Here is a 57671-nt window from a genome sequence, read left to right as displayed (position 1 = left end):
AATCGCAAAAGAGTTTGTCAAGTTCAACGAGCGTTGTATGATTAGACTTTTAGGAGATATGCGTGCGTATAATTATGTGATAGTGCCAATTCACGATTTTGATCAGGTGGTTTATAAAATTCGCCCAATCGATTTTGATCAACAATGTTACGAAGGCAATTTTAAAGTTTATCGTCCGCAGTTTTTTAAGGAAAATTATCCGATGATAAAATTGATTAAAGAGAAACTCGAAGAACGTTCGATCATTCAGTACAAAGACGAAGAAAGAGCGATTCTGGCAAAACGTATTCACTCTGCCGAAAACAGAATCAAGAAATTATTGAGTATTATGTGTCACGATACTATTTCGACAGAAGAACATTTGAATCAACTAAAAATGGAATTGTATCGTTATACCAATGATATGAAATTCAAAAACGCAAAATCAATGGGGCACATTATGTTTGCAGCATTTGAGTTTATTACACGTAACTTTAAGAACACTAACTTAATCTAATTTTTAGCCATTTAATCAGTGGCAAAATAATAAAAATGTAATCTTATGAAAAAGTTTTTTTTACTTGGAATTTCTATTGCTTTACTAGCTTGTCAGCAAGAATCAAATAGTGATTTTAAGACACTTTATTCGCTTCCTAAAAAGTTGAAAGAAGTTTCGGGAATTACGTATTTCCCAGAAACTAATCTGATTTATACTTTAGAAGATAGCGGAAATGCGAATAAAATCTACGCCATAAACTCAGATGGGAAATTAGATAAAACCATAACGATTACAAACGCCACAAATGTAGATTGGGAAGATATTACAAAAGACAAAAGCGGCAATATTTACATCGGTGACTTCGGAAATAACGACAATGAGCGCAAAGATTTATGTATTTATAAAGTCAACAAAAACCAGTTGAATAAAGATTTGGCTGTAGCCGAATATAAAGTTTCATTTTCGTATCCAGAACAAACCGAATTTCCTCCAAAGAAAAAAGAAATGTTTTTTGATGTTGAAGGTTTCTTCGAACACGGAAATTACTTTTATCTTTTTACTAAAAACCGAAGCAAGAATTTTGACGGAACTGCTTTTATCTATAAAATTCTAAATGCACCAGGAACACAAAAAGCAACCAAAATAGGAGAGTTCAAAACCTGCAATAACTACAATCATTGTGTTTTAACAAGTGCAACAATAAGTCCTGACGGAAAAAAAGTAGTATTGTTAAGTCATGATAAAATTGTTTTGTTTAAAGATTACAAAGACGATTTATTTCATAAAGGCACCCAAACCGAAATAAAACTAGGTAACTTTTCGCAAAAAGAAGCAATAGTTTTCAAAGACAATAATACATTACTTATCGCCGACGAAAAAACAAACAAAATAGGAGGTAAGATGTACGAGTTTAAGTTGAAATAATTATTTAAGCTAGTAAGGTGCTAAGTTTCTAAGGTACTAAGACGCCGCTTAGTTAAAAAAGTTAACCACGAATTTCACGAATTTCCACGAATAATTAATTAGTGAAAATTTGTGAAATTCGTGGCAAAAAACCTTTGAACCTTTGCTGTTCTGAACCTTTGTACCTAACTAAAAGCTATATGCTGCTCCAAAAATAACTCTTCCCACTTCATCAGGAGATTTAAAATAAGAGATTCTTGCCGTTATCACATTAATGGCATTTATCCAAAGTCCGCCACCATAATCCTGATGCCATTTTTTGGAACTTTCGCCGTCAAGCCATATTCTTCCGTAGTCAAAGCCACCTAAAATTCCGTAAGTCATTGGAGCTACAGTGCGTTGAATTTTACCAATAGTAAGACGTAAATCAGAGCTTTGAGAGAAATAAGAACTTCCTAAAAAGCGTTGGTTTCTATAACCGCGCAAATCTGTATCGCCACCTAAAGTCGCACCTTGATAGAATTCATAATTATTATTTAGAACAGCTTTTCCTTTTAAAAGAGTTGCCAATACTAATTTTCCGTTGTGATCAATTTTATGTGTAAAACCTAAAAGACTTTCCAGTGTTGGGAAATTTTGTTTTGTATCATCTAAATTTGCTATCCAGGTCGCCGAGATCATAAAAGCAACTCCAAGAGTAGGTTTTGCAGCAAAATCGGCATTTTTAAAATGATATTTCACTTTCATACCACCATAAAGCTGACTGTCAAAGACCACCGGATTTACGATATTTGGAGTGTCTATAAATCTATTATCTGTTTCTTCGACTCTTAGTTGTTGCAACATTGGCTGAATACTAAATTCGCTTCCGTAACGCCCAACATGTCTAATGGCACCAGAAACATTAAATTTCTGAATACGAACACGATTATAATCCATTCCAAAAGCTTCATCGTTATTTTTAGTTTCATTACCATAACCAAAATAATTCGTAGTAAAACTTGGAGTGGTATATTGTGATTCAACATCAATAACCCATTTACCCAATAATCCTGGAAAATGGGCAACATAATTAAATTCTAAACCTCCGGTTGCAAAATAATAAAAACCGTTTAAAACGTGTCTTTGTGTGTACGGATTCTGTTTGAAATTGTTGACCGTATAATTTAAGTTGAAACCTAATTTTACGCCATCATCAGGATTATAACCAATATTTGGAAGTCCCGAAACGACATTATATTTTGGTTTTTCATAATTGTACAAGTTAACATCATAATCATCAGTAAGCTGAGTACAGGTTTTAGAATCAAGATTATAAGTGTTGTTTTTCGATTTAAAGTCATACACGATAACCCTTTTTCCGTTTTTGATGTTATAAGTATCATTGTTTTGACCGCCAATTAAACGAATTTTAATGCTCGACTTTTGATCGCCAATAACCTCGAAAACATCTGAATCGTCTAAACCGTAAATCCATAAATTCGAGGTTTTTGCATCAGTAACTGTTTTGGTATACACTAATTCGTCGCCTTCTTTTTTAATTCTGAAAACCTGAATTTCAAGGCTTTTCTTCGCATTATGATTGATGACGAATTTGTCTTTTTTATCGGTTCCGGCAATCATAACGGTATGACTTAGAACATCAAAATAAGTAGAAGCATATTGCTGCAGTTCTTTTTTTCTGCTTCTTAATTTTTGTTTGATATCTTCAATTGTTTCATCCTGAACTTCTTTAGGTAAATTTTTAAAAGCCTCATCAATGTCTTTGTCTGATAAATTATCCTGTATAAATTTTGCCTGAGCGATCCAATCTTTTTCTTCGGCAGTTTTCAAGAAAGCCAAATCCATCGGATAAGGTTCTCTGTTGATCCATTTTACATTATCTAATTTACTTTTAAAAGTTCGCTGATGACGAAGTGCAGGAATATTAATTAAAAGTGAAAGTAAAGTTCCGTCATATTTGGCAAAAGCCTGATCACGGTCACGCGGAATCGGTTTGTAAACTACTTTATCGCCTATTTTGTGTTCAGCCCAACGCCATTGATCGCTATGTCTGTCCCAATCGCCAATAAGCATATCAAATAAACGTGCTTTTATATATTCTTTTTCATCAACGCTATATTTTTCGTCTTTATGAAGGTTCATCATCATATCATCCGTACTAATAATATTAGTTGGATTTCCAAAGTTTTTAGCATCTAAGAAATTATCAGAAGGTCTTTCTTCGACCATATACAATTCATCCCCAAAATTCGAATTGAATTCTCTTAAAGTATTTTGTTTCGGAATGTAATATAAAACAGGATTGGTGTGCAAAATCCCTAATTTATCGGCCATGCTGCCAATTGCAAAAGGCGTGTATGGATGAGATGTAGTATAGAAATCTAGTAAAAAATTCTCAGCATAAGTGTCATCAAAATCGTTTACAATATACTGATCTTTAAACGCAACAGATTGTAAAAATGCTGTGGCGCTTTTTTTCATCGCACGCATTACATATTCTCTTCCTTTAGGATCAGCCATTCGTAACGAAATAGACTGATGTCCTCCGCCTTCGCGAATAGGTTTTAAACCGCCCATTAAAGTATCCAAAGTTGCTGTTTTGGCTTCAATTGGTAAGCTATAATATTTTCTGTAATGATTCCCGAACAAGAATTTATGTATAAAACTCTTTTGAGTCATTTTCTTAGAATAAATAGAAGTTGTTACCGTTGGCGGGAAATTATTATTGCTGTAAGCACCCCAGTTAAATTCTTTGGCTTTTATAATTTCTTTTTCAAAAAGTTGTTTCTCGTGGTTGTTTTCATTCCCAAAGAAAGTCACTTTTGCATCGCCACTTTTAAACAAAGTAAGCGTTGCATAACCATTTCCTCCATAAGAGAATTCAGTTGAGTTTATTGCTCTTGCAGCTTCAGATTTTGAGCCTGCACCACTAATTATTTGTTTTATATTTTCTTTGTTTACGAATTGTAAGTTATGATCGTGTCCTGAAACTACAATTATGTTTTTTTGGCCTTGTATGAGTGTTTTAATTCTCTTAGCATAGATTGTATATTGTTTGTTTTGAATGTCTTGGGGGCTGGCTCCGGAAGTTTTTCGGAGTAAGTTAATAATAGAACCAATTACCGGTAACGGAATTTTCTGTTCTAACGGGAATAATTGTTTTTCTAAAGAATACTGTCCACCGTGAGAACCGTTGCTCATCAAAGGATGGTGGATAGCCAGAACGACCGTTTTTTCCTGGTTTTTATTTAAGACACTTTCTAATTCAGTAAAAAAATCTTCTCTGGTTTTAATGTCGCAATTGTCGTTAATAGTAGGATGATTATCCCAGTCTTCAAGAAACCATTCACTGTCAATAGTAACTAGAGTAGTGGTACTGTCAATTTTGATATCTTCAATAGGGCAAGCTTTTCGGGGTAAGAATGCTTTTTTATCGTTAAGATATTTAGTTACAAAATCTGCCTGACGTTCCAGACCTTTGATTCCGTTGTACCAATCATGATTTCCGGGAATAAAAATTGTTTTTCCTTTAAAACCTTCCGTTAGTTTTAATTGATTCGTAAGTTTCGTTTCGGCCAAAGCTTTATCCGAAGCATTGTCATTTGCAGGAAAACCTTTAGGGTAAATATTATCTCCAAGAAATAATAAAGTAGCTTTTTTTCCTGATTTTTTTAGCTTCTGATGTAATAGTTCCAGTGTTTGCTGGGCTTGTTCTTCGTCAGCATTTCCGGCATCTCCAACTAAGTAAAAGGTGTGAGCAATTTTTATACTATCAGTTGCGTTTTCCGTTTGGTTGGCACTAACATTTTTTCCATATTGCGCTTTATGCGTGGCGCACGAATAAACAAGTAACAATACAACTATTGCTAAAGAACAAGTTTTAATCTTAGTAATAAAATGATTATCCAAAAACAATTTCATAATTTAGTGGTGTAAAAATATTTTTTATGAATCTAATAGAACAATCCGAAGACTTCGTTAGTAATTTACTCAAAGATAAACTTTCTAATTTATATTCTTATCATAATTTTAACCATACTTTAACGGTGGTCAATGCGGTAAAAGAGCTGTGTAAAAAAGAAGAAGTTAAGGGAGATGACAAAGAACTTCTTTTAGTTGCCGCCTGGTTTCACGATACTGGTTATATAGAAGGTTATCAAAATCATGAGCAGGAAAGTGTTAAAATTGCTACGGCCTTTTTGAAAGAAAAAGAGCAATCTGATGAATTTATTGCTACAGTTTCTAGTTTGATTCTGGCAACGGTTAAGGAATATATCCCCAAAACACATTTAGAAAAAATAATTAAAGATGCAGATTTTGCTCACCTAATGGGAGCTGAATATGTAACTACTTGTGAATTATTGCGTATTGAATTAAAAAATACCTGGAATTTGAATTTTTCAAATGAGGAATGGGCAAAGGAAAACCTGAATTTCTTAATGAACAAACATCGCTTTTATACGGATTATGCACAGCGAAAATGGCAGCCATTAAAAGAGAAAAACCTGCTTATGGTTCAGAAGAAAATTGAAAAACAAGAAAAGAAAGAAGCTGACAAAATAGAAGACGAAAACAGAAAGAAAGATAAAATCGAAAAACCGGATCGTGGTGTAGATACTTTATTTCGTGTTACTTTAGGAAATCATACCCGCTTAAGCGGAATTGCTGATAGTAAAGCAAATATTTTATTGTCTGTAAATGCGATTATTATTTCGATTGCACTTTCATCGATTATCCCAAAATTAGACAGTCCGAAGAATGCACATTTAGTGATTCCGACTTTTATAATGTTGATTTCTAGTGTTACTACAATAATATTTGCCATACTTTCTACAAGACCAAAAGTAACAACAGGAGTTTTTACCCGAGAAGATATTGAAGCAAAAAAGATAAATTTATTGTTTTTCGGAAATTTCTACAAAATGCCATTGGCAGAGTACGATTGGGCAATGAACGAAATGATGAAGGATCGGGATTATTTGTACTCGACAATGATTAAGGATTTGTATTACCTGGGATTGGTTTTACAGCGTAAATATACTTTGTTACGAATTGCGTACAATCTTTTTATGATGGGGTTAATTATTACTGTAATAGCCTTTGTAATAGCTTTCAAATCAATTTAAAAAAAATAAGCTCAACTATTTAGTTGAGCTCATCTAGTAAATCTTGGTAAGTAATTTTTTTTGCAGTAGAATTAGTGGTATTATTTATAACTTTTACTCGAATAGCTCTTAAACCGGAAACTCCCTGAAGATCTTCGACCTCGAATTGCTCAATAGAAGGTTCAAGAATTTTCTTGTGCTGTAAATACTTAATATATTTTAAATATTCGGCTTCTTCACTGTTTTGAGAATAAACAATTGTAATTTTCTCTTTCTCCGTAATGCGATCTTTAGTGCCTTTGATGTTTGATTTGTCGATACGTTTTTTTACCACTTCATATCTGGCATTGTAAGTTCCGTCAACATCAAAACGTTTTTCATCCATTCTAAAACGAATCGAAAGCGGCGCACTAAAAACTAAAATCAGCGAAGTCACATCCAATTCATACGGAAGTGATTCTTTCAATTGATGATGTTCTAATTCCATTTCGCATAAAGTCTGTAATTGCCACAAACGTAAATTGTGCAAGTACATAATGTCAAAAGGTTTTGTAGGCGCAATAGAAGCCCCGATGTACAAATTGTGTTCAACACCATCTGTTTTGAAACGTTCGTAATAATGCGGATATATTTGTTGTGCTTCGACTTGTTTTTTGTCCAGAACCGAAGCTAGTTTTTTATTGATAATAGACATAGCATTATCAAACTTCTTTCTTTCCTTATAAAATAATCCTGTTTTTTCGTCCAGACTTTCAAAATACTCACGTTCCAGTTTTTGGCTTTTTTCAGTTTCTTTCGTGTTTTTCAAAAGCGGATGAATTTCTTCTTCTATATAACGTTGAATATGCTGTTCAGTATCTGCTTTTAAGGGAGAATCTAATTCTTCTCGGAACGATTCCAACTCAAACTTTCTTTGTTCCAACAACACTAAATTAGTATTAGGGTCCTGAGATTCAAAAATTTCTAAAATGGCAGTCAATTGATTTTTAAGATCTCTTTTAACCGTTTCGTTTCTGTGTTCAGACGAACCTTTAATATCAATTTGTCCATATAACGGATATACATTCTTAAAGGAAATTTCTTTGAAAATGTAATCTTTTGTATGGTTTGTATTTAGAAAATAATTTTGTGATTCTTTTCTAAATTTCCAATACACACTTGGGTGAATAGTAGTGTATTCACGTTGAATAATAGCTTCAATCTGATGTTGCATATCAGTATTGTAGCGATCGATTGTATCTGTTAAATAGGGTAGAACCAATTCGAGTTTAGTAGCATTTACACTATTTAAATCTTTAGGATTTGGAGAAACTAATTCTACAACACCCAATAAGTGACCATCTTTTATAACAGGAGCAAAAACACAACTTTGAATTCCTTGTTTTAATAAATGCTCTCCAAATTTTACATTTGATGATTCGGCAATGAATTTTTTTACATTAGAAATCACCAAAGGCTCTTCATTATCTAATAATTTTTCGAATGTACATCCAAAAAAAGCATTTTTACAATCAATTTCCTGATCTTTTGAAAGCAGAAAACTCTCGAGTTGAGTATCAAATTTTACTGGTCGGACAAATTTTTCTTCTTCAGCATTGTAAACAATAAATCCTACTCTTAAATCTGGAATTTTAAAAATTGATTTAAAAATACCGGATATAATTTCATTAGTCGGACCGGCATTAGAATCAGGCTTGAGTAAATTACTTTTTAAGTTTGAAATGGCACTTTCTGTAGTAGCATCAAACAAAGAAACAATTCCGAAACCTTTTAAAATCCAGCTCCCTTTAGGAAATTTTGATTTCCAAAGTTCAATATCGCCGTAATTGTCAATTAATAAATCAATGTCTTCCGGAGTTAATTGTACCGAATTTTCTGTTGGAATAATTTCCATAAAATCGGCATTATACAAGATACGATAATGTTTTTCTACACCATTTTCATCCGGAATATCGTAGAAAAAAGGTTTATTAAAATCTATTTTCTGTTTGTAATACACACCCAGAATAAGACAACAGTTATTGATATAGAACTGGTGATCATCAAAATCACGAATCTCCATATCAAACTCAGATCCGGCATTGCTAAGAATCTTTTTGAAACGCTCTGTATAATTAAAAGATAAATTCTGAAAAGGTATTGTAATCGCTTTTATTTCATTGTGCGTTAAAGCAGTAGGAAACAAATCGGCTAATAGATTTTTGATTAAAGGCTCATTATTCTTAATAGTCGAATAATCCTTAATACCAGTTCTTAATTCAGGTAATGGCTCTATTTCTTTTAGTATGGCTTTGGCGTAGTTTGCTCTGTAATCAACATCTGATAAAGCAATTTCTTCAAAAGATTCAATTAGCTTATGAAACGATATGATAGTTTTGAAAGGACTTTCGTTGTATAAATGAATATCCATCTTAGTTTTTTTTAGAATACAAAATTAAGCAAATATTAAGAAAGTTTGCTTATTTATTATTTCTTTCGTTTATAGTTCAATAGATTTTAATCGCTAAAATTTAGCGTTTTTAGGGAGTTTGATTGTTTTAACTAAATTTTAACATCAATAATAACGGAACGATCGTTCTGTTATTATATCTTTGTACCATAATAATTGAATAATCAATAACTTAAAAACAAATAAAAATGAAAAATTTAGAAAACAAAGTAGCTATTGTAACTGGTGGAAATAGCGGTATTGGGTATGCAGCTGCGGCTGAATTAACTGCAAAAGGTGCAAAAGTAATTGTAACAGGAAGAAACAAAGAAGCATTAGCAAAAGCCGAAACAGAATTGAATGTAACCGGAATTGTTGCTGACCAATCTGATCTAAAATCAATTGATAATTTGGTTGATCAGGTGAGAGCAAAATTCGGAAAAATTGATATCGTGTTTTTAAATGCCGGAATTGCATCTTTTGCTCCAATCGATTCAGCTTCAGAAGAACATTATGACAGTATTATGAATGTGAATGTAAAAGGAGCTTTTTTTACCGTTCAAAAATTATTGCCAATTTTAAATGATGGAGGTTCTATTATTTTTAATACTTCTGTAAATGCTCATTTAGGAATGCCAAATTCAAGTGTTTATGCCTCAAGTAAAGCGGCTGTTTTATCTTTAAATAAAGTATTTGCTGTCGAATTAGCTGCAAGAAAAATTAGAGTAAATGCTGTTTCTCCTGGTCCTGTTGAAACTCCTATTTATGGTAAATTAGGTTTAGAAAAAGAAGAAGTTGAAGGGTTTGGAGCACTTTTAGGAGAGAAAATTTTATTGAAGCGTTTTGCTCAGGCTTCAGAAATTGCTAAAACAGTTGGTTTCCTTGCCTCAGACGATGCTTCATTCATTACAGGATCAGAAATTGTTGTTGACGGTGGACTTACTGTAAATGCAGTAGTATAATTTTTTTGAATAATTCAGGAACGATTGTTCCGTATTTTTGTATCTTTGTGAGGTAATTTAATAGTGAAAGTTATGGCTAGAACGAAAGAATTTAATGAAGATCAGGCTTTAGACAAAGCGATCGAGATTTTTTGGCACAAAGGTTACAACGGAACATCGGCCCAGGATTTAGTGACGCATTTAGGACTAAGCCGTTCTAGTTTGTACGATACTTTTGGCGATAAACAAAAACTGTTTGCTCAGTCGCTGCAACGCTATCAGAAAAATGCACAAGATCAAATCGTGGAGCTTTTTGATAAATCGGAGAATATTAAAGAAAGCTTGCGTGATATTTTTAAGCAAGCCGTTATAGAAAGTCTTGAAGACCGAATTACAAAAGGATGTTTTATGGTAAATTCTTCTGTTGAACTGGCGATGCATGATGAAGAAATTGCCAAAATTGTAAAAAACAACAGTCAGATAATGGAAGAGGTTTTTACAAAAGCAGTTCAGAAAGGTCAGGATTTAGGACATATTTCCAAAACAACTGACGCAAGAGTTCTCGCAAGATTTATTTTTAATAATTACTCCGGAATCAGGGTTCTGGCGCGTACCGGCGAAAGAGACAAACAAGTTTACGACGATATTCTAAAAGCGATGTTTTCTATATTGTAATTTAGAGAATAGAGAATAGAGAATAGAGAATAGAGAATAGAGAATAGAGAATAGAGAATAGAGAATAGAGAATAGAGAATAGAGAATAGAGAATAGAAAAATTAAAAAAAGGTAATTACGGTTGGTTTATTTTTACCGCAGAGAACGCTAAGATTTTAATCTAAGAATACCTTCGAAAAGCACATCCCGAAGCCTCGGGATGTGCTTTTTTTGTAAAGGCTAAAAGGAAAAAAACTTGGTGCTCTCTGCGATAAATTTTTTATTTTTTCTGCAGGTTTTAAAATCAATACAACTTATTGTAAATTAAAAAAGGGCAACTACAGTAGTAATTGCCCTTTTTTGTTTTAAGTAAGTAATAGAAAATGAATGACTATTAGCTTTTCTCTTCTTTATTGAAATAAACTAAGTAGTAATACATTTGTTTTTCTTCATCCCAGCCTTTCTCAACAAATTTTTCTGCACTTTCTGGATTGATAAAATCCATTTTAATCTGAATGTGAGTGTCCAGGTTAATTACGTTTTTGATCGATTTTCTAGCGTCAGAAACTGCTGAGTTTGCAATAGGGAATGAGGTTACATCTTCGATGCTGTATTTTTCTCCTTTATCAACTTTGTAGTTTTTGAATTCAGGAATTAAGTCTGGATTGTCTAATACTTCATTTAAGAAATTCTGTTCTTCGAACTGATCGTTTTTGGCGAAATAATTCACAGAACGGTTCATGAACATTACTTCTTCTTTTTTGTCTTCTGCTGGCAAAACAACATCTTTTGCAAAGTTCTGACAGAATTTCAAGTATTTTTTAGTGATGAAGTTTTCATCTTCAAAAGCATCTACAGATAAAAAGTGCTCTAGCCAATAACGCGCATCATAACGGTTACTGTCTACGGTTAGAATTTTGTATCCTTCTTCTTTTTTATAGTTAAAAATCAAACAACCTTTGTCAAGTTTGCTCAGGTTAATACCTTGTTGCAAGATCATTTCAAGATTGCTGTTTTTTTCTTCAAATTGTAAAAAGTCAGCTTGTAACTCACTTTTAAAAATCCCGATAGCGTCAACAACATTATTGTCAATGCTTAAGTTTGTTAAATACGTTACATAAACTTCTCCGTTTTTAATGTGCGGATGGTTTGACTGCTCAAATAAATGTGTCGTGATTCTTTTTGAAATCTCCTGTAGATTATTCGGATTATCAAAGATCTCTGTCGCATATTTAAACATGTCGTTATAATCCAAATCGACTTCGTGCGCAAACTGATAATAGTTTTCTTCTTTCTCTCTAAAAGGCTTAAAAAAGTACTCTTTTATCAAAGGCACAATCTCATCATTTAAATTAAAAGGTTGTTCTGATAAAAAAATAGCTTCGTTTCTGCTCTTGTTTCCTACGCGGTGTATCGCAAGCGTCTCGATGTGGGTGTTGAATAAGTTGATCATATTTGTCTAGGTTCAGAGAGGCAAAGGTTCAAAGGGACAAAGGTTATTTTCTATCTTTTATTTTTCTGATAAAAGAACTTAACATTCGTTCTATTTCTCTGCTTTCTCCATTTATTTTGTTAAATTGATTCTCGTTTAAATATTTTAAATTGAATGAGATTTCAAGTTGGGTTTGCATTTCGAATAAGGAGGAAATTGAAATATTTAAAAATCGTAAATAATCATTATTTCCTTCTCTTCCGTAGCCTTCTGCTATATTACTGGGTATTGATATTGAACTCCTTCTGATTTGTGAAGATAGTCCATAAATTTCTTCTTTTGGAAATGAATTTGTTAACTGGTAAATTTCAGTTACTAAGGTCATTGATTTTTGCCAGATTAAAAGGTCTCGAAAAGTATTCATAAATTGTATTTAAAAAATTAAATACAAAAATAAGAATATTCCTTCTTTTTTAAATCAAAGATTAAAAAAAGAAAAACCTATGAACCTATGAACCTTTGAAACTCTGAACCTCTGAACCTAAAAAAAAACTAATTCCAGTTTTCCTCAAATCCATAATCTTCAAAGCTGTCGTCGCCTTCGAACATATCAAGATCGTCTTCGTCAAGATCATCTTCAAATTCTCCATAGATATCGTCGTGCATATCTGCTTCAAAGTTTTTTTCGATAGCTTCATCAGGCATTTCTCCGTGTGAGAATAAAGTTTCAGGATAAGGAACACCAGCAATTTGATCTTCAATAGCAGCCAACTCAACTAAGAAAGTCCACATATTGATGAAATCGTATACGTAGATAATCTTAGTATTCTGTTCATCTAAGAGATCAGATAATTTATAATCGCTCATGGTTCTTTGTTCTCCAGGAACATCGCCAGTATCAAAAAGTGCAATTTCATCTTCCTGATTCCAAGTTTCATCGCAGGTATAAAACGAAGCTACTTCCATTCCGTCAAAACCAAAAGCGTTGAAGATAGCATTGTGTAAATCCTCAAGCGTATCGTCCTCAAGAATTGCAATGTCTCTAAAAATATCTTCTTCGGCGTCTAGAATTACTCTAAATTTATAAACCATAATCTTTGTTTTTATTGAAAGGTCAAAGGTAAAATATAATTAATGATTTACGAATTGTGATTTAAGATTTGTTGAAAAGATTTTAAAAAGCGATTAATCTTACTAATACACTTTAGTCTAAGTTGTCGAGCTTAGTGAAGTCGTTGTCAGGCTGAGCGAAGTCGAAGCCCGTCCCAATTATCAAGTCTTCTCCCGAAGTCTCGGGATGCTTAAGGTGACACCCGTAGTTCGTAGAAAAAAGCTATTTTCTAGAGAATCTCTTTCTTATTTTATGATAATGTTTGTGATAAGTACTATGACTCGGATATGTTCTGCTTGAAGTCATGTTGTTGAAAATTAATGCCGTCACAAATAGAATCAGAACACCATCTAAAACAGGAGAAAGCACATACATATAACCCAAATCTTTTATTTGTGCCGAACCAGTAACCGCAATAAGCGCCGTAGCACCTCCCGGAGGATGAAGCGTTTTGGTAATTTGCATAAAAATAATCGAAAGCGAAACGGCCAGGGGAGCAGACAGCCAAACAATATCAGGAACTAATTTTTGTACAGTAACGCCAATAATTGCAGAGATTACATGACCGCCAATTAAATTTCGGGGTTGAGAAAATGGACTTTGAATAATTCCGTAAACCAGAACGCTTGAAGCTCCAAAAGAACCAATTAAAAAAACGATATCACTGCCAGAAAAACGAATAGACTCAAGGTAAGACAAGATTCCTATTCCGACAAATGAACCAATAAATGACCAAAAATGTTCTTTAGAATCAATTAAAGTTTCTTTATAAAGAATGTAGCGTGTTTTACGATAACTTCTTTGTAATTTTTGATTGGGCATGTGGTATTATATTTTAATAAATCTTGAGATTCATTTTGTTTTTGCCAAAGATTTAGAGATTTTAATGGATTAACTATCTGCAAAATCAAGGGCTAAATTACTTTAATAAACTTGGAGAATAAGAGTAAACGGTATATGGATAAATCATTTTTGCTGTGTATTTAGAAATTAAACAAACTACTAAAATTGGTAAAAACAAAGTGTAATCGTTTGTTAGACCACAAACCAAAAAGATGGCAGTAAATGGTGCGTGAATACTGGCACTCAAAACAGCAGCCATTCCGATAATCATAAAATTAACCGGAATTACATTTACATGAAAGAAACTGTTTAGGACCGTAGCCAGTAATAAGCCTAGAAAAGCACCAATAAAAAGACTTGGTGCAAAAACACCTCCATCGCCACCGGAAGCAAGCGTGATTGATGTTACAATTGGTTTTAAAATCAATATTCCAATAAAAGTTAAGGCTAAAGTTAACGTCAACGGAATCTCACTAGAATTACTAAAAATCCCTTTTATAGCGTGATAACCTTCTCCATATAATTGCGGAAAAACAAATAAAGAAACACTTAAAACCACTGAACCAATTAGAATTTTATAATAATGAGTATCGATCTTTCCAAACTGAGATTTAAAAAACAATACACAACGTGTTAGATAAACTGAATTGATTCCGGCTAAAATTCCTAAAAGAATAAAATACGGAATCGCTTTTAAATGCCAGGTTGTAATCGAAACAGCAAATAAAGGTTCTTCTTTTAATATAGAAAGTAATCCAAAAGCAACTGAAACCGCAATTACATTTGAGATAATAAAAGCTCGGGTTACTTTTCTTGAAATCACTTCAAGTGCAAACAGAATTCCGGCAATTGGGCTGCTGAATAAAGCAGTAACTCCGGCAGCAACACCCGCACAAATTAATTCGGTTTTGTATTTTCGAAATACATTTTCTTTTTGTTGCGCAACAGATCCAATTGTAGCCGTGGCAACAACTGTTGATACTTCAATTCCGGTAGAACCTCCAAAGGCAACTGTTATTAATCCGTTTATAAAATGCGATGGAATTTTATAAGAAGGTAAATTTTTTGAAGTTGATTTAGTACTCTCAAAAACTTCTTTGATTCCTTTATTCTCTTTTTTCTTAAAAAGATAGTGTCTTAAAAAATAAATTACAGACAATCCAAAAACCGGAAAAAGGATATATAATAGCGGATGTACCGTAACTTCATGGAAGAATATTTCTTCGTAATATTCAGTGATTTTTTTTAGTGAAATTCCTAGAAAGGCCGAAAGAAAGCCAATTAAGATAGAAACTACAACTAATTTTTGAAGGACAATAAATTGATGATTTTTTTTGATTTGCGCCGTTTTGTTCATCAGATGTGATCGCACTTTTTTTATGCGGATTACAAAATTAAGAATCAAATTCGGTTTTTTATAGAAAATACGCAATATAATGTGTTAAAACTGATAAAAACAAGAAAATTCTTTCAGCTAAAAAGAAACGCTGCAAAGGCGCTAAGGCACAAAGTTTTTTCCTTTGTCCCTTTGAATCTCTGTTCCTTTGAACCTTAAAAAACTTATCGCTCATAAAACTCTATTGGCAATTCGTCAGGATCGGCAATAAAAGTAAATCGTTTTTCAGTAGTTTCATCAATTCTGATAGGTTCAGATTCGATATGTTTTGTATTTAAAAAAGCAATTGTTTCTTCTAAATTAATGACTTCAAATGCCAGATGTCGTAAGCCTACCGCTTCAGGCCTTGACGGTCTTTTAGGTGGATTTGGGAAGGAGAATAATTCGACAACATAAATACCATTCAAAGCCAAATCAAGTTTGTACGATTGACGTTCTTCGCGATAGATTTCTCTAATTATTGTCAAACCCAAAACTTCGGTATAGAACGTTTTAGATTTTTGATAATCAGAACATAAAATAGCAATATGATGAACTTTATTTAAGGTAAGCATTGTTTGTTTTTATTGGGGTTCTTGATTTAATTTTTTAATTACTTTCGCAGGATTTCCAACAGCCAGAGAGTTATCCGGAATATCTTTTGTAACTACAGAGCCGGCGCCAATAACACAGCCTTTTCCGATGGTTACTCCAGGGCAAATTACAGAGTTTCCGCCAATCCAGCAGTCATCTCCAATAGAAATTGGTAATGCATTTTCCAGTGTTTTTCTCAATTCAGCGTCAAGCGGATGTGTTGCAGTATAAATTTGAACATTAGGTGCAAAAAACACATTTGATCCAATATTTACCGGAGCACAGTCCAAAACAACACAGTTTACATTAAAATAAACGTTGTCTCCGCAAGAAATATTATATCCATAATCACAATGAAATGGAGGTTCTATGTAAAAACTCTTTCCCGTATTCGGAATTAATTCGGCTAGAATTTCTTTTGCTTTTTTTGTTAAGCGATATTCAGTTACGTTTAAACGATGTAATAAATTTTTAGCTTTTCGGCGTTCTTTTACCAAAACGGGATCTCCTGCTGCGTAATATTCTCCCGAGATCATTTTCTCTTTTTCTGTCATTATAATAGATACTTATATTTTAGTCTTAGCAATTTGCTTATGAATCTTTGTTATTTCTTGTAAAGCTGCAGAGGAATACCAAGGTGTTAATTCGGCTTCGAGTAATTTTGCCTGTATTGCAGGATCTGTGGCAACGAGAGCTTGCGCTTCTTCAATAGTTTCAACATTAAAAATATAAATTCCTCTATAGTTTCGATCGTTTTTCATAAAAGGTCCCGCCACAACTAGTTTACCTTCTTTGGCTAATTTTCCAATATTTGCCATATGACCTTCAAACAATTTTTTGGATTCTTCTTTTGATGCCGTTGTGTTTGTTCCCGATTTCAAAAGACAGAAAATATATTTTTTCATTCCGTATTCATCGGCATGTAATGATTTTGCCAGACTTTCATCGTATTTGACTTCAGTTTCCTGAGAAAATCCGAAGACACTTATAAACAAAAATCCGAGTAATAGTATTGATTTTTTCATAAGAATATTTTATTTGTACAATTCATCGAATTGATTTTATTCATAATCTAAATTCATAAAATTTGGAATTTTTTCGTCATTTTTATTTTCCCAGCTATTGAATGCAAACTGTTCAATTTGACTATTTAATTCAGAATCTAATTCTAAATTAGTTTGTTTACAAAAGGCTAGAATAGTTGCAAAACCTACTATAGTCGGGTTGGTATCTGTACCAATTCTTCCTTCTGCTTTTTTTATTTTAACAGTCCATTTTTGGTTAGTTTTTGAAAAAACAAATTCTAATGCGTTTACTACTGCTTTTTTCCAGCTTTCGTAACCGTTTGAAGGAACACTTTCAAGATTTCCTTGCTTTATCCAGCCTTCACCAATATATTCTTCGATGATTTCGTTTTTACTATCATTTAGACTAACTTCAAGATTTATAATGGAAAAAAAAGGTTTTCCATTTTTGATCTTTAATAGTCTATAATCTAATTCATCATTTACCATTATTATTTTTTGAGTTAGCTATTACAAATTTTTAAAGCAACTTCTTCAAAATCACAATTTGTCCTAAATGATAAATGTCATGTTGAATGATTCCGTGAATATCTTCATAAAAATTGTGATTGTTATTTTGGTCTATTTTTTCAAAATCAGCATCATTAAAATCACTCAAACAGGTGCTCCATAATTCTTGAGATTTTGCCAGACTTTGCAGCGATTGTTCCCACGCTGGTTCAGATGAATCTAAAATTGGTACAAAATAATTATGATCAGGAGTTGTGATTATTTCTCCCTGAACACGCCTTAATATATTTCTTCTCCATTGTATCAGGTGATTGACAATTTCCCAAATCGTGTTTAAATTTGGATTTATTTTTTTATAAGCCTGAGCTGCAGTAACATCTTTTAAGGTATCTGCCAAGGTAACCTCAAGCCACGGATTTCCATTATAAATGGATTGATATAAATTTGAAACTCTTTTACTCTCTGACATAGCTAATAGGAATTAATTGTGGTTTTTTAAATATATTTTTAAACTGATTTTCAGTTGTATAAAGTGAATTTATTCTAGATAATCTGTTTTATTACTTCTTCAGTTGTGGTATTAAAAACGAGTATGCCTTCGTTTTTGTTGTCGAGTTGTTCCGCTAGTTTCCCCTCTTTTGTCCAAACAGAACTAAAACCAACACTTACAAAATTATCACATTCTCCAATACAATTTGACATTAAAACAGGCATAGAATATGTTTTAGCCACTTTCGGATAGTGTATAAAGGCTTTTTCTACTCCGTTTTTTGATTTAGCTACACTGGCAACATAAATTTCTCCTCCAAGTTTAGTTGCTTTTTCGGCATGTTCTATTTGTAGGCTTTCGTAACAAATTGCCGGAATGATTTTTTGGTTTTCAATTTCGATTATGATTTGTTCAGTGCCATTTTCAAAATAAGGAAATTCGTCTTCATGAAGTTGTTGTTTTGAATAGGAAATTCTTTGGTGATTTGGTTGAAAAACAACCATACTAATTTGTATTCCGCTTTCTGTTTTTGTTGGAATCCCAACTCCAATCGTTATCTTTTTCAGATTGCTGATTTTCTGAAAAGCATCAAGTCGATCATCATCTTTATTGGTTGCCAGATCTTTGGCTAATTCAGGTTCATAGCCTGTTAAGGAAAGTTCAGGAAAAAAAACAGAATTTGCATTTAGTGAAGAGGCAAGTTCTATAAATTTTAGATGCTTCTCGATGTTAGCTGAAATATCTCCCTTTGCAGGTTTTATTTGTGCGACTGCTATGTTCATTTACGGTCTTTTATTAATATGACGAACCAAAAGCTAAGATACAAATAAGTATTTTACAACTCATCCCCGAAATTCTACAATTGGGTTATTTAATATTTTTTAACTAAAACTGTTAAAATATATTTGCCTCATCAAAATCAAATACCATGACAACCAAATTACTTTTTACAATTAGCTTTTTATTTTTAACAACGATCTTTTTTGCTCAGAATACCATTTCTGGAAAAGTAGTAGATCAAAAAGGAAAACCGGTTCCGGGAGCAAATATCTACCTAGACGGGACTTATGACGGAGCAACAAGTTCTGAAACCGGAGAATTTTCTTTTGAAACTACTACAACAGGAAATCAAACTATAGTCGTTAGTTTTTTACTTTATGAAACATTCAAAACAGAAATTGATGTTGCCAATTATAAAAATCAAACTGTTAAATTAAGAGAAAATGTTAACGCTCTTGATGCTGTTGTAATTACTGCAGGAACATTAGAATCAGGAGACAAAGCAAGAGTTTCGGTTTTAAAACCATTAGATATTGTAACAACAGCAGGTTCTGCAGGAAATATTATTGCTGCATTGCAAACTTTACCAGGAACACAAACTGTGGGAGAAGATGGACGTTTGTTTGTGCGTGGAGGAGAAGCCAGCGAAACTCAAACTTTTGTAGACGGACTTCGTGTAGCACAACCTTATGGGGCATCGACTAATAATTTACCAACCAGAAGTAGATTTTCGCCTTTTTTGTTTAGCGGAATTGCATTTTCAACAGGAGGTTATTCTGCTGAATACGGAGAAGCTTTATCAAGTGTTTTACTTTTGAATACACAAGATGAACCAGATCAGAATAAAACTGATATTGCTTTAATGACTGTTGGTTTAGGAGTTGGAAATACTCAAAAATGGAAAAAAAGCTCCTTCAGTATCAATACCAATTATATAAATTTAGCGCCCTATCAGGCTGTCATTCCTCAAAATGTAGATTGGAATAATCCGTATCAATCTTTGGGCGGAGAAGCTGTTTATAGATATCATTTTGAAAGAGGAATTTTTAAATTATACGCCGCTTTTGATTCGGAGAAATTCGACCTGAATCAGAAAAATGTGAATTTTGTTGATCCAATTAGAACGGACTTAAACAACAATAATTTTTATTTGAATGCTTCTTACAAAGGAGATTTCGGAACGGGATGGCAGCTTACATCAGGAATTAGTTACGGATATAGTAAAAACAAAATCAAGTACGATATCAATGATGTTGATTCTAATGAAAATGCAGCGCAATTGAAATTGAAGTTAAGAAAAAACATCTCGAATTATTTTAAATTATCTTTTGGAGCAGATTATTTTATTACAAAATACAATGAAAATTTCGATGATAATATTGCTATTAAAGTTGCAAACGGTTACGATTCTAATATTGCCGCTTTTTATACAGAAGGAGATATATTATTTTCTAAAAAACTGGCAATGAAAGTAGGTTTGAGACTTTCGAACAACAGTTTATTAGACGAAACCAATCTTGCGCCAAGGGCTTCTATTGCTTACAAAGTTTCTAAAACAAGTCAGTTTTCATTTGCTTACGGAGATTTTTCTCAAACTCCGGTTGTGGATTATATCAAATATTCTAAATACCACCAGTTTGAAAGTGAAAAAGCACAGCATTACATTTTAAATTATCAGTTTACCAAACCTGGACAAACTTTTAGAGCAGAAGCTTATTATAAAGATTACAGCAATTTGGTTCAATACAACACAAAAGATATTGCTTACAATTCGGTATTCAATAATAACGGTTCAGGATATGCAAAAGGTCTTGATTTATTCTGGAGAGACAGCAATTTGTATAAAAACTTAGAATATTGGATTTCTTATTCTTATATCGATTCAGAAAGACAATATAAGAATTTCCCAACGATGGCAACTCCTAATTTTATTGCCAATCATAGTTTGTCAATTGTAACCAAATATTTCATCAATGATTGGAAATCGCAAATAGGTTTTACTAATAGTTATAGTTCAGGACGTCCATATAATGATCCAAACCAAACACAATTCATGAACGGAAAAACAAAGTCATACAATAGTTTGAGTTTTAACTGGGCGTATTTATTGACAACACAAAAAATCCTTTATTTCTCGGTTTCGAATGTGTTAGGAACACAGAATGTTTTTGGATACGATTATGCAAAACTACCGGATGCAAGCGGAGTTTATAACAGACAAGCCGTGACACCAACCGCAGATCGATTTTTCTTCGTAGGTTTCTTCTGGACGATTAGCCAGAATAAAAATGAGAATCAATTGAAGAACTTGTAGAAGAAGGTTCAAAGGGACAGAGGTTTTGAAATATGATTATTGATTCTTTTAAGAAAAACCTTTGAACCTTTGTCACTCTGAGCCTTTGCACCTCAAAAAAAACAATTCAGTCATCAAATTCAACAACTCAGTATCATTTAATTTTAAAACAGTAAAATCCGATATACTTTTGAAGTATAAAATTAGAAGACAATAAGTTGTTAAGCTACTAAGAAAAAAAACTTAGAGCGTTAATTACTCAAAAACTTAGAAACTTCAAAAAAACAAACAGAGTTTTAATCATCAATCAAAAACAAACTTAGACATTCAGAACCTTAGTAACTTAGAAACTTAAAAAAAAGAAATCATGACCAAAATTATTACAATAATCACATTATTTATCTGCAGCTTGATGTCTGCTCAATCTGTACAAAATGTAAAATTAACTGTTGCCGTTTCAGGTTTAAAAAGCGACACAGGAATTGTTAAAGTAGGTTTGTACAACTCAGACGGTACATTTCTTAAAACGACTTATAGAAGCCTTTCTTCTGAAATTAAAAACAACAAAGTAGTTGTAACGTTTGACAATCTTCCGGCGGGAGAATATGCAATTTCAACGTATCACGATGAAAATAATAACGGAAAATTGGATAGAAATGCGATGGGAGTACCTTCTGAAGCTTATGCTGCTTCAAACAATGCTAAAGGATTTATGGGACCTCCTGCCTATAAAGATGCTAAATTCGTTGTTGATAAAGATTCAAAAATTGAAATTATATTATAAATAGTAACTAACAAATTAAAATAACCATTTAAATAACTTATAAAATGAAAAAAATCATCACTTTGCTTGCATTATTGGTAGTAGTAATAAGCTCTGCACAAACACAATTTGAACAAGGAATGGGTAAAGCTTTTGGGCTTTGGAAAGAAGGAAAAAACACAGAAGCTTCTGCAATGTTTGAGAGAATCGCTTCGGCAGAGAAAACAAGTTATTTACCTAATTATTATGTAGCATTAGTAAATACAACAGCAGCTTTTAAGACACAAGATAAAACGCAAATTGATTTGTTGTTGACAAAAGCACAAGATGCATTAGATGTTGAATTTATTAAAGATCAGAACAATGCTGAATTATATGCAATGCAGGCTTTAATTTATACGGCTTGGGTGGTTGCAGATCCAATGACAAACAGTATGAAATATTCGGCAAAAGTGATGGAAGCTTACGCAAAAGGAAAGGCGATAGATCCAAACAATCCAAGAATCGTTTTTGGGGAAGCAGATTATCAATTAGGAGGTGCAAAATGGACAGGTGTTGACACAAAACCGCTTTGTGCACAAGTTGATAAAGCTATTGAACTTTTTGCTACTTTTAAACCAGAAACGCCTTTTTCTCCAAAATGGGGATTAGAAAGAGCTTTAGAATCTCAAAAAAATTGTAAAAAATAATTATTTAAGCTAATTTATAAATGAAAGATCATAGAAATACATACGCAGATTTAAAAAGCGGAACAATTGTCTCGTTTAAGATTTCTATGATCTTTACAGTAATATTCTCTGCTTTTTTAGGAAGTGATTTGACTATTCGAAACGTTCTTATTACTTTTTTTATTAGCTGTCTTTACTCTTTCGGAGTAGGTTTTGGAAATGGGTATATTAATGTGCTTTTGGATAGAAAATGGGATTGGCTGGAACAGACAAACCTGAGAGTTTACTACGGAATTATGGTTACTGTTTTGTACACAGTTCCCATTGTTTTAGGAATTAATTATTATGTTTTTGTCATTTTGCAAAATATGCCTTTAGAAAAATTCTTTAGCGAAAGAATGATTTGGGTGCATCTGTTTTATATCATTTTATCTTTAGGAGTTTCAACTTTTATGCAGGCCAGAAGTTTTATGGTAAAGTGGAAACAAGCATCAAAGTTTGAAATAACACAGCAAAAGATTATTGCAGGAACGGCAAATGCTAAATTCGAAAGTTTAAAAAATCAAATTGACCCGCATTTTCTTTTTAATAGTTTGAATGTTTTAAGCTCTTTGATCGAAGAAAATCCGGATAATGCGCAACGATTTACCACTTCTTTATCTAAAATTTATCGCTACGTTTTAGAGCAAAAAGATAAAGAATTGGTTTCTGTTGAAGATGAATTGTCATTCGCAAAAACGTATATGAATTTGTTGAAAATGCGTTTTGAGAACAGTTTGTTTTACGAATTGCCAACAACAAATATAAACCCGGACGCAAAAGTAGTTCCGTTATCTTTACAGCTTTTGCTTGAAAATACAGTAAAACACAACGTTGTAAGCGAGCAAAAACCATTACATATTCGAATTTTTGTTGATGGAGATTATTTGGCAATTCAGAATGACTTTCAGAAAAAAGAAGTTTTACAAGACAGACAAGGAGTTGGATTGCAAAATATCGTGAACCGATACGGAATCGTAACCAACAGAAAAGTACTGGTCGAACAAAACGAAAAAACTTTTACAGTTAAGATTCCAATCTTGACCAAACAAATTACGGTTATGGAAAAAAATACGGAATATACAGACGAGAATAAAGCTTATTTCAGAGCTAAAAAAAGAGTAGAAGAATTAAAAGGGTTTTACGCAAATGTCATTTCGTATTGTTGTGTGATTCCATGCTTAATCTTTGTGAATTTGACCTTTTCTCCCGGATTTCAATGGTTTTGGTTTTCGGCTTTAGGTTGGGGATTTGGAGTTGTAATGCATGCTTTTAAAGTTTTTGGATACAGCTCAAACTGGGAAGAACGAAAAATTAGAGAGATCTTAGAAAGAGAAAACAACAAACAAAACTGGAAATAATTATGGAAAGAGATTTTGATAATGACCCGGAAAAATTTGAACTGCGACAAATTGCAAGCAGAAAAGTAGTTAAACTCAGATCCTTCTATATTCATGCTATTGTGTATAGCGTTGCGTTGATCTTGTTTACTTTAAAACACTATTTTGGTTTGCCGTTGAATGCGTTTCCAACCCGATATTTAAATAGTTTTGTAATGGTAATCTGGAGTACAGCATTTCTGGTATCTGCAGTTGATATATTTGCTTCTTTTAAGATTTTTGGAGAAGAATGGGAAGAACGTAAGCTGAAAAGCATCTTAGAGAAAAAGAATAAAAAACAAAAATGGGAGTAATCATGGATATTAAATTTACTGAAGAGGATAAATATTACATCGCAAAAAAGAAAGTAGAAAGTATTAAAGGTTTTTACGGAAATCTTACTTCTTTTATCATTGTGAATATTATATTGATTATTATTAATTTGTGGACATCACCGGAATATTTATGGTTTTTTTGGCCACTATTATGGTGGGGAGTTGGTGTTGTTTTTCACGGATTAAAGGTTTTTGAAATATTTCCGGTTTTAGGAAAAGACTGGGAAGAGAGGAAAATTAAAGAATTGATGGATAAAGAGAAAGAGAATCAAAATAAATGGCAATAATTTTTTAAATAAAAATAAAATGGGACGATTTAGAAGACGCATGTTTGAAGAATATGCACATGAATTTAGTACAGATGAAAACTATAATATAGCCTACAGAAAAGTGAAAAGAATAAAGGGATTTTATTCGCATTTGAAAGTTTATATTATAGTGAATGCCATTATCATTATTTCAAGTTTGAATAGACCTTATATAGGAGATCATTTTGAAGTGAGAGGTTTCAATAATTGGGAAATTTATTCAACAGCATTTTATTGGGGTATTGCTTTAGCCATTCATGCTTTTAGTGTTTTTGGACGTGATCTCTTTTTTGGTGACGATTGGGAGCAAAAAAAGATCCAAAAAATTATGGAGAAAGAAGCTCAGAATAAGAATAAATGGGAGTAATAATATAATAATTCGAAATAAAATGAGAGAATTTAGAAGACACTTATACGAACATTATACGAAAGAATTTAGTAATGATGAACAATTCAATTTTGCATATAGAAAAGTAAGAGAAATTAAACGTTTTTACTGGCGTCTGACAATATATTTTATTGTCAATACTATTCTTATTATTTCACTTTTGAATAATGATTATTTTGGAATAGGATATAATGGTGCAACTTATGGGATTTTTGATCTGCGTACTTACTCTATAACAATAATTTGGGGAATATTTGTTTTAATTGGTGCATACAGAGTATTTGGACGTGATCTCTTTTTTGGTGACGATTGGGAGCAAAAAAAGATCCAAAAAATTATGGAGAAAGAAGCTCAGAATAAGAATAAATGGGAGTAACTTTAAATTTTATTTTTTCAAATTTTGCATTTTAGTAAATGACCACATTAATCATAGAAGACGAAAAACCGGCTGCGAGATTGTTGCAGCGAAAACTTGAAAAGTTAGATATTGCCGTACAAACCATGTTGCATTCTGTAGAAGAATCAGTGCATTGGTTTACCAATAATGAACATCCCGATTTAATCTTTTTGGATATTCAGTTATCAGACGGTTTGTCTTTCGAAATTTTTGAAAAAATAAACATTCAAAGTGCCATTATTTTTACGACTGCTTATGATGAATATGCTTTAAAAGCGTTCAAATTAAATAGCATCGATTATCTTTTAAAACCCATTGATGAAGATGATCTGGAAGTTGCTGTTACTAAATTTAAAACCCGAATTCCTAAAGCAGATGCAGGAAATCAAAATCTTCAGCTTGATTTTGAGCAAATACGCCGAATGTTGTCTAATCCTTTCGAAAAGAATTATAAAAAGCGATTCACGGTTAAAATCGGACAGCACTTAAAAGTAATCACAACAGACGAAATTGAATGTTTTTTTAGTGAAAACAAAGGAACTTACATTCATACTTTCGACAATCGGAATTATCTGATCGATTCGACTCTTGAAGTTCTCGAACAGGAATTAGACATGAAGGATTTCTTCCGCGTAAGCAGAAAATTTATTGTGCCTCTTCAGGCCATAAAAGAAATTCAGGTATATACCAATTCCCGCCTAAAAGTTATTTTACCAACTTATAAGGAAGATGAGGTAATTGTAAGCCGTGAAAAAGTACAGGATTTTAAGAGTTGGCTGGGCTAGGTTTCTTAGCTTCTAATATCATGTAAAATTGGATTCCGAATAATATCGAAGCCAGAACTAAATGTATTGCCTGACTTCCAATTGGGAAATCAAGATATGCCATTGCCATTCCGGTTAGAATTTCGATTCCGATAATAAAAACTACCCAGTTTATCTTTGAGAATCCTAATCCAAATTTGGTGTTTCTAACGTATAGATACAAATTCACCAGCAAAACTAAAACAGAGAATGAACGGTGAATATAAAAAGTAATCGAAGGATTTTGTAACCACAGGATACTTGCTGTTAATCCATTTTTCACCTGTTCGTCAACAAACTGACGTACTTGTGTTCCTATCGCTACTTGAATTAAGGTTAGCAATAGCGAAAATAAAAGTACATTTCTAAAAGTTGAATTATAGGTGACTGCAGCTAATTTTGGTCTTGCTAATTGAATAATGTATAAAATCACAGCAACAATTACCAAAGCCATAACCATGTGAACCGTAATTTTTATCGGGTTCAATACCGAATAAACTACTTTTGCTCCTAACCAAGCCTGAAAGCCCATCATAAAAACCACTAACCACGAAAGTAAAGTAATCTTTTTGCTTTGTTTCCAAAATCTAAAAGAAGCTATAGCCATTGCAAAACAAGCCATTCCTGCCAATGCACCACACAATCTGTTGATGTATTCAATCCAGGTATGTAACGGATTAAAAATCGCATAATCGTGCTTGGTATATTTCTCCCAATGTGAAGCATCAAAAGCTGTTTGAGTCGTAAAATTGTCTTTGGCGACCAAAAGAGTTTCATCTTTAATGATTACCTGTCCTTTTTCAAAAGCACGGTTTGGTTCCCAGGTTAATTCCTTTATATCTGTTGGCGGAATATAATATCCAAAACATTTTGGCCAATCCGGACACCCCATTCCTGATCCTGTCATACGCACTAATGCGCCGGCAACAATTACTAAATAAACTAAAACTAATGCAGTTTTCGCGATTGTAGGGAAATGTTTTTTCATTCTTTTTTTAAAGTTGCAAAGTTTCAAAGTTGCAGAGGTTCAAAGGGACGGAACACTTGATTTGAAACATTAATATTTTAAATTTAATAAACCTTTGTTGCTTTGTGCCTTTGTTACTATGCACCTCTTTTTAAACCCATTTTTTCTGCTCTTTTAATTATAAAATCATAAGCTGCCTGATATTCATTTGGAATATCACCTTCTAAAATTGCTTCTTTTACAGCTTCTTTCAAAACTCCAATTTCTCGTGAAGGTTTCAAACCGAATATTTCCATAATTTCCTCTCCAGAAATTGGCGGTTGAAAATTACGAACGTGATCTCGTTCTTCTACTTCAACAATCTTCTTGCGGACGATTTCAAAGTTTTTATGATATTTTTTGAACTTCGATGGGTTTTTGGTAGTAATATCTGCTTCGCATAAAGTCATTAAATCTTCAACATCTTCACCCGCATCAAAAACCAAACGACGAACTGCACTGTCAGTTACAATATCCTGTGCCAAAACAATTGGACGTGAACTCATAATGACCATTTTTTGCACAAATTTCATCTTGTGATTCAATGGCATGTGCAAACGTTCAAATATTTTTTTTGCCATTTTTCCACCTAAAAACTCGTGGCCGTGAAACGTCCATCCTTGTTTTTTATTGAAACGTTTCGTTGGAGCTTTCCCAATATCATGTAACAAAGCTGACCAGCGTAACCAAACATCATCTGTATTTGGACAAATATTATCGACAACTTCTAAAGTGTGATAAAAGTTGTTTTTATGTGTATGACCTTCAATTTCTTCTACCTGATTCAAGGCTGTTAATTCAGGAAGAATGATCTCTAAAAGACCGGTTTGGTACAAAAGTAAAAACCCGATTGAAGGTTTATCTGTCGAAAGAATTTTGTTTAATTCATCCACAATTCGTTCTCCTGAAATGATTTTGATTCTCTCAGCATTTTCGGTAATTGCATCAAGAGAGTTTTTCTCGATCTCAAAACCTAACTGATTTGCAAAACGAATTGCACGAAGCATTCGCAAAGGATCATCAGAATAAGTAATGCTTGGATCTAAAGGCGTTTTTATGGTTTTATTTTCAAGATCATTCAATCCGCCAAAAGGATCAGAAAGATCTCCAAATGTTTTTTCGTTTAATGATAATGCCAAAGCATTAATCGTGAAATCACGACGGTTTTGGTCATCTTCCAATGTTCCGTTTTCTACAATTGGATTTCTGCTTTCAAAATTATAAGATTCTTTACGGGCACCAACAAATTCAATATCAGTATCTTCAAAACGCAACATTGCTGTTCCGTATGTTTTAAAAACCTGTACTTTAGGTTTTTTAGGAAGTAACTCAGAAACTTTAAGCGCCAATTCGATACCACTGCCAACTGCAACAACATCGATGTCTTTTTTAGAACCTCGGTTTAAAAGTAAATCGCGAACAAAACCGCCAATTACGTAACTGTCAACGTTTAGTTCCCGAGATGCCTGCGAAATAATTTCGAAGATTTTATTTTGTAAAGCTGCTTTATAGTTTGTTTGTATAGCCACGAATTCAGTAATTTTAAATATTACATTTCTTTTCTGGAAGAAAATGAAACGTCTGCAAATTTACAACATAGATCACGCCCATTATAATCTATTGTTGACTTTTTTAAACAAATTCACAGTTTGAAGTAGAGAATTTTATGAAATAAAAAAGAGTTGCCACGAATTTCACGAATTTGCGCTAATTTTTTTAAAATTTTGCTACGAATGATTTGTGTTAATTTGTGTAATTCGTGGCAAAAAATATTTATGATACTATAAAACAAATCAATCCTGATCGCTTATTTTTAGAATTTCAATTTGTATTTTTGAAGCATACAAAAACGCACAAATGAAAATTGTTATATCACCGGCGAAGTCATTAAATTTCGAAAAAGAATTACCAACAACTCAATATACAGAACCAGCTTTTTTAAAAGAAGCACGTCTGGTTCATAAAGTTCTAAAACCTAAAAAACCTGCTGAATTATCTGAATTAATGTCAATTTCAGATAAATTATCTGATCTAAACTGGAAAAGAAATCAGGAATGGAAAACTCCTTTTTCACCAGAAAATTCACGTCCGGCAATCTATACTTTTGACGGAGATGTTTACACAGGTTTGGATGCTTACACAATTCCTGTAGAAAAATTAGAAGTTTTGCAAAGTAAACTCAGAATTTTATCAGGACTTTACGGTGTCTTGAAACCGCTGGATTTAATGCAGGCATATCGTTTAGAAATGGGAACAAAATTACCTGTTGGAGAATATAAAAATCTACACGAATTCTGGAAGCCAACTGTTACTAAAGCTTTAAATAAAGAATTGGCAAAAGGGGAGTTGTTTGTGAATTTGGCGAGTAACGAATACTTTTCGGCTGTAGATGTAAAGGCTTTAAAAGTTCCTGTGATTACACCGGACTTTAAAGATTACAAAGACGGAAAATTAAAGATGATTAGTTTCTTTGCCAAAAAAGCAAGAGGAATGATGGTTCGTTATATTATTGATACAAATGCCGAAACTATTGATGACTTAAAAGGTTTCAATTATGAAGGATATCAATTTGATGCAAATCTTTCTAAAGGAAATCATTTGGTGTTTACAAGGTAATTGAGATCCAAAGGTTCAAAGCGACAAAGGTTCGTTCAGAGGTTTTGAAAGAGTAGTAGACTCGATTTATATTGTAGGGGGTCCCGAAGCCTCGGGATCAATCCCTTCAAATCATTTCAAATTAAAATTTAGTTTCAAAGATCAAAATAAAAAAGCGGAGCTAAATAAATAGCTCCGCTTTTTCGTATTATAAAATTATAAATCAATTATTATTAATGCATTGCATCAGCAGGATTAATCTTGTTCTTTCCTTTTTTGATTAAAAGAATAATTGGTATACAACATAGGAACATAATTCCTAAGTACATAAAAATATCCATATAGGCCAGTACTGTACTTTGTTTCATTACTGAATATTCCAGACCTTGATAAGCTTTTTTCAGTGCAACATCGGCGCTATATCCTTTAGACATAAAAGCCCTTTGCATTCCGGCAATACGTTGTTGAACATCATATTTTGCAGGATCTAAATTGGTCAATAAGTCTACTCTGTGTTCCTGACTTAATCGTGTGATAAAAGTAGTAATAATCGCAATACCAAATGAACCACCTAATTGTCTCATCATTCCTGTAAAAGCAGCTCCTTCACCAATATGTTTTCCTTTTAAAGTAGAAAGCGAAAGTGTTGTAATAGGTACAAATAGTAATCCTAAACCAATTCCTCTTAAAATTAAAGGCCAATACATGTGTTCTACACCGGTATCAGGTGTCATACGAGTTTGCATCATGAAGGTAAAGAAGAAGAAAACTAAAAATCCAACCCCTACCATATAACCTTGAGGCACACCTTTTTGAATCATATTACCCACAAAAGGCATCATAATCGCCGTGGTGATCGAACCCGGAATCAATAATAACCCGGCATCTGTTGCTGTCCAACCTAAAATAGATTGTGTATAGATTGGGATAATTAAGGTTGATCCGTACAATCCAAAACCAAGAATAAAACACATTACGGTTCCAATTCTTAGATTTCCATCTTTCAGAACACTTAAATTTACAATTGGATGTTTATAAGTAAGCTCTCTCCATACAAATAAAATCAATCCAAGAATGGTAACAACACTTAAAGTTACAATTAATGAATCATTAAACCAATCGTCTTGTTGTCCGTGTTCCAGAACAAATTGCAGCGAACCAATAAATGAGGCCAATAATATAATTCCCCACCAGTCAACCTGATTTGCTTTTAATTTCTCTCCATATTTCGGACTTCTTACGAAAGTAAGTGCCAAAATTGTTGCAATAATTCCCAACGGAATATTGATATAAAATATATAAGGCCAAGAATAATTATCTACTAAATATCCTCCCAAAGGCGGACCTAAAGTTGGACCAACAATTACACCCATTCCGTAGATCGCTTGCGCCATACCACGTTTTGCCACTGGATAACTTTCGGTGATAATAGTTTGTGCGGTTACAAGCAGTGCTCCACCACCCATACCTTGTACAAACCTAAACGCTACCAGTTCCCATATATTAGTTGCATTACCACACAAAAAGGAGCAGACCGTAAATATTATGATAGAAGCCACAAAATAATTACGTCTTCCAAATTGCTGCGAAAGCCAACTCGTCATCGGAATTACAATAACATTCGCAATCGCATATGCTGTAATTACCCAAGCCACATCAGTTAAAGTAGCACCAAGGCTACCTCGCATGTCTGTTAGAGCTACGTTTACAATCGTGGTATCTACAATTTCCAGCAAGGCACAAAGTACCGCCGTTATCGTAATTATGACACGTCTATAACCGTATTCTACTAAATCGTCGTCTGCTTGTACTGCTGTTGCCATATTTTATTTTAAATGTACATCTACATCAACATTCATCCCTGGTCTAAGTAATTTTACTTTTTCTGGATCGTTAGATTCATCTAAACTAATTTTTACCGGTAATCTTTGAATTGTTTTTACGAAGTTTCCTGTTGCATTGTCAGGAGGTAATAATGAAAAACGAGAACCTGTTGCAGGAGAAAATGATGTTACGATTCCTTTGAATTCGTAGTTTGGATATGCATCAACTTTTAAACTTACTTTTTGTCCCACAATCATTTTGTTTAATTGTGTTTCTTTAAAGTTTGCAACAACCCAAGCCTCATTATTATTGATGATATAAAATAAAGATTGTCCTGGTTGAACCAATTGTCCAGGCTGAATATCAACTTTAGAAACCTGACCATCAATTGCGGCAGTTACAACAGTATAACTAAGATTTAAATATGCAACATCTAGCATTGTTTTTGCTTTTTTGATGTTTGCAGCAGCAACTTCAGTTTGTTTGTCAGAAGCTTTAGATTTAGATTCAATTACCGTTTTTTGGTAAGAACTAGCTCTTTGTTGTTGCTCTAAAACACGCACTTGATTTTCGGCTTCATCTTTTGCTGATAAAGCTTGCTCATATTGTTGTTTTGTAATGGTATGAGTTTTGTACAAATTGTTGTAACGGTTATAATCGTTTGTAATTTGTCTCAATCTAATTTTTGCACTTTCGATAGAACCAGTTGCAGATTTCATTTGAGCATCAGAAACTGAGATACTTGCATTTGCACTTCCAATATCCGCTTTTGCAGCTTCGTATTGTCCTTCAGCACCTAATAAAGCAGCATTAGCTTCGTCAATTTTTAATTGATAATCTCTTTTATCGATAGTAAATAAAGTATCCCCTTTTTTTACAAAGTCATTATCTTTTACATACACTTTACTAATATATCCAGATACTCTCGGAATAATTGGATTCATTTTTTTCTCGATTTGAGCATCATCCGTTTCTTCGTGAGCTAAAGAGTGCATGTACTTTGTTATTCCGTAAGTTCCGCCCACTAAAACCAAAACGGTTAGTATAATGATGAATTTAGTATTTGTTTTTTTCTTTTCCATGAGAGCTATCGATTATATTTTAGAAAGATTGAATGATTGTGATAATTGTCCTGATACGGATAGTAATTCGTAATATTTTTGAATAATAGTTGCCTTAGATACAGCTGTATTAATTTTGGCACTTAATTGCTCAACATCGGCTTCAACCAAATCATTGGTATCGGCTAAACCATTGTCGAACTTATCTTTTACAAGTCTGTAATTTTCAGATGCCTGTTGAAGCGCTTCGTCATAAACCACACTTTGGTTAATAGCCAAGTCATAATCTTCAATAGATTTTTGAACTTCAACTTTAATACGATCTGTCATTACAGCTTCCGTATTTTGAACTTCCAAAGCTCTGCTTTCTGCTTCTCTTACGTGAGCACTATTTTTGTAAATTCCAGATATATCATAAGTTAAACCCAGACCAAAGTTCATTGCATATTTTACAGTTATAATGTCTTTAAGATCTAAAGCAGTATAACCACCAAGTAATGCTAAAGTTGGATAGTATGCTGCTTTTGCAACTTTAATATTTGCTGCAGAAGCTTTTTGTTGAAGACGAATAGCCTCTAAATCTTTTCTGTTTTCAAGTGCTAACAGATCAGATGTTGGTGCATTACTCGTTTTTAAATTAAAGAAATCATCTTCATTAACCTGAAGTTTTGTACTTGGATCCAGCTTTAGTAAAGTAGTTAGATAAAAGTTGATATTATTAAGGTTGTTAGTAGCTTCGTCAATAGATAATTGTGTTTTCGAAACTAACAATTGTGACTTTAATAAATCATTTCTTGGGATGATTCCGTTTTTCTCTAATTCTGTAAAATCAGTGACACGCTGTTTGGCGCTTTTTTGATTTTCATTTAAAACATCCAAAGTTTTTTGAGCTTTGTAAAGAGCTGTATAATACGTAATAACTCTTAAAGCAACATCTTCTTTTGTTTTGGCAGCATAAGCAGTTTCAGCTTCATATAAGTTATCATATGCGTCGATGCTATTTTGAATTTTAAATCCTGCAAAAAGGGGTAAGCTTAAATTTGCCATTCCAAACATTGCTCTATCAGGAGATGCTAAAGATTTGCTTTCACCCTGATTAGGCATATCAATCGATGCTTTTGTAAGGCGCTGATATTGGCCAGAAACTTTAATATCCGGATATTGATTATTTTTTACCGTTTGCAGTTCGTATTTCTTTGTGTTTACCTTAGTATTGGCAAGCGTAACGTCGTTACTCTTTTCCCAAGCCATTTTAACGGCTTCATCTAAGGTTAAACTTGTTTTTTCTTGTGCTTCTATTGATGAAATTCCGATAAAGAAAATCCCAAAGAGCATTAATTGATTAATTTTCATAAACAAGTAGAGCTTTTATAGTTTGTTGAATGTGCTTTGTAAGACTGGTTTTAATGTACTCATTGTACATGGCTTCTGTTTTTAAATTTAGTAATTCTTCATAAAAAGATTTATTCATATGAAAGTGAAAAAAAGTTCCAATAATAGTGGGAGTAATAAGCGGAATGATTACATCTTTTCTAAAGACACCTTTTTCCTGACCTTGAGTAATAATACTCTCAACAGATTTTAGATTTCCTTTTTTTAGTTCTGTAAAGGCAATAAAGCTCTTTTCTCTTTTTTTTGAATTAAGTTCGAAATGTAAAACTCTGAAAATGCCTTTATTACAACTAATTCGATTGATGTAAATTTCGATTAATTTATTGACTTTATCAAGAGGTTCAAGATCTTCGTTTAATAAATTTTCGAGTTTCAGTTTTAAATCAGAAGTTTTATAAAGAATTAAAGCTTCAAGAAGACGCTCTTTAGAACCAAAATAGTACGAAATCATGGCAATGTTAATTTTTGCCTCTTTTGAGATATCCCGTATCGATGTACCTTCAAATCCTTTATCCGAAAAGAGCCTTTCGGCAACCTCCAGAATTTGAATTTTTTTATCGTTTAATTCGATGTATGACATGGTATTGTTTCTAATCGGATACAAAATTAAACAAGTGTTTAAATTAAACAGTTGTTTAATTTTATTTTAACGCAATATTAACAGAAAACCATGTAGCTGTTTTTTGTTAAATTTTGATAATAATCTAATAAAAAAAAGCTGAATTAACATCGTGAGATATTAATTCAGCTTAGTGTCTTTCAATGTTTTTGTCATTTCGACGAAGGAGAAATCTCCGCAAGTAACTCCGCAAAGAATATCTAATCTTTGTCGAGTCTCTCGTGGAGATTTCTCCTTCGTTGAAATGACAAACTATGTGATATATTCTTTAAATAAAAATAAAAACTTATCGGATCTCTCCAACAAATTCCTCAATTTTCCCGCTTCCACTCTCACTTAAATGTTTAATAAAAGCACTTCCAATAATAGCTCCTTTTGCAAATTTCGTAGCCTGATTAAAAGTTTCTTTGTTCGAAATTCCGAAACCTACTATTTGTGGATTTTTCAAATTCATACTTCCAATTCTTTCGAAGTAACTTTCCTGTGTATTTCCAAAACCAGCCTGAGATCCTGTAACACTTGCAGAACTTACCATATAAATAAATCCGTTTGAAACACTGTCAATAAAACGAATACGTTCGTCTGACGTTTGTGGCGTAATTAAGAATACGTTGATTAAACCGTATTTTTCGAAAATAGCTTTGTATTCATCCGCATAAACATCAACTGGAAGATCCGGAATAATTAATCCGTCGATACCAATTTCGGCACATTTAGCGCAAAATTTTTCAACTCCATATTGCAACATCGGATTAAAATATCCCATAATAATCAACGGAATTTTTACGCTTTCGCGGATGTTCTTCAACTGATCAAAAAGAATCTGAGTTGTCATTCCGTTATGAAGAGCTTGTGTAGAACTTGCCTGAATCGTTGGTCCATCGGCTAAAGGATCACTAAAAGGCAAACCAATTTCGATTAAATCAACACCGTTTTTTTCTAAATCCTGAATAATTTGAACCGTATCGTTCAGGTTTGGATATCCAGCAGAAAAATAAATAGAAAGTATCTTTTTATCTTCTTGTAATTTTTGAGTTATTCTGTTCATTGTTTTTATTTTTTATCCTAATAGGTTCTTAAAACCTATTAAGTATGTTATTATTCTTTAACCACTTCCAATTTATATTTGGATAAAAGATTCTCTCGGATTTTTTGTTTCACGCAGATTCTGCAGATTAAGGCAGATTTTAATTAATATAATTCTGCTCGAATCTGCTTAAATCAATTTAAATCTGCGTGAAATAAATTTGCAGCAATAATCAGTGAAAATCTTTTTAATCTGTGGCATTATTTTTTAAATTTTTAAAATCTGACTTGTCCAATTATCATTTTTGTTTTCTAATATAAGTAATCCCGAATCTGAGTCGTTCATTTGAGCTACAAGTTCTCCTTTGTTATTCCAAAAAGCACTTTGCCCTGCCGAAGGTGATCCCCAGGATTCTCCGCTAAAATTTGACATCAAAACATTCATTTGATGTTTTTGAGCATAACTTTGTAAGTCTCTATACGCACTGGGAATTCCGTTTGGTGTAAAGAATATACTTGCGATATAAATATCAGTTGCTCTTTTGCAGGCATTTTCCGGATGAAGTGGATTATCAATATCAGCACAAATGGCAAACGAAATCTTTTGCTCTTCAATTGTAACCATCGGATTATGATTGAATGAAGATTGAAAAAACTCATCTTCGCCTTCATGCAAAAATTGCTTTGTATAGATGACAACCGAATTATCAGGAGAAATTATAAATTCCCCAATAAACAATTGAGATTCTATTTGAATTGGAGCTCCGGCAATAATAATGATATTATTTTCGGAAGCTAATTTTTTTAAATGATCTAACCTTGAATCGTCTTTTTTGAAAGCTAGTTTTTGGGCATATTCACGTTCATAACCTGTAATAGACATTTCAGGAAAAGCGATTAATTGTGCTCCGTTTTGTACCGCCAAATCGATAAGGCGATAATGATCTAATAAGTTAGAATCAATATCTCCACGAGTTGGTTTTGTTTGTGCTGCTGCTAGAATCATTTTGCTTACTTATTAACTTTCTATATAAACCCAGGCAACTGTTCCGGATTTCAACTTGACCTGAACTCTTCTATAAGCATTAGATTCGAATATATCTACTTTAGCTAAATCCGAAGCTGAAATATTAAAAGCAACACCATGTATAGGATCTGAAGAATCTGCGCTGGGCACAGCTACAACATAGTCTGCCATTCCAAATTCTTCTTCTATTTGTAGACTTTTTAGTTTGTAACCCAAAAGCTGATCTGGAGTTCCGGTTAGAACTTTGTTAAAAATCTGCATCTGAATTTGTTTCGATCTTAATGTTCCGTAAGAGAATAACTTTTCCATAATTACTATTTTCTCGTTAGTTGTTTTTTGCGTTAGGGATAAGAGCGGTATCTCCCGATTTAGAAAAACAAGGCTTTTTAGCCGTAGTTTTTGTTATCGGGAATATAGCGGACAGCCCGACCACGGCGGCGGATAACGCCCCAATTATATTTTTACAATTTAAAATATTCGATATAATTGTCTAAATCTTTGTCGCCGCGTCCTGAAAGGCTGATAACTACAATATCTGTAGGTTTAAATTCCTTTTGATCTAAAACGGCAAAAGCATGCGCACTTTCAATTGCCGGAATAATTCCTTCTAATTTAGTCAATTGCAAACCAGCGTTCATAGCGTCATCATCCGTTACGGAGAAGAACTCGCCACGACCTGTTTGTGCTAAATGTGCGTGCATTGGACCAACTCCCGGGTAATCTAAACCTGCCGAAATCGAATACGGTTCTGTAATTTGCCCGTCAGGAGTTTGCATTAAAAGAGTTTTGCAACCGTGAATAACGCCCACTTTTCCTAGTTTACTAGTTGCCGCACTATGACCGCTATCTACGCCTTTTCCGGCAGCTTCAACGGCGATAATGCCAACTTCCGGCTCGTGCAAAAAGTGGTAATAAGTTCCGGCAGCATTACTTCCGCCACCAATACAAGCAACTACATAATCAGGATTTTCGCGTCCTTCTTTTTCTTTTAACTGCCATTTTATTTCTTCTGAAATTACACTCTGAAAACGTGTCACCATATCTGGATAAGGATGTGGTCCAATTGCAGAACCTATAATATAATGAGTATCTACAGGATTGTTAATCCAATCTCTAATGGCTTCGTTTGTAGCATCTTTCAACGTTCTTGAACCTGAAAGTGCAGGACGAACCTCAGCGCCTAACATTTTCATACGGGCAACGTTTGGCGCTTGTCTTGCAATGTCAATTTCACCCATATAAACGATACATTCCAATCCCATAAGTGCACAAACTGTTGCGGTTGCCACACCGTGTTGACCAGCTCCGGTTTCGGCAATAATTCGTTTTTTACCCAAACGTTTGGCAACTAATATCTGTCCAATTGTATTGTTGACTTTATGTGCTCCGGTATGATTTAAGTCTTCTCTTTTTAAATATACTTTGGTATTGTATTTTTCAGATAAGCGTTTTGCAAAATATAGTGGACTTGGGCGTCCAACGTAATCTTTTAGCAATTGGTCAAACTCAGCTTTAAAATCTGGTTCGCTTGTTATTTTTAAATAGTTTTGGCGTAATTCTTCTACATTTGGATACAACATTTCTGGAATGTAAGCTCCTCCAAATTCTCCGTAATATCCCTTTTCGTTGACATTATAATTCATTGTGTAGTTGTTTAGGGTTTATAGTCGCAGGTTTTAAATTTTTCTGAAACTTTCTTAATAAACTTTTATTTTTTAATCCCGGTTCTGTCTCAAATTTACTGTTTACATCAATTGCATAAATCGGAATTTTAAGATTTTTTATTGCGGGTATTTCTTCAATTCCAATGCCACCACTTAAAAACAGCGGTTTCTCAGATTTGTAATTTTCTAATATTTTCCAGTCAAAAGTGGTTCCGTTTCCTCCTGGTAGTTTTCCTTTTGTATCGAATAGAAAATAATCGCATACGTTTTCAAAAGGTTTTAAAATTTCGAAATCAAAATCTTCATCGACAGAGAATACTTTGATGATTTCGATTGTAACACCAACTTTGGCGTCAATTTTAGATTTTAATTCCTGACAAAATTCAACAGATTCTTTTCCATGTAACTGAACTGCTTGTAAATGATATTTCTCTGCTTTTGACAGGATATTATCAACAGTTTCATTTACAAAAACGCCTGTTTTTTTAATGGTGTGAATCAGTTCCGGAATCGTTCCGTCAAAATAGCGAGCGGATTTTTCCCAGAAAATAAATCCCATATAATCGGGTAGGAGCGCGCCTACTTCGAGTATATTGTCGGGATATTTCATACCGCAGATTTTAAGTTTCATTTTTTTTGATGTTTTTGCCACGAAGGCGCTAAGACACTAAGTTTTTTCTTTTTTGCCACGAATTTCACGAATTGTCACTAATTAATTCGTGCTAGTTAGTGAAATTCGTGGCGAACTTTTTTACATATTCAATTGTTGAATGAATTCTGTTGCAGCTTCACCGGCGTTATCAGTTTTCATGAAGTTTTCTCCAATTAAAAACCCATTGTAACCGTAAGGTCTTAGTTCTGAAATGGCTTCGATTGACGAGATTCCGCTTTCAGAAACTTTTATAAAATCATTTGGGATTTGAGAAGCTAATTGCTTGCTGAAATCCAGACTTACTTCAAAAGTTTTTAAGTTTCTGTTGTTTACACCAATCATGTCTAAACTTGGCATAATCGATTTTTCCAGTTCTTCCTGATTGTGAACTTCTAAAAGGACTTCGAGACCTAGTTTTTTAGCAAATTCTGATAACGATTTAATTTCTTCGCGTGTTAAAACTGCTGCAATTAGTAGAATTAAATCGGCTCCAAAAGCTTTTGCTTCCAGAATCTGATATTCATCAACAATAAATTCTTTTCGCAAAAGCGGAATATTGACACTTGCTCTTGCTAAAAGTAAATCATCAAGAGAACCTCCGAAATACTTTCCATCTGTTAAAACTGAAATTCCGCAAGCACCTGCATTTTCATATCCTTTTACCACTTCTTCAACCGTAAAACTTTGATTGATTATTGATTTTGAAGGAGAACGTCGTTTGTGTTCTGCAATAATTCCTGTTGCACTTGTCTTTAATTTTTGACTTAAAGAAATCGTTTCTCTTCCAAAAAATACTGAGTTTTCCAATTGTGAAATCGGAATGATCGATTTTTTAAGAACAACTTCTCGCTGTTTGTCAAATATTATTTTATCTAAAATATTCATATTATTTTGTTTCATGTTTCAAGTTTTATTTGTTTCACGTTCAACAACTTGAAACATGAAACAAAGAAAACTTGAAACTATTTTTTACCTACTTAATTCTTGTAATTTCTTAAGAGCTTTCAATCCTTTTCCGGAGAACAAACTTTCTTTCGCTTGTTTAAAACCTTCTTGTGGAGAGCATTTTGTTACTGTTGAAATCGCCATCGCTGCATTTGCACAAACAACATTATTTTGTGCCTCACTTCCTTTTCCGGAAATGATATTGACAAACATATCTGCCGATTCTTCAATTGTTCTTCCTCCTTCAATTTCTCTTTGTGATAAAAGACGAACCTTGAAATCTTCCGGTTTTATCATCCCTTCCATATCGCTTGTAATAATTTTCGTTGGGCCAGTTAATGAAATTTCATCATAACCGTCAAGCGAATGTAGAATGGTAAAATTCACATCGGTATTTTGGTATAAATAAGCATACATTCTGGCTAATTCCAGATTGAAAACTCCAACCAATTGATTTTTTGGGAACGATGGATTCACCATTGGTCCTAACATATTAAAGAAGGTTTTTACTGCCAGTTCTTTTCTGATTGGTCCAACGTTTTTCATTGCCGGGTGAAATAGGGGAGCGTGTAACACACAGATTCCGGCCTGATCGATACATTTCTCTAAAAATGAAGGATCATTGCTGAATTTTATTCCCATTTTTTCCATTACGTTACTTGATCCTGAAATCGACGAAACCCCATAATTTCCGTGTTTGGCTACTTTTATTCCTGCGCCGGCAGCAACAAAAGAGGCGAGAGTTGAAATGTTGAAAGTGTCTTTTCCGTCACCGCCAGTTCCGCATAAATCTATGGTATTGTAGGCAGATAAGTCTACGCGAACACATAATTCTAATAAAGCTTCACGAAATCCCGAAAGCTCATCAATCGTTATGCTTCGCATCATAAATACGGTCAAAAATGCTGAGATCTGACTTGGGTTATAACTTCCGCTTGAGATATTAATCAATACATCTTTAGCTTCCTCTTTTGAAAGCACTTCGTGATTGATTAATTTATTTAGTATATTTTTCATTTTTTTTTAAGGTTCTAAGTTGCTATCCCGAAGCTTCGGGACTGAGTTGCTAAGTTTTTTGAAAACCGAAACTGGAAACTGCTTTAATGTTCATTTCCTTGGTAAATCCACATGGGTTCTGTTTTTCCTGCGCGTTCAAATCCGTTCTTTTTATAAAAATCAACAGATCTTCCGTCAGCGGTTAACATTTGCATGTGAAAGTGACTGTATTTCTCTTGCATTTTGTCCATAATCAGTTTTCCAATTCCTTTTCCCTGATATTCCGGTAAAACCAATAAATGCGGATAATAAACCGTTAAAAATCCATCAGAAATTGCGTTTCCAAGTCCAACTAATTTTTCTCCTTCCCAAGCCGTAATTAAAGTTTCGGAATTTAAAAGGGCGTTGTATAACTCATTTGGTTTATTGGCAGAACTCCATTCATTTGCTTTGTATAAAACTAAAATGTCGTCGATATTGATTTCTTTGGTTTCTAAAATTGTTATTTCCATTTTTTTTAAGATTCTAAGTTTAAGGTTTCAGGTTTCAAGTTTCAGGTTTCAAGTTTCACGTTCCAACAACTTGAAACCTTAAACTTGAAACAAAAAAAATTAGCTTTTTATCCAATTCTCTAAAATCAATTTTCCTTTTGGAGTCAAAACACTTTCAGGATGAAACTGAACGCCTCTTACATCAAAAGTTTTGTGTCTTAAAGACATAATTTGTCCGTTTTCGTCGATTGAAGTTGCTTCAAGAACATCTGGTAAATTAGCATCAACAACCCATGAATGGTATCTTCCAACTTCGAATTCGTCTCCTAAACCTTCGAATAAAATTTCGTCTGAAACTACAGTTTTTACATTTGTTGCAACTCCGTGATACACTTTGTCAAGGTTAGAAAGTGTTCCGCCAAAAACTTCTCCAATCGCTTGTTGTCCCAAACAAACGCCAAGAATACTTTTCGTTGGAGCATATTTCTGAATAACCGCTTTTAATAAACCCGCTTCATCCGGAATTCCAGGACCTGGCGAAAGTAATATTTTGTCGAAAGAAGCGATTTCATCAATATCAAATTCGTCATTTCTGTAAACCGTAACTTCACAATTTAAATCTTCTAAATAGTGCACTAAATTATAAGTGAAACTATCGTAATTGTCTATAACTAATATCTTTTTCATGTCTTTTTTGTTTTGTTTCAAGTTTTCTTTGTTTCAAGTTTCAAGTTAGATTGGAACGTGAAACTTGAAACTTTAAACCTGAAACTATTTTTTATTCTCGAACGTATTTTTCTGTAATAATGCGGTCGATTCCTAATTTTTCTACTTTTTCGATTCCTTTTTGAGTTAAAGTGTCATTTTTAATTTTGACTACAAACTCAAATTTTCCATTTTCCCATTGACGGTTATTAAAGAATTCTAAATTCTCGGTATAAATACTATCCTTCAAAGTATATTTTCCGCCTCCGCCAAAGAATACTGCCGCTGTGCTGTCTTTTCCATTGTTTAAATCATGATTGAAAAAAGCAAAATGAGTATCATTGATAATCTTTATCATTTTTGTTTTTGGATTGAAAGTCGAGAACGTTGAATCTTTTTCTGTCGTTTCTGCTGATATCAAACGCCAGGTTCCTGCGATAGGAAGTACGTTTGATTCTTTCTTAGTTTCACAAGAAGTAAAAAGCATAATAGCGATCAAAAAAGTGATAATGTTTTTCATGGTTTTTTAGTTTTTGTTTTATGGTTAAATGTTTTGTTTCACGTTTCAGGTTTCACGTTCCAACAACTTGAAACTTGAAACCTGAAACAAAAAAAACTTATATTTTTTCCGCCATTTCCAGCGCTGTATTCAAAGCTCTTAATTTATTATAAACTTCCTGCATTTCGCTTTCTTCATCTGAACTTGCAACAATTCCGGCTCCGGCTTGACAATGTAATTGGTGGTTTTTGCTCAGGAAAGTTCGGATCATAATGGCGTGATTAAAGTTTCCTTCAAAATCCATGAAACCAATTGCTCCGCCGTAGAAATTACGATTTGTTTTTTCGTAATCTTCAATCAATTGCATCGCTCTGTGTTTAGGCGCTCCACTTAAAGTTCCTGCCGGAAAAGTATCTGCAACGACTTGCATGGTTGTAGCTTTTTCATGTAAATGTCCTGTTACTTTAGAAACCAAGTGAATTACGTGCGAAAAAAACTGAACTTCTCTGTATTTTTCTACGTTTACATCATGTCCGTTTCTACTTAAATCATTTCTGGCCAAGTCGACTAACATTACGTGTTCGCTGTTTTCTTTTTTATCTTCCGAAAGTTCTTTGGCTAGAATAGCATCGCGTTCGTCATTTCCGGTTCTTTTAAAAGTTCCTGCGATTGGATGAATCTCGGCTTTTCTATTTTTTACAATAATTTGTGCTTCGGGCGAAGACCCAAATATTTTGAAATCTCCATAATCAAAAAAGAACAAATAAGGAGATGGATTAATGCTTCTTAAAGCACGATAAACATTGAATTCGTCACCTTTGAAACCTTGTGTAAAACGACGTGACAATACCAATTGAAATACATCTCCGCGGTAGCAGTGTTTTTTGGCTAAAGCCACATTATGTTTAAATTCCTCATCAGTTAAGTTAGAGAAACCTTCGCCTTCTTTGGTGAATTTGTATGATGCAATATTTCTGGATTGTAATAATTGTTCAATTTCTGAGATATTGTTTCTTCCGTCAACACTATGGCAAAAAATGTAAGCTTCGTTTTTGAAGTGATTGATTGCGATGATATTTTGGTAAACCGCATAAAATACATCCGGAATTAAAGTTGCGCTGTCTTTTTTAGCAATAGAAACTTTCTCGAAGTAACGAACGGCATCGTAAGAAATGTATCCGAATAAACCATTATTGATGAATTTAAAATCATTTTTTTCTGATTTAAACTGACTTGAAAATTCCTGAATTACTTCTGGAATATTTGTCAAAGCATCAATAGCAATTTGTTCTGTTGTTCCGTCAGGAAAAGTTTTTGAGATGATTTCATTTTCGATTTTAATCGTTGCAATCGGGTTGCAGCAGATGTACGAGAAACTGTTGTCATTTCCGTGATAATCACTACTTTCCAGTAATAAACTATTTGGAAATTTGTCTCTTATTTTAAAATAAATACTTACCGGTGTGATCGTGTCTGCCAGAATTTGTTTGTAGTGTGTGTTGAGTATAAAAGGTTTCAAAGTATGTTGTGTTTTAATTTTTAATATATTTTTCGTTTGAATTTGGACCAAAAAAAAAGGCTTGTCGTGATGACAAGCCTTTTATATTTATAGTTTTACAATACCATAGGAAGCTTTGTTCACGACGTTTGACGTAAATTCTTCCACCACCAAGTATTGTTCATTAATGTTTTCATAAATGCAAAAGTTATTTTTTATTTTTCTTTTGATGTGACAAAGATATAAATGTAATTTGAATTAGAATACATAAAATTTCAAAAAAAACTTTTCTAAATCCTGAAATTTGTTAAATTTCAAATAAACAAAAGACTTTTAAAACTTTAATTCCCAATTGCAAGCGTGTTGTTTTGGTTCATTCTAAAATCTGGATTCCCTTTGATATTAGGCGTTGTAAACAATTCACTATTCTTAATCGAAGTATAATCTATTAGTAATGATGGGTCGCTGTAATATTTTTGAATTGCAGGATTTCCGCCGCTTGATTCGCTTGTAATTCCTCCGTTGCAATTGTTAACGATTAGATTTTTGAATGTAATTTTAGATAAATTCGCTGATCCGTCTCCAATATTTGACTCTAATATTACAAAAGGAGTAAAGCCCGAAACAATACTATTTGTTAGATTAAAGAAAGTGCTTTCTCTAATATGAACAGATTCTCTAACAAGCCCTTGATTATTTTCTTCCAGATTTACCATAGTAATGTTGTTAGCATTTATCTTGGTTAATTTCTTGGTCATATCTGTATTTTCAATTTTATCATACGAATCAACTTCAAAACATCTCGAACCCGAAACATCTGAAGAAAACGGATGACGAATTGCAATACTATTGCTGATATTACACTGAACTCCTTGTGTAAAATCGAAATCATCATCTGTAGTTCTATAAGAAACTAAGTTACTCATTACTAAATCTCCACCGTAACTTTCGAATGAATCATCGTTTGAAAAACTAATTTGAATGTTGCTCAAAACTGTTTTTCTTCCAACACCGGCAAGTGAAAGTCCGTTAAGTTCTTTTAATGAGCTTAGTTTTCGACCAGCATATTCGATTCTCACATATTTTATTATCCCCGAATTATCTTCGGCATCCTGACCTCCGTAGTGATTTAACATTGGTTCCAGATCAAAAGGAAGAATATGGATTCCGCCAATTGTATTGATTGGAGCTTTTCCTAAGATGATGATTCCGCCCCAGTCACCAGGTTTTCTTTCTGAAATTTCTTTGTTCGAAGTAAAAACTATAGGATCCGTTTCAAGACCTTCGGCAACAATTTTGGCACCATTTGTAATTACCAGAGTTCCGCAGGTTTTATCATCTCCGCGAATTATTGTTCCCGGTTCTATTGTCAAAACGGCATTATTAGTAACATATACCACACCTACTAATTGGTAAGTGTTTCTTTTTGTTAACCTCATGTCTTTGTCAATCGTACCGGCGATGATATTTGTAGCTTCGCTGTATTCTGTATTTGCAGGTTTAAAATTGGTCCAGTTGTTCATCCAGTTTGAGCTGCCAATAATTCCCTTAGGTTGTTGTTGTGCTTGTAGACAAAAAGTGCTCAGTAAAGTAATAATAGCAATACGTATTTTTGTTTTCATAACGATGATTTTGATTCTAGTTTCGGATTTTTTTTGATCAGCCCAAAAGTAGAAGTCGTATGTTAATCAAAGCCTTGTATGATATTACGAAAGTGTTATCTGAATATTAAGAATGTTATTTTTTTGAAAATAATGTAAAAAGAAGCCCCAATAGTTTTGAACCATTGGGGCTATTCTTATAATATTAAGAATTATGCTGTTTAAAATATTAGAATTTTAAAGCTACAGTTAATTCGAAATCGTCACTGATCGTTTTGTCTCCTAAGTTTTCGAAGAAGTTACCAGAGTTGTATTTAATATCGTATTTAGTTCTGTCAACTTTGAAAGCAGTTGTTGCAGTGTTTCCAGCTACAGTGATATCAAAAGTTACTGGTTTAGTGATACCTTTGATAGTTAAATCAGCAGTTACAGTATAAACGTCAGTTGCTTTAGCTCCGATAGTTTTGAAAACTAATTTTGCAGTTGGGAATTTTTCAGTACCAAAGAAATCAGCTGATTTCAAGTGACCGTTTAATTTTCCTTGGTATTCTCCAGTTAAATCTGTAGAAGTTAAAGAAGTCATATCAACAGTGAAAGAACCACCAGTTAATTTTTTTCCTTTGAAAACTACTGATCCGTCTTTAAAGTTTACAGTTCCAGAGTGTTCTCCAGTTACTTTTTTACCTACCCATTTGATAGTAGATGCTTTTACGTCGATTTTTTTAGTTTGAGCATTTACTGAAATACTAGCCACTGCTACGAATAATGCTATTGCAATTGTTTTTAAATTTTTCATTTTGTTGTAATTGATTTGGATTAATAATAATTATATAGTGATAAATAAATTCTCGTGAGATTTTCTAACTTTTTTGTAGTGTTGTGTATCGTCTTCATTGTGTCTGTAACCCACAGTTGCAATAACAGATGCGTTTAAACCTAATTTGTCAAAACCTAAGATTTCATTGAATGCAGCTGCATTAAAACCTTCCATAGGAGTTGCATCGATTTTTAATTCAGAAGCAGCACTTAATAAAGTTCCTAAAGCGATATAAGTTTGTTTTGCTGTCCAGATGTTTTTAGCCTCAACAGACAAGTTGGCGATAGTACCTTTCATCATGTCGCTGAATCCAGCCAAAGCATCAGCAGGTACACCTCTTGTTTCGCTAATGTTTTGAATGTAAGCATCTACAGATTCTGCTCCGGTATTTAAGTCATTTGCAAAAATGAACAATTGAGAAGCATCTGTAATTTGAGTTTGTCCGTAAGCAGCAGCTTTCAATTGCTCTCTGATTTCAGGATTTTCAACGATAACAACTTTATAAGGTTGTAATCCGTATGATGAAGCACTTAGTCTAACTGCTTCTTTTAGTGTATTTAAATCTGCTGCAGATATTTTTTTGGTAGCATCAAATTTTTTAGTTGCGTATCTCCAGTTTAAATTATCTAATAATGTACTCATAATTTTAAATTTATTTGTTGGTTCTGTATTTTTCTAATAATTGATTTAATAACTCTAATTCTTCTTTACTTATATTCTCAGCAAACAAACGCTCATGCTCATCTACCTTTGGGTCTAATTCTTTCAAAACATCTAATCCTTTTTGAGTGATTAGAACTTCAATTTTACGTCTGTTGCTAGGGCAAACATTTCTTGTAACAAAATCTTTCAGTAATAATTTATCTACCAATCGCGTTGTATTACTTGTTTTTGCCAGCATACGTTCCTGTATCACACACATATTAGCAGGATTTCCTTTTTGTCCTCTTAATATACGTAGCACATTGTATTGTTCTCCGGATAAATCATACGGTTTTATCAACTCGTTGAAATGATCCTGAATCACATTTTGCGTGTACATGATATTCAGAATAACTTTTTTCGCATTATCCATCTTAACTGTACTTTTTATAACCTCTTCAATTGTCATAGTTGTAAGTGTATAATTTGTATGTACAAATGTATGGCTTTTAATATTTGTATATACAAATGTAGTGTTAATTTTTTGTTAATTGAATTAACGTGAAATTATAACTATACAAATCCTATATAATTAATTTAAAAGTAATATAATTTCTTTGATTTGAAATAGTGCTTTTATGATATTTAACGATTGTTTAAAGTGAGTTCATTTGTCAAAGTCTTAAACTTTGACAAAGCTCTTGTGTAAAACGCTACAATTCTTAAGTCTTTAAAACTTTCTGATTTAGTTTTCAGGATAAAAATCTAAAACCTAAAATTTATTATTAGGGCGTGCCACCATCTTGATAAGAGGGCAAAGCTACGCGCATATATGCCCTTTTATCAGGATGCTGTCGGGCTATCCATACTGCTTCGGCAGTTTATTCCTATCCCTCACGCAAGCCCACGATACGAGAAACCCGACAGATTTTTAAAACCTGTCGGGTTTGATAAAGAATAATTTGTATAAGTTTTAAAATAATGAAACTCCAAGTTGCATACGAGTGTATTTTTCTGCTGGATTCCACATAATACCTGCAAAAACAGGAAGTTTATATTGTAGTACTGTAATGTTTTTAGAAGCTTTAAGTCCTGTGTTTACGATACCAAAATTACTATTAGGATCTGTAAGGTATAGATTTGATCTTCCGTCAAGCGAAAATCCTGCTCCCATATAAGCGTCTAATGTTATTTGCTCGTTTTTAATCAACGGATAACCCAGCTCGACATAAGTAGAATATCTGTTCTTGTAATCTAAGTTGGCAGTTAATTCTTTATCATTACCGTAGAGAATAATGTCGGCCTCAACTCGCAAAGGAAATTTTTCAGAAAATCTATAAGAAGTTCTAAGATCAATAAGATGCGTTGTTGTGTTCTTGTCATAATTAAAAACCTCAGGATGCACAACATTTGTAGTATTGAATAAATCCCATAAACCAATTGTTAGTCCTTTATGTTTATATTGAACATAATAATCAACCTCTGTGTATTTGCCGTCAAATCCATTACCACCCCAAACACCAACAGAAAAGTTTTGTTTTTTGTCTAACGCATAATGAATGTCGCCCATAACTGTCATGCTTGGATTAATGATTAATCCTCTCCAGAGATGACTTGTTGTAAGCGTGACATTATAATTTAAGCGGCTGGGTTCTTTAGTTGCAGTGTTTTCTGGCGCTGAGTCTTGGGCATAGCCAGTTAGTCCTATGATCGCAATCATAGAAGAAAGAAGTAATTTTTTCATAAAAATTAAAGAATTTTAATAACTATAATTAATGGAGTGCCAGGTATAATACAGCGGCTAAGCAAGACCCTATTATGGGGCCTACAATAGGGATCCAGGCGTATCCCCAGTTACTGCTTCCCTTTATGGGTAAAATAGCATGCATGATTCTTGGTCCCAAATCTCTTGCCGGATTTATGGCATAACCTGTTGTACCTCCTAAGGATAACCCAATTGCCCAAACGACTATTGCGACAGGAAGAGCTCCTACGGTTCCCAAACCAATTGTTGCATTTGCATCTGATGCAATTGTAAGGCTTGGACCTGCAATATAAAAGATAGAAAAAATTAAAACGAAAGTCGCAATTATCTCACTGATTAAGTTTGAAACATTATTTTTTATTGCAGGCCCCGTAGAAAAACAGGAAAGTTTGGCTCCTTCATCTTCAGTTGCAGCAAAATGGTCTTTGTGAGATAACCATACTAAAAAAGCACCTAACATTGCTCCAATCATTTCGCCGGCAATATAGGTAGGAACCAAATTCCAGCTAAATTTACCAATTAGAGCCAAACCAAGTGTAACTATTGGATTTAAATGTGCTCCGCTAACTGGACCTGCAATAGTTACGCCTACAAAAACGGCAAATGCCCAAGCAGTAGTGATAACAATCCAACCTGAATTGTTTCCGTTCGTGCCTTTAAGATTAACGTTGGCAACAACGCCATTTCCTAATAAAATCATTACCATAGTACCTAAAATTTCTGCTATAAAAGGAGTCATATTTTGATGTTTTTAAGTTTAAATTTTTATTATTCAATCCAGTTTGATGCGCGGCCAACGGCTTTGTCCCAGTTTTTTACAAGTTCATTTACTTTTGCTTTTTCCATTTCTGGAGAAAATACCCTGTCTATAGACCATTGTTCTTTCAGGTCATCAATACTTGACCAGAATCCAACAGCAAGTCCTGCTAAATATGCAGCTCCCAACGCTGTTGTTTCAAGTGTTTTAGGGCGTGTTACAGTTGTACCAAAAATATCTGACTGAAACTGCATTAATAAATTATTATTTGCAGCACCTCCGTCAACTCTTAGTTCTTTTCCTTTGTCGCCAAAATCAGCTTCCATGGCTTTAACTAAGTCATTTACCTGATAAGCAATCCCTTCTAAGGTTGCTCTGGCAATATGAGCATTTGTTGTGCCTCTGGTTATTCCTAATATTGCACCTCTGGCATATTGATCCCAATGTGGAGCTCCTAATCCGGTTAAAGCGGGAACAAAATAAACACCACCGTTGTCAGGAACGCTGGATGCCAAGGTCTCGATTTCTTCAGATGAGTTAATCATTTTTGCGCCATCACGTAACCATTGTACAGCTGCACCTCCAACAAAAACACTGCCTTCTAATGCATAGGTTGTTTTACCGTTTATTTTCCAGGCAATTGTAGTTAATAAATTATTTGTAGAAAGAATTGGTTTTTCACCCGTATTCATTAGCATAAAGCAACCAGTTCCGTATGTGTTTTTTACCATTCCCGGAGTTGTACATAATTGACCAAAAAGTGCCGCCTGCTGATCTCCTGCAACTCCTGCAATAGGAATTTTTGATGCAAATAGAGTAGTAGAGGTTTCTCCGTAAATTTCACTGCTTTCTTTTACTTCTGGTAACATTGCTCTTGGAATGTTGAATAATTCCAATAATTCATTGTCCCATTCTAAGGTATGTATGTTAAATAATAATGTTCTGCTAGCGTTAGAAACATCCGTCATAAATAATTTACTGCGGGTTAATTTCCAGATTAGCCAAGTGTCAACGGTTCCAAAACAAAGTTTTCCTTGTTCAGCTTTTTCACGCGCTCCCGGCACATTATCAAGAATCCATTTTACCTTTGTTCCGGAGAAATAAGCATCCAGAATTAAACCAGTTTTATTTTGGATCATCTCAGCATGTCCCTTTGCTTTTAGCTCGTCGCAATATTTTGCAGTTCTGCGGTCTTGCCACACAATAGCATTATAAACAGGTTCACTGGTTTCTCTGTCCCAAACTATAGTAGTTTCGCGTTGGTTGGTTATTCCAATTGCAGCAACTTCTCTGCCTGATATTCCTACTTTTGCAATTACTTCGGCAGCGACGCTTATTTGCGAAGACCAGATTTCGTTTGGGTCATGTTCGACCCATCCCGGTTTTGGGAAAATTTGTTCAAACGGTTTTTGAGATATGCTTACAATCTCACCTTCATGATTAAAGACAATAGCTCGAGAGGAAGTTGTTCCTTGATCCAGCGCCAGAATTAATTTGTTTTGCATGGTTGTATAATAAAGTATTAATAAAGTTTTATCTGAATTCTGCTAAAAGAAATCCTTTTGAGATCTCTTTAAAATGTGAAATTTCCTTGTATATCCAAGCTTCGTCATGCCCGAGTTCTTTTGCGAGTAATCGCGCTACTTTTTCTGAAGACTCAATTGCTGCTCTGGCATCTAAGAATAATAAACGAACACGTCTTGCCAATACATCGTCAATGGTTCTTGCCATTTCATATCGAACTGCCCAAACTACTTCTGCCATAGTAAATTCATGATCCGGGTGTAGTTTTTCTTTTAATTCAGGTTCGTTTTGCTGCAATTTTATTATTTCAGGAATATCTGAACCATAAATGTATAAGTGATTTTCTCTGTCTAAAGTTGTTGTAGGCTGGTTACCATGAATTGGAAGATGTTCTGTATTACAAGCTTTTTTTGATAATTTGCCTACTTTGATCGCTTTATCGATTATGTCTTCAGAAATTTTTCTGTAGGTAGTCCATTTTCCTCCTGTAATTGTTATTAATCCTGTTTCTGAAACAATAATTTTATGACTTCTTGAAACTTCTTTAGTGCTTTTTCCTTCATCTTCCGGAGCTGCCAAAGGGCGTAAACCGGCATAAACTGATAAAACATCTGCTCTGGTTGGTTTTTTTGCTAAAAATCGTTGTGCAGTTTCAAGTACAAATTCAATTTCACTTTCTAGAGCAATAGGTTCCAAGCTGTGTTTTTTGATTAATGTATCTGTTGTTCCTACTACAATTCTATTGTGCCACGGCACCGCAAATAAAACTCGTCCGTCACTTGTTTTAGGAATCATTAGTGCATGGTCACTTGGTAAGAATGATTTGTCAAACACAAGATGAATACCCTGACTAGGCACGATATATTTTTTGTAAACCGTATCGTTTAGTTTCATAATGGCATTTGTAAAAACTCCGGTGGCATTAATAATAGCAGAGCCTTTTATCTCGTATTTATCACCAGTTTCGTGATCTATTGCTTCTACACCAATAACCTGACCTTTGTCGTCTTTTAATAAGTTTACTACTTTAGTATAGTTTAAAAGACAAGCTCCTTTTTCTACAGCAGTTTGAGCAATGTTTATCGCCAAACGAGAATCATCAAATTGTCCATCATGATAAATAACACCGCTTACCAAACCTTTTTCTTCAACGGTAGGAAGCATTTCTATTGTTTTTTTCTTCGAAATGTATTTTGAACGTCCCAAGCTTAAACGTCCCGCCAGTAAATCATAGATAGTTAGACCAATGGTGTAAAAATAACCGCCCCACCAATTATAATTAGGAATTACAAAAGATTGGTTTTTTACCAAATGACTTGCGTTTTTCGCCATTAATCCTCTCTCTTTTAGTGCTTCTCTCACTAAATGAACGTCACCTTGTTCTAAATAACGAACTCCGCCGTGAACTAATTTTGTACTTCTGCTTGAAGTTCCTTTTGCAAAATCTATTGCTTCGAGTAGAATTGTTTTATAGCCTCTGCTTGCAGCGTCAAGAGCGGTTCCAAGACCACTCGCTCCGCCACCAATTATTATGACGTCCCATTTTTCAGTATTTTTTAGTCTTGATATTTGTTCTGAACGTTTCATATTGCGTCGTTTTGTTTTGTTTTTGTAAGATTAAATTCCTAATAGCAAACTTAACGAAACAAAACGAAACCAAAGCAATAAAACAAGGTTTTTTTTAAAATTATTTTTTGTTGTACATTTAGACCTTGAAAACTTCATATTAAAGGGCTATTATGGTTATTATTAATAAAAGACAGGAAGATATACTTAGGGAGTTGGATCAAAAAGGCCATGTAAACGTGGCGGAGTTATGTGAAACTCACAATGTTTCGACCGTAACAATACGAAAGGATTTAACTTTTCTAGAAAATGAAAACTTGTTGCACCGTACACATGGAGGCGCAAGTAAGCAGCCTATTTATGCTTTTGAAAAAGATGTAAATGATAAAGAAGGTTTGCAGGTTGAACAAAAAAAGCAAATAGCAAAAGAAGCTCTAAAGTACATTCATAATTCAGATTATATCATTTTGGGATCAGGATCTAATATTCATTATCTGGCTCAAATTATTTCCGGATTTCAAAAACTTACTGTAATTACGCCTTCTTTAAAGGTTTCTTTAGAATTAAGTAAAGAAGTAAATGTAGATACAATACAACTTGGTGGGGATATTCGTAAAAGTTCAAATTCGGCAGTTGGACCAATTTCAGAAGCGATTCTAAGTCAATTTTCGTGTAATAAATTGTTTCTGGGAGCAGATGGGCTTCATTTAGATTTCGGATTAAGTACTTCAAATGCTTTGGAAGCGCATCTGAATCAAGCTATGATTTCGGTCGCTGAGAAGGTTATTATTCTGGTAGATTCAACAAAAATGAATGTGAGAGGATTTGGTAAAATATGTAATTTGGATAAAATTGATGTTTTGATTACAGATGATGGTATCGATATCGAAACTAAAACGAAACTAGAAGAAATAGGAGTGGAAGTTATAATTGCTTCAAAATAATATAAAAACAGACTTCATTGTCAAAAATAACCCCGATAAGTTCTGGAAATTTATCGGGTTTTTTTTATACTGTTTGCTCGCGTGAGGGATAGGAGTAAACTGCCGAAGCAGTATGGATAGCCCGACAGCATGGCGATAAGAGGGCGTATATGCGTTTAGTAATTTTGCCCTCTTATCGCGATGGTGGCACGCCCTAATAATAAAAATGAAAAACCCGACAAGTTTTTAAAACTTGTCGGGTTTTTTTCTATATGAAGTAGTTTTAAAGTTCTACAACTTTAAACTAATTTTTTTTCATATGCTTTTCGTGCTGCACCTCTAAAATATACTTCGCCACAATAGGTATAATCTAATTTGTCTAAAATTTTCAACATCGGAACATTGTCAAAGTTAGTATCTACTTTTATACTATATATATTGTGTTCGAGACATAAACCTTCTACGTTTTGAAAAAGTTTTGTTGCAATGCCTTTTCCTTTTGTCAATTTTGAAACTGCTACACGATGTACAACAGCATAATCACCATTAGTAAGCCATTTGCCTTCTATGTCTTCGTAAGCGGGTTCTATGTCGAAAATAATGGCGGCATAACATAAAATAGATTCGTTTTCGGTTAGTACGAAACCGTAACCATTATTTATATCATTTTCAATCGACAGTTCATTTGGATAACCATCTTGCCATTGTTTACTTCCTTCTAGTCGTCTTTGTTCGATAGCATCTTGTATAATTTCCCAAATTTGAGGTACTTCTGAAAGATTTGCTTTTCGTAATAATAATGTATTCATTTTTTTAATGAGGTAATTTATCTTTTATAAGACCGTAAAACCAAGTTCCGGCGATAGCACTTACAAGAGTTACAACAATTACAGTAACTCCGGTTCCAATTTGAGCAAAAAGAGGTCCGGGACAAGCTCCGGTTATTGCCCAGCCAAAACCGAATAATAATCCGCCGTAAATTTGACCTTTGCTAAATGTTTTAGGCTGAATTTCGATTTTTTCGCCTTGAATGGTTTTTATGTTGAATCTTTTAATGATCTGAACTGAGATTATTCCAACTACAACAGCACTTCCAATTACGCCATACATAAAGAAAGATTGCAATTGAAACATTTCCTGAATACGAAACCAACTAATGATTTCGGCTTTTACGAATACGATTCCAAAAAAGATTCCAACGATTAGATATTTCAGGTTTGAGAATCCGGAATCTTTCAATTGGCTTCCGTTAATTCCTTCTGTATCTGTGTTTTTATTTTCTAAATTATTCATTTTTGAAATTTTTAAAGTGAAAGAATATCTAAAGTGAAAGAATATATGGAAGAATCAAATTCGCCATAATAAAACCACCAATCATAAAACAGATTGTAGCTACCAATGAAGGCCATTGCAAGTTTGAAATTCCCATAATTGCATGTCCACTTGTACATCCGCCTGCATAACGTGTTCCAAAACCAACCATAAATCCACCAACAACAATCATAATAAAGCCACGAAGTGTGAATAAACTTTCCCACGAGAAAAGTTCTTTTGGCAATAATCCTGAATGATCAGTGATTCCGTAACCAGCTAATTGCTCTGAAAGTTGCGGTGTAATCTCAACCGCATTTGGATTTGATAAAAAGTAAGCTGCGATCATTCCGCCAAGGAAAATTCCGAAAACGAAAAATAAATTCCAGCTTTCTTTTTTCCAATCGTATTTAAAAAAGGAAATATTCGCCGGAATACATGCGGCACAAATATGTCGCAATGAGGAACTAATCCCGAAAGATTTATTTCCGACAATCAACAAAATAGGAACTGTTAATCCAATTAACGGACCTGCAACGTACCAAGGCCAAGGTTCTTTTATGATTTCTAGTAAACTCATTTTATTTTTTAGGTTCTAAGAGGCAAAGGTTCAAAGGTTCAAAGGCTAAAACCTTTGTCGCTTTGTAACTCTGTACCTTTGTTACTTTTTACTTTAATACCTTACTTTGACAAACGAAATCTGATTTTGGAATATTCGTTTTTGCAATTGCTCCAAAACCACCTTCAATTTCGGTGAAATTTCTGAAACCGCGAGCTTGCAAGATCGAAGCTGCAATCATACTGCGATATCCTCCCGCGCAATGCAAATAAAAATGCTCATTTGGGTTAATGTCTTTTACCCAGTCATTAATAAAAGCAAGTGGTTTGTTGTAAGCTTCATCAATATGTTCAGCGCTGTATTCGGTTTCTTTACGAATGTCGATTACTTTATTTTCTTGAGGTTTAAATTCAGATGCAAATTGATCTGCCGAAATTCGGTTCACCGTATCAATTTCGAAACCTGCTTTTTCCCAAGCTTCAAAACCACCTTCAAGATGTCCGATAATCGAGTCAAAACCTACACGGCTTAAACGAGTTACAGTTTCTTCTTCAAGACCATTTTCTGTTACTAATATAATAGGTTGTTTTACATCGGCAACTAAAGTTCCAACCCACGGAGCAAAATCTCCATTGATCCCTATATTAATTGATTGCGGAATAAAACCTTTGTAGAAATCGCCACTTTTTCTGGTGTCTAAAATTAAAGCTCCGGTTTCTTCGGCAACAGCCTCAAATTCTTCTGCTTTAATAGCTTTCATTCCGTTATGCAAAACCGATTCGAAACTTTCGTAACCGCCTTTATTCATCGCCACATTCATACTAAAATAAGCTGGCGGAGGCAATAAACCATCCGTAACTTCAGTAATAAATTCGGCTTCGGTCATGTTTGCGCGCAAAGCATAATTAGTAGCTTTTTGATTTCCGATAGTCGAAACTGTTTCCTTGCTCATGTTTTTTCCACAAGCACTTCCTGCACCATGCGCAGGATAAACGGTTACATCATCTGCAAGAGTCATGATTTTATCTCTTAAAGAATGAAATAAAATCCCAGCCAATTGATCTTGGGTCATTCCAGCAGCTTTTTGAGCCAAATCAGGACGGCCAACATCACCAATAAATAAAGTATCTCCAGAGAAAATCGCGTAATCTTTTCCGTTTTCGTCAATCAATAAATACGTTGTGCTTTCCATAGTATGTCCCGGAGTATGCAACGCTTTTATAGTAATATTTCCGATCTTAAATTCTTGTCCGTCCTTAGCAGAAATACAATCAAATTCGCAAGCTGCATTTGGTCCGTAAACAATTGGTGCCTGAGTTTCTTTGCTCAAATCGATATGACCTGAAACAAAATCAGCGTGGAAATGCGTTTCAAAAATATATTTCAATTTAACCTGATCACGTTCTAAACGATCAAGATAAGGTTGAATTTCTCTAAGCGGATCAATAATGGCCGCTTCGCCATTTGAAGTAATATAATAAGCACCTTGCGCTAGACATCCGGTGTAAATTTGTTCTATTTTCATGATATGTATTCTAAAAATAAGGGAATACAAAGGTAGCCTAGTTTTTTCTTAAAATAAGTGACTAATGTTACAGAAATTAGATTTTTGTGTAAAAAACAAAAATTTCACCATATAAGTGATATAAGTGAATTTAAGGTAGACTTTAATTATGCGCAAAGCTAAAATGAACTTATATAACTTATATGGTAAAAAGAATAATCTGCGTAATTTTACAACTCTACAAAAATCATTGATATGAACACAGAAGATTTATTGAATCAAATTGCTTTTATAAAAGAGATTGATAAAGTAAAATACATTCAGCGTAAAACAAAGCTTTTTAATAGCGACCGACATGAAAATGATGCTGAACACAGTTGGCATTTGGCTTTGATGGCGATTGTTTTGGCAGAACATTCAAATGAACCGGTTGATGTTTTGAAAGTGGTAAAAATGGTTTTGATACATGATATAGTCGAAATCGACGCCGGAGATATTTTTTTATATGATTCGCAAATAAACCATGATAATACGGAACAAGAACGATTAGCAGCAAATCGTATTTTTGGATTATTGCCTAAAAACCAAGCAGATGAATTGATTTCAATTTGGGAAGAATTTGAAGCAGGAGAAACTAACGAAGCTAAGTTTGCAAAA

General features: G+C 33.6%; 59 protein-coding genes (2 of these 59 running past the window's edge). 17 read left to right on the top strand and 42 right to left on the bottom strand.

The window, feature by feature from the left end:
• Both CHB81_RS04660 and CHB81_RS04655 read left to right on the top strand, forming a co-directional pair.
• A protein-coding gene (locus CHB81_RS04660; protein ID WP_089350731.1) for a hypothetical protein crosses the window boundary here: on the top strand, positions 1-496 show its 3' portion. 557 nt of this gene lie to the left of the window's left edge; the window shows 496 of its 1053 coding nt (coding positions 558-1053); its start codon lies off the left edge, out of view; it ends in the stop codon at positions 494-496.
• 45 nt (positions 497-541) lie between these two features.
• The gene (locus tag CHB81_RS04655; RefSeq protein ID WP_089350730.1) at positions 542-1402 is read left to right on the top strand and encodes a hypothetical protein; all 861 of its coding nucleotides are present in this window, start codon (positions 542-544) and stop codon (positions 1400-1402) included.
• A gap of 168 nt (positions 1403-1570) precedes the next feature.
• Here CHB81_RS04655 and CHB81_RS04650 read toward each other — a convergent pair whose 3' ends face one another.
• Complete coding sequence (locus CHB81_RS04650; protein WP_089350729.1) at positions 1571-5305, bottom strand: metallophosphoesterase; 3735 nt, start codon at positions 5303-5305, stop codon at positions 1571-1573.
• 26 nt (positions 5306-5331) lie between these two features.
• Here CHB81_RS04650 and CHB81_RS04645 point away from each other — a divergent pair, with 26 nt between their 5' ends.
• Positions 5332-6510 carry a Pycsar system effector family protein gene (locus CHB81_RS04645; protein WP_089350728.1) on the top strand — a complete coding sequence of 393 codons (1179 nt, stop codon included), beginning with the start codon at positions 5332-5334 and terminating at the stop codon, positions 6508-6510.
• A gap of 19 nt (positions 6511-6529) precedes the next feature.
• Here the strand turns inward: CHB81_RS04645 and CHB81_RS04640 are convergent, their stop codons facing one another.
• On the bottom strand, positions 6530-8899 hold the full coding sequence (locus tag CHB81_RS04640; protein ID WP_089350727.1) for a GAF domain-containing protein: 2370 nt from the start codon (positions 8897-8899) through the stop codon (positions 6530-6532).
• A 227-nt stretch (positions 8900-9126) separates the two neighbouring features.
• On the opposite strand from CHB81_RS04640, the gene CHB81_RS04635 reads away from it, so the two are divergent.
• Entirely contained in the window at positions 9127-9879 is a 753-nt protein-coding gene (locus tag CHB81_RS04635; protein ID WP_089350726.1) for an SDR family oxidoreductase, read from the top strand.
• Positions 9880-9951: 72 nt separating this feature from the next.
• A complete protein-coding gene (locus CHB81_RS04630) occupies positions 9952-10533 on the top strand; it encodes a TetR/AcrR family transcriptional regulator (protein WP_089350725.1) in 582 nt (193 codons plus the stop codon).
• 373 nt (positions 10534-10906) lie between these two features.
• Here the strand turns inward: CHB81_RS04630 and CHB81_RS04625 are convergent, their stop codons facing one another.
• From CHB81_RS04625 to CHB81_RS04575, 11 genes are all read right to left on the bottom strand, one after another.
• Complete coding sequence (locus CHB81_RS04625; RefSeq protein ID WP_089350724.1) at positions 10907-11965, bottom strand: nucleoid-associated protein; 1059 nt, start codon at positions 11963-11965, stop codon at positions 10907-10909.
• 43 nt (positions 11966-12008) lie between these two features.
• Positions 12009-12368, bottom strand: a complete 360-nt coding sequence (locus CHB81_RS04620) for a four helix bundle protein (protein WP_089350723.1) — start codon at positions 12366-12368, stop codon at positions 12009-12011.
• A 128-nt stretch (positions 12369-12496) separates the two neighbouring features.
• Entirely contained in the window at positions 12497-13036 is a 540-nt protein-coding gene (locus tag CHB81_RS04615; RefSeq protein WP_089350722.1) for a hypothetical protein, read from the bottom strand.
• Positions 13037-13277: 241 nt separating this feature from the next.
• The gene (locus tag CHB81_RS04610) at positions 13278-13877 is read right to left on the bottom strand and encodes an HPP family protein (RefSeq protein WP_089350721.1); all 600 of its coding nucleotides are present in this window, start codon (positions 13875-13877) and stop codon (positions 13278-13280) included.
• 97 nt (positions 13878-13974) lie between these two features.
• Positions 13975-15255: a chloride channel protein gene (locus CHB81_RS04605; protein WP_089350720.1), complete on the bottom strand. Its 1281-nt coding sequence runs from the start codon at positions 15253-15255 to the stop codon at positions 13975-13977.
• A gap of 203 nt (positions 15256-15458) precedes the next feature.
• Entirely contained in the window at positions 15459-15848 is a 390-nt protein-coding gene (locus CHB81_RS04600) for a VOC family protein (RefSeq protein ID WP_089350719.1), read from the bottom strand.
• 9 nt (positions 15849-15857) lie between these two features.
• Positions 15858-16424 carry a sugar O-acetyltransferase gene (locus CHB81_RS04595; protein WP_089350718.1) on the bottom strand — a complete coding sequence of 189 codons (567 nt, stop codon included), beginning with the start codon at positions 16422-16424 and terminating at the stop codon, positions 15858-15860.
• A gap of 9 nt (positions 16425-16433) precedes the next feature.
• Positions 16434-16892, bottom strand: a complete 459-nt coding sequence (locus tag CHB81_RS04590) for a YciI family protein (RefSeq protein ID WP_089350717.1) — start codon at positions 16890-16892, stop codon at positions 16434-16436.
• A 36-nt stretch (positions 16893-16928) separates the two neighbouring features.
• The gene (locus tag CHB81_RS04585) at positions 16929-17381 is read right to left on the bottom strand and encodes a hypothetical protein (RefSeq protein WP_089350716.1); all 453 of its coding nucleotides are present in this window, start codon (positions 17379-17381) and stop codon (positions 16929-16931) included.
• A 31-nt stretch (positions 17382-17412) separates the two neighbouring features.
• Complete coding sequence (locus CHB81_RS04580) at positions 17413-17871, bottom strand: DinB family protein (RefSeq protein WP_089350715.1); 459 nt, start codon at positions 17869-17871, stop codon at positions 17413-17415.
• 74 nt (positions 17872-17945) lie between these two features.
• On the bottom strand, positions 17946-18674 hold the full coding sequence (locus CHB81_RS04575; protein ID WP_089350714.1) for a carbon-nitrogen hydrolase family protein: 729 nt from the start codon (positions 18672-18674) through the stop codon (positions 17946-17948).
• 146 nt (positions 18675-18820) lie between these two features.
• Here CHB81_RS04575 and CHB81_RS04570 point away from each other — a divergent pair, with 146 nt between their 5' ends.
• The 9 genes from CHB81_RS04570 to CHB81_RS04530 all read left to right on the top strand — a co-directional run bounded on the left by CHB81_RS04570 (position 18821) and on the right by CHB81_RS04530 (position 26027).
• A complete protein-coding gene (locus CHB81_RS04570; protein ID WP_089350713.1) occupies positions 18821-20986 on the top strand; it encodes a TonB-dependent receptor in 2166 nt (721 codons plus the stop codon).
• Positions 20987-21332: 346 nt separating this feature from the next.
• Entirely contained in the window at positions 21333-21749 is a 417-nt protein-coding gene (locus CHB81_RS04565) for a DUF2141 domain-containing protein (protein ID WP_089350712.1), read from the top strand.
• A 44-nt stretch (positions 21750-21793) separates the two neighbouring features.
• On the top strand, positions 21794-22417 hold the full coding sequence (locus CHB81_RS04560) for a hypothetical protein (RefSeq protein WP_089350711.1): 624 nt from the start codon (positions 21794-21796) through the stop codon (positions 22415-22417).
• Between the two features lie 20 nt (positions 22418-22437).
• On the top strand, positions 22438-23796 hold the full coding sequence (locus CHB81_RS04555) for a histidine kinase (RefSeq protein ID WP_089350710.1): 1359 nt from the start codon (positions 22438-22440) through the stop codon (positions 23794-23796).
• Between the two features lie 2 nt (positions 23797-23798).
• Positions 23799-24128, top strand: coding sequence for a 2TM domain-containing protein (locus CHB81_RS04550; protein WP_089350709.1), 330 nt, complete (start codon positions 23799-23801; stop codon positions 24126-24128).
• Positions 24129-24130: 2 nt separating this feature from the next.
• Positions 24131-24436: a 2TM domain-containing protein gene (locus CHB81_RS04545; protein WP_254920964.1), complete on the top strand. Its 306-nt coding sequence runs from the start codon at positions 24131-24133 to the stop codon at positions 24434-24436.
• Between the two features lie 19 nt (positions 24437-24455).
• The gene (locus CHB81_RS04540) at positions 24456-24824 is read left to right on the top strand and encodes a 2TM domain-containing protein (protein WP_089350707.1); all 369 of its coding nucleotides are present in this window, start codon (positions 24456-24458) and stop codon (positions 24822-24824) included.
• A 22-nt stretch (positions 24825-24846) separates the two neighbouring features.
• A complete protein-coding gene (locus CHB81_RS04535; RefSeq protein ID WP_089350706.1) occupies positions 24847-25221 on the top strand; it encodes a 2TM domain-containing protein in 375 nt (124 codons plus the stop codon).
• A 38-nt stretch (positions 25222-25259) separates the two neighbouring features.
• Positions 25260-26027: a LytTR family DNA-binding domain-containing protein gene (locus CHB81_RS04530; protein WP_089350705.1), complete on the top strand. Its 768-nt coding sequence runs from the start codon at positions 25260-25262 to the stop codon at positions 26025-26027.
• Here CHB81_RS04530 and CHB81_RS04525 read toward each other — a convergent pair.
• Positions 26008-27033 (bottom strand): heme A synthase, encoded by a 1026-nt coding sequence (locus CHB81_RS04525; protein WP_089350704.1) that lies wholly within the window; start codon positions 27031-27033, stop codon positions 26008-26010. The two genes, CHB81_RS04530 and CHB81_RS04525, sit on opposite strands and share 20 nt — an antisense overlap.
• Before the next feature lie 116 nt (positions 27034-27149).
• Entirely contained in the window at positions 27150-28580 is a 1431-nt protein-coding gene (locus tag CHB81_RS04520) for a CCA tRNA nucleotidyltransferase (protein WP_254920963.1), read from the bottom strand.
• A 328-nt stretch (positions 28581-28908) separates the two neighbouring features.
• Here CHB81_RS04520 and yaaA point away from each other — a divergent pair, with 328 nt between their 5' ends.
• Positions 28909-29667 (top strand): peroxide stress protein YaaA, encoded by a 759-nt coding sequence (gene yaaA / locus CHB81_RS04515; protein ID WP_089350703.1) that lies wholly within the window; start codon positions 28909-28911, stop codon positions 29665-29667.
• Between the two features lie 212 nt (positions 29668-29879).
• Here yaaA and CHB81_RS04510 read toward each other — a convergent pair whose 3' ends face one another.
• From CHB81_RS04510 to CHB81_RS04400, 23 genes are all read right to left on the bottom strand, one after another.
• Complete coding sequence (locus CHB81_RS04510; RefSeq protein WP_089350702.1) at positions 29880-31469, bottom strand: MDR family MFS transporter; 1590 nt, start codon at positions 31467-31469, stop codon at positions 29880-29882.
• A gap of 3 nt (positions 31470-31472) precedes the next feature.
• Positions 31473-32552: an HlyD family secretion protein gene (locus tag CHB81_RS04505; RefSeq protein ID WP_089350701.1), complete on the bottom strand. Its 1080-nt coding sequence runs from the start codon at positions 32550-32552 to the stop codon at positions 31473-31475.
• 12 nt (positions 32553-32564) lie between these two features.
• Entirely contained in the window at positions 32565-33884 is a 1320-nt protein-coding gene (locus CHB81_RS04500) for a TolC family protein (RefSeq protein WP_089350700.1), read from the bottom strand.
• On the bottom strand, positions 33874-34503 hold the full coding sequence (locus CHB81_RS04495) for a TetR/AcrR family transcriptional regulator (protein WP_089350699.1): 630 nt from the start codon (positions 34501-34503) through the stop codon (positions 33874-33876). The genes CHB81_RS04500 and CHB81_RS04495 overlap by 11 nt, the downstream gene beginning before the upstream one ends.
• 325 nt (positions 34504-34828) lie before the next feature.
• On the bottom strand, positions 34829-35590 hold the full coding sequence (gene trpA / locus CHB81_RS04490; protein ID WP_089350698.1) for a tryptophan synthase subunit alpha: 762 nt from the start codon (positions 35588-35590) through the stop codon (positions 34829-34831).
• A 246-nt stretch (positions 35591-35836) separates the two neighbouring features.
• Positions 35837-36574 carry a carbon-nitrogen hydrolase family protein gene (locus tag CHB81_RS04485; protein ID WP_089350697.1) on the bottom strand — a complete coding sequence of 246 codons (738 nt, stop codon included), beginning with the start codon at positions 36572-36574 and terminating at the stop codon, positions 35837-35839.
• Between the two features lie 12 nt (positions 36575-36586).
• The gene (locus CHB81_RS04480; RefSeq protein ID WP_089350696.1) at positions 36587-36904 is read right to left on the bottom strand and encodes a gamma-glutamylcyclotransferase family protein; all 318 of its coding nucleotides are present in this window, start codon (positions 36902-36904) and stop codon (positions 36587-36589) included.
• Positions 36905-37056: 152 nt separating this feature from the next.
• The gene (gene trpB, locus CHB81_RS04475) at positions 37057-38238 is read right to left on the bottom strand and encodes a tryptophan synthase subunit beta (RefSeq protein ID WP_089350695.1); all 1182 of its coding nucleotides are present in this window, start codon (positions 38236-38238) and stop codon (positions 37057-37059) included.
• Positions 38228-38890: a phosphoribosylanthranilate isomerase gene (locus tag CHB81_RS04470; protein ID WP_089350694.1), complete on the bottom strand. Its 663-nt coding sequence runs from the start codon at positions 38888-38890 to the stop codon at positions 38228-38230. Before CHB81_RS04470 ends, trpB begins: the two co-directional genes overlap by 11 nt.
• Positions 38891-39010: 120 nt before the next feature.
• Positions 39011-39796: an indole-3-glycerol phosphate synthase TrpC gene (gene trpC, locus CHB81_RS04465; RefSeq protein WP_089350895.1), complete on the bottom strand. Its 786-nt coding sequence runs from the start codon at positions 39794-39796 to the stop codon at positions 39011-39013.
• 84 nt (positions 39797-39880) lie between these two features.
• Positions 39881-40873 carry an anthranilate phosphoribosyltransferase gene (gene trpD / locus CHB81_RS04460; protein WP_089350693.1) on the bottom strand — a complete coding sequence of 331 codons (993 nt, stop codon included), beginning with the start codon at positions 40871-40873 and terminating at the stop codon, positions 39881-39883.
• A gap of 83 nt (positions 40874-40956) precedes the next feature.
• Entirely contained in the window at positions 40957-41364 is a 408-nt protein-coding gene (locus CHB81_RS04455) for a GNAT family N-acetyltransferase (protein ID WP_089350692.1), read from the bottom strand.
• Positions 41365-41463: 99 nt separating this feature from the next.
• Complete coding sequence (locus CHB81_RS04450) at positions 41464-42030, bottom strand: aminodeoxychorismate/anthranilate synthase component II (RefSeq protein WP_089350894.1); 567 nt, start codon at positions 42028-42030, stop codon at positions 41464-41466.
• Positions 42031-42121: 91 nt separating this feature from the next.
• The gene (locus tag CHB81_RS04445) at positions 42122-42568 is read right to left on the bottom strand and encodes a hypothetical protein (RefSeq protein WP_089350691.1); all 447 of its coding nucleotides are present in this window, start codon (positions 42566-42568) and stop codon (positions 42122-42124) included.
• 97 nt (positions 42569-42665) lie between these two features.
• Complete coding sequence (locus CHB81_RS04440; RefSeq protein ID WP_089350893.1) at positions 42666-44066, bottom strand: anthranilate synthase component I family protein; 1401 nt, start codon at positions 44064-44066, stop codon at positions 42666-42668.
• Between the two features lie 320 nt (positions 44067-44386).
• Positions 44387-45667: a hypothetical protein gene (locus CHB81_RS04435; RefSeq protein ID WP_089350690.1), complete on the bottom strand. Its 1281-nt coding sequence runs from the start codon at positions 45665-45667 to the stop codon at positions 44387-44389.
• A gap of 208 nt (positions 45668-45875) precedes the next feature.
• On the bottom strand, positions 45876-46442 hold the full coding sequence (locus CHB81_RS04430) for a YceI family protein (protein WP_089350689.1): 567 nt from the start codon (positions 46440-46442) through the stop codon (positions 45876-45878).
• A 30-nt stretch (positions 46443-46472) separates the two neighbouring features.
• The gene (locus CHB81_RS04425; protein WP_089350688.1) at positions 46473-47105 is read right to left on the bottom strand and encodes an NAD(P)H-dependent oxidoreductase; all 633 of its coding nucleotides are present in this window, start codon (positions 47103-47105) and stop codon (positions 46473-46475) included.
• Between the two features lie 10 nt (positions 47106-47115).
• On the bottom strand, positions 47116-47574 hold the full coding sequence (locus tag CHB81_RS04420; protein ID WP_089350687.1) for a MarR family winged helix-turn-helix transcriptional regulator: 459 nt from the start codon (positions 47572-47574) through the stop codon (positions 47116-47118).
• 504 nt (positions 47575-48078) lie between these two features.
• Positions 48079-48849 (bottom strand): hypothetical protein, encoded by a 771-nt coding sequence (locus tag CHB81_RS04415; protein ID WP_089350686.1) that lies wholly within the window; start codon positions 48847-48849, stop codon positions 48079-48081.
• Positions 48850-48877: 28 nt separating this feature from the next.
• Positions 48878-49609: an MIP/aquaporin family protein gene (locus CHB81_RS04410; protein WP_089350685.1), complete on the bottom strand. Its 732-nt coding sequence runs from the start codon at positions 49607-49609 to the stop codon at positions 48878-48880.
• Positions 49610-49638: 29 nt separating this feature from the next.
• On the bottom strand, positions 49639-51132 hold the full coding sequence (glpK, locus tag CHB81_RS04405; RefSeq protein ID WP_089350684.1) for a glycerol kinase GlpK: 1494 nt from the start codon (positions 51130-51132) through the stop codon (positions 49639-49641).
• A 28-nt stretch (positions 51133-51160) separates the two neighbouring features.
• Positions 51161-52738, bottom strand: a complete 1578-nt coding sequence (locus CHB81_RS04400) for a glycerol-3-phosphate dehydrogenase/oxidase (RefSeq protein WP_089350683.1) — start codon at positions 52736-52738, stop codon at positions 51161-51163.
• Positions 52739-52890: 152 nt separating this feature from the next.
• Here CHB81_RS04400 and CHB81_RS04395 point away from each other — a divergent pair, with 152 nt between their 5' ends.
• Positions 52891-53661 carry a DeoR/GlpR family DNA-binding transcription regulator gene (locus CHB81_RS04395; protein ID WP_089350682.1) on the top strand — a complete coding sequence of 257 codons (771 nt, stop codon included), beginning with the start codon at positions 52891-52893 and terminating at the stop codon, positions 53659-53661.
• Positions 53662-53939: 278 nt separating this feature from the next.
• On the opposite strand, the gene CHB81_RS04390 is transcribed toward CHB81_RS04395, so the two are convergent.
• The 4 genes from CHB81_RS04390 to CHB81_RS04375 all read right to left on the bottom strand — a co-directional run bounded on the left by CHB81_RS04390 (position 53940) and on the right by CHB81_RS04375 (position 57035).
• Entirely contained in the window at positions 53940-54449 is a 510-nt protein-coding gene (locus CHB81_RS04390; protein WP_089350681.1) for a GNAT family N-acetyltransferase, read from the bottom strand.
• Between the two features lie 4 nt (positions 54450-54453).
• A complete protein-coding gene (locus CHB81_RS04385) occupies positions 54454-54933 on the bottom strand; it encodes a DUF6691 family protein (protein ID WP_089350680.1) in 480 nt (159 codons plus the stop codon).
• 28 nt (positions 54934-54961) lie between these two features.
• Entirely contained in the window at positions 54962-55531 is a 570-nt protein-coding gene (locus CHB81_RS04380; RefSeq protein ID WP_089350679.1) for a YeeE/YedE family protein, read from the bottom strand.
• An 88-nt stretch (positions 55532-55619) separates the two neighbouring features.
• Positions 55620-57035, bottom strand: coding sequence for a rhodanese-like domain-containing protein (locus CHB81_RS04375; RefSeq protein ID WP_089350678.1), 1416 nt, complete (start codon positions 57033-57035; stop codon positions 55620-55622).
• Between the two features lie 234 nt (positions 57036-57269).
• Here CHB81_RS04375 and CHB81_RS04370 point away from each other — a divergent pair, with 234 nt between their 5' ends.
• Positions 57270-57671 carry the 5' portion of an HD family hydrolase gene (locus CHB81_RS04370; protein ID WP_089350677.1) on the top strand. Its footprint extends 192 nt past the window's final position, so 402 of the gene's 594 nt are visible here — the first part of the coding sequence; its start codon is at positions 57270-57272; its stop codon lies beyond the right edge, outside the window.

The sequence above is a fragment of the Flavobacterium sp. ov086 genome (assembly GCF_900187965.1).
Classification (GTDB): Bacteria; Bacteroidota; Bacteroidia; order Flavobacteriales; family Flavobacteriaceae; genus Flavobacterium.
The sequence above is the reverse complement of the archived record's forward strand: the minus strand, read 5'-3'. Positions and strand labels throughout refer to the sequence as shown.

Bases quoted from the DNA above. Each gene is read 5' to 3' on its own strand.
- CHB81_RS04655 (WP_089350730.1), top strand. From the start codon at position 542: ATGAAAAAGTTTTTTTTACTTGGAATTTCTATTGCTTTACTAGCTTGT.
- CHB81_RS04650 (WP_089350729.1), bottom strand. From the start codon at position 5,305: ATGAAATTGTTTTTGGATAATCATTTTATTACTAAGATTAAAACTTGT.
- CHB81_RS04645 (WP_089350728.1), top strand. From the start codon at position 5,332: ATGAATCTAATAGAACAATCCGAAGACTTCGTTAGTAATTTACTCAAA.
- CHB81_RS04640 (WP_089350727.1), bottom strand. From the start codon at position 8,899: ATGGATATTCATTTATACAACGAAAGTCCTTTCAAAACTATCATATCG.
- CHB81_RS04635 (WP_089350726.1), top strand. From the start codon at position 9,127: ATGAAAAATTTAGAAAACAAAGTAGCTATTGTAACTGGTGGAAATAGC.
- CHB81_RS04630 (WP_089350725.1), top strand. From the start codon at position 9,952: ATGGCTAGAACGAAAGAATTTAATGAAGATCAGGCTTTAGACAAAGCG.
- CHB81_RS04625 (WP_089350724.1), bottom strand. From the start codon at position 11,965: ATGATCAACTTATTCAACACCCACATCGAGACGCTTGCGATACACCGC.
- CHB81_RS04620 (WP_089350723.1), bottom strand. From the start codon at position 12,368: ATGAATACTTTTCGAGACCTTTTAATCTGGCAAAAATCAATGACCTTA.
- CHB81_RS04615 (WP_089350722.1), bottom strand. From the start codon at position 13,036: ATGGTTTATAAATTTAGAGTAATTCTAGACGCCGAAGAAGATATTTTT.
- CHB81_RS04610 (WP_089350721.1), bottom strand. From the start codon at position 13,877: ATGCCCAATCAAAAATTACAAAGAAGTTATCGTAAAACACGCTACATT.
- CHB81_RS04605 (WP_089350720.1), bottom strand. From the start codon at position 15,255: ATGAACAAAACGGCGCAAATCAAAAAAAATCATCAATTTATTGTCCTT.
- CHB81_RS04600 (WP_089350719.1), bottom strand. From the start codon at position 15,848: ATGCTTACCTTAAATAAAGTTCATCATATTGCTATTTTATGTTCTGAT.
- CHB81_RS04590 (WP_089350717.1), bottom strand. From the start codon at position 16,892: ATGAAAAAATCAATACTATTACTCGGATTTTTGTTTATAAGTGTCTTC.
- CHB81_RS04585 (WP_089350716.1), bottom strand. From the start codon at position 17,381: ATGGTAAATGATGAATTAGATTATAGACTATTAAAGATCAAAAATGGA.
- CHB81_RS04580 (WP_089350715.1), bottom strand. From the start codon at position 17,871: ATGTCAGAGAGTAAAAGAGTTTCAAATTTATATCAATCCATTTATAAT.
- CHB81_RS04575 (WP_089350714.1), bottom strand. From the start codon at position 18,674: ATGAACATAGCAGTCGCACAAATAAAACCTGCAAAGGGAGATATTTCA.
- CHB81_RS04570 (WP_089350713.1), top strand. From the start codon at position 18,821: ATGACAACCAAATTACTTTTTACAATTAGCTTTTTATTTTTAACAACG.
- CHB81_RS04565 (WP_089350712.1), top strand. From the start codon at position 21,333: ATGACCAAAATTATTACAATAATCACATTATTTATCTGCAGCTTGATG.
- CHB81_RS04560 (WP_089350711.1), top strand. From the start codon at position 21,794: ATGAAAAAAATCATCACTTTGCTTGCATTATTGGTAGTAGTAATAAGC.
- CHB81_RS04555 (WP_089350710.1), top strand. From the start codon at position 22,438: ATGAAAGATCATAGAAATACATACGCAGATTTAAAAAGCGGAACAATT.
- CHB81_RS04550 (WP_089350709.1), top strand. From the start codon at position 23,799: ATGGAAAGAGATTTTGATAATGACCCGGAAAAATTTGAACTGCGACAA.
- CHB81_RS04545 (WP_254920964.1), top strand. From the start codon at position 24,131: ATGGATATTAAATTTACTGAAGAGGATAAATATTACATCGCAAAAAAG.
- CHB81_RS04540 (WP_089350707.1), top strand. From the start codon at position 24,456: ATGGGACGATTTAGAAGACGCATGTTTGAAGAATATGCACATGAATTT.
- CHB81_RS04535 (WP_089350706.1), top strand. From the start codon at position 24,847: ATGAGAGAATTTAGAAGACACTTATACGAACATTATACGAAAGAATTT.
- CHB81_RS04530 (WP_089350705.1), top strand. From the start codon at position 25,260: ATGACCACATTAATCATAGAAGACGAAAAACCGGCTGCGAGATTGTTG.
- CHB81_RS04525 (WP_089350704.1), bottom strand. From the start codon at position 27,033: ATGAAAAAACATTTCCCTACAATCGCGAAAACTGCATTAGTTTTAGTT.
- yaaA (WP_089350703.1), top strand. From the start codon at position 28,909: ATGAAAATTGTTATATCACCGGCGAAGTCATTAAATTTCGAAAAAGAA.
- CHB81_RS04510 (WP_089350702.1), bottom strand. From the start codon at position 31,469: ATGGCAACAGCAGTACAAGCAGACGACGATTTAGTAGAATACGGTTAT.
- CHB81_RS04505 (WP_089350701.1), bottom strand. From the start codon at position 32,552: ATGGAAAAGAAAAAAACAAATACTAAATTCATCATTATACTAACCGTT.
- CHB81_RS04500 (WP_089350700.1), bottom strand. From the start codon at position 33,884: ATGAAAATTAATCAATTAATGCTCTTTGGGATTTTCTTTATCGGAATT.
- CHB81_RS04495 (WP_089350699.1), bottom strand. From the start codon at position 34,503: ATGTCATACATCGAATTAAACGATAAAAAAATTCAAATTCTGGAGGTT.
- trpA (WP_089350698.1), bottom strand. From the start codon at position 35,590: ATGAACAGAATAACTCAAAAATTACAAGAAGATAAAAAGATACTTTCT.
- CHB81_RS04485 (WP_089350697.1), bottom strand. From the start codon at position 36,574: ATGATTCTAGCAGCAGCACAAACAAAACCAACTCGTGGAGATATTGAT.
- CHB81_RS04480 (WP_089350696.1), bottom strand. From the start codon at position 36,904: ATGGAAAAGTTATTCTCTTACGGAACATTAAGATCGAAACAAATTCAG.
- trpB (WP_089350695.1), bottom strand. From the start codon at position 38,238: ATGAATTATAATGTCAACGAAAAGGGATATTACGGAGAATTTGGAGGA.
- CHB81_RS04470 (WP_089350694.1), bottom strand. From the start codon at position 38,890: ATGAAACTTAAAATCTGCGGTATGAAATATCCCGACAATATACTCGAA.
- trpC (WP_089350895.1), bottom strand. From the start codon at position 39,796: ATGAATATTTTAGATAAAATAATATTTGACAAACAGCGAGAAGTTGTT.
- trpD (WP_089350693.1), bottom strand. From the start codon at position 40,873: ATGAAAAATATACTAAATAAATTAATCAATCACGAAGTGCTTTCAAAA.
- CHB81_RS04455 (WP_089350692.1), bottom strand. From the start codon at position 41,364: ATGGAAATAACAATTTTAGAAACCAAAGAAATCAATATCGACGACATT.
- CHB81_RS04450 (WP_089350894.1), bottom strand. From the start codon at position 42,030: ATGAAAAAGATATTAGTTATAGACAATTACGATAGTTTCACTTATAAT.
- CHB81_RS04445 (WP_089350691.1), bottom strand. From the start codon at position 42,568: ATGAAAAACATTATCACTTTTTTGATCGCTATTATGCTTTTTACTTCT.
- CHB81_RS04435 (WP_089350690.1), bottom strand. From the start codon at position 45,667: ATGAAAACAAAAATACGTATTGCTATTATTACTTTACTGAGCACTTTT.
- CHB81_RS04430 (WP_089350689.1), bottom strand. From the start codon at position 46,442: ATGAAAAATTTAAAAACAATTGCAATAGCATTATTCGTAGCAGTGGCT.
- CHB81_RS04425 (WP_089350688.1), bottom strand. From the start codon at position 47,105: ATGAGTACATTATTAGATAATTTAAACTGGAGATACGCAACTAAAAAA.
- CHB81_RS04420 (WP_089350687.1), bottom strand. From the start codon at position 47,574: ATGACAATTGAAGAGGTTATAAAAAGTACAGTTAAGATGGATAATGCG.
- CHB81_RS04415 (WP_089350686.1), bottom strand. From the start codon at position 48,849: ATGAAAAAATTACTTCTTTCTTCTATGATTGCGATCATAGGACTAACT.
- CHB81_RS04410 (WP_089350685.1), bottom strand. From the start codon at position 49,609: ATGACTCCTTTTATAGCAGAAATTTTAGGTACTATGGTAATGATTTTA.
- glpK (WP_089350684.1), bottom strand. From the start codon at position 51,132: ATGCAAAACAAATTAATTCTGGCGCTGGATCAAGGAACAACTTCCTCT.
- CHB81_RS04400 (WP_089350683.1), bottom strand. From the start codon at position 52,738: ATGAAACGTTCAGAACAAATATCAAGACTAAAAAATACTGAAAAATGG.
- CHB81_RS04395 (WP_089350682.1), top strand. From the start codon at position 52,891: ATGGTTATTATTAATAAAAGACAGGAAGATATACTTAGGGAGTTGGAT.
- CHB81_RS04390 (WP_089350681.1), bottom strand. From the start codon at position 54,449: ATGAATACATTATTATTACGAAAAGCAAATCTTTCAGAAGTACCTCAA.
- CHB81_RS04385 (WP_089350680.1), bottom strand. From the start codon at position 54,933: ATGAATAATTTAGAAAATAAAAACACAGATACAGAAGGAATTAACGGA.
- CHB81_RS04380 (WP_089350679.1), bottom strand. From the start codon at position 55,531: ATGAGTTTACTAGAAATCATAAAAGAACCTTGGCCTTGGTACGTTGCA.
- CHB81_RS04375 (WP_089350678.1), bottom strand. From the start codon at position 57,035: ATGAAAATAGAACAAATTTACACCGGATGTCTAGCGCAAGGTGCTTAT.